Source organism: Herbaspirillum sp. alder98, assembly GCF_020179755.1.
Classification (GTDB): Bacteria; Pseudomonadota; Gammaproteobacteria; order Burkholderiales; family Burkholderiaceae_D; genus Herbaspirillum.
This window is the reverse complement of sequence record NZ_JAIUCY010000016.1, coordinates 1-57,448: the sequence shown is the minus strand read 5'-3', so window position 1 is coordinate 57,448 and position 57,448 is coordinate 1. Positions and strand designations below refer to the sequence as shown.

50 protein-coding genes and 1 pseudogene (1 of these 51 cut by a window edge) are annotated in these 57,448 nt (G+C 63.7%); 33 read left to right on the top strand and 18 right to left on the bottom strand.

The annotated features are described in order from the left end of the window. The 5 genes from lipA to LBW87_RS23150 form a co-directional block, all read left to right on the top strand. Positions 1-171 carry the 3' portion of a lipoyl synthase gene (gene lipA / locus LBW87_RS23170; protein ID WP_225203844.1) on the top strand. The gene continues 819 nt to the left of window position 1, outside the view, so only the last 171 of its 990 coding nucleotides appear in the window; its start codon lies beyond the left edge, outside the window; the stop codon is at positions 169-171. 202 nt (positions 172-373) lie between these two features. After that, the gene (ribA, locus tag LBW87_RS23165) at positions 374-1,060 is read left to right on the top strand and encodes a GTP cyclohydrolase II (RefSeq protein WP_225203843.1); all 687 of its coding nucleotides are present in this window, start codon (positions 374-376) and stop codon (positions 1,058-1,060) included. A gap of 64 nt (positions 1,061-1,124) precedes the next feature. Beyond that, positions 1,125-2,288 carry a CobW family GTP-binding protein gene (locus tag LBW87_RS23160; protein WP_225203842.1) on the top strand — a complete coding sequence of 388 codons (1,164 nt, stop codon included), beginning with the start codon at positions 1,125-1,127 and terminating at the stop codon, positions 2,286-2,288. Positions 2,289-2,438: 150 nt separating this feature from the next. Then, a complete protein-coding gene (locus LBW87_RS23155) occupies positions 2,439-5,279 on the top strand; it encodes an EAL domain-containing protein (protein ID WP_225203841.1) in 2,841 nt (946 codons plus the stop codon). A gap of 122 nt (positions 5,280-5,401) precedes the next feature. After that, positions 5,402-6,961, top strand: coding sequence for an EAL domain-containing protein (locus LBW87_RS23150; protein ID WP_225203840.1), 1,560 nt, complete (start codon positions 5,402-5,404; stop codon positions 6,959-6,961). Here LBW87_RS23150 and LBW87_RS23145 read toward each other — a convergent pair. Together LBW87_RS23145 and LBW87_RS23140 are read right to left on the bottom strand one after the other, a co-directional pair. After that, entirely contained in the window at positions 6,917-7,852 is a 936-nt protein-coding gene (locus tag LBW87_RS23145) for an AEC family transporter (protein WP_225203839.1), read from the bottom strand. The genes LBW87_RS23150 and LBW87_RS23145 overlap by 45 nt on opposite strands. Further along, the gene (locus LBW87_RS23140) at positions 7,849-8,556 is read right to left on the bottom strand and encodes a GntR family transcriptional regulator (RefSeq protein WP_225203838.1); all 708 of its coding nucleotides are present in this window, start codon (positions 8,554-8,556) and stop codon (positions 7,849-7,851) included. The genes LBW87_RS23145 and LBW87_RS23140 overlap by 4 nt, the downstream gene beginning before the upstream one ends. Before the next feature lie 175 nt (positions 8,557-8,731). Between LBW87_RS23140 and mnmC the strand changes: the two genes are divergently transcribed. Both mnmC and LBW87_RS23130 read left to right on the top strand, forming a co-directional pair. Beyond that, the gene (gene mnmC / locus LBW87_RS23135) at positions 8,732-10,639 is read left to right on the top strand and encodes an FAD-dependent 5-carboxymethylaminomethyl-2-thiouridine(34) oxidoreductase MnmC (RefSeq protein ID WP_225203837.1); all 1,908 of its coding nucleotides are present in this window, start codon (positions 8,732-8,734) and stop codon (positions 10,637-10,639) included. A gap of 62 nt (positions 10,640-10,701) precedes the next feature. Next, positions 10,702-12,309: an NAD(P)/FAD-dependent oxidoreductase gene (locus LBW87_RS23130; protein WP_225203836.1), complete on the top strand. Its 1,608-nt coding sequence runs from the start codon at positions 10,702-10,704 to the stop codon at positions 12,307-12,309. An 88-nt stretch (positions 12,310-12,397) separates the two neighbouring features. On the opposite strand, the gene phaP is transcribed toward LBW87_RS23130, so the two are convergent. The 4 genes from phaP to LBW87_RS23110 form a co-directional block, all read right to left on the bottom strand. After that, positions 12,398-12,967, bottom strand: a complete 570-nt coding sequence (gene phaP, locus LBW87_RS23125) for a TIGR01841 family phasin (protein ID WP_225203835.1) — start codon at positions 12,965-12,967, stop codon at positions 12,398-12,400. Positions 12,968-13,189: 222 nt separating this feature from the next. Then, positions 13,190-14,407 carry a patatin-like phospholipase family protein gene (locus LBW87_RS23120; RefSeq protein ID WP_225203834.1) on the bottom strand — a complete coding sequence of 406 codons (1,218 nt, stop codon included), beginning with the start codon at positions 14,405-14,407 and terminating at the stop codon, positions 13,190-13,192. Positions 14,408-14,486: 79 nt separating this feature from the next. Continuing rightward, positions 14,487-14,699 carry a DUF3717 domain-containing protein gene (locus tag LBW87_RS23115; RefSeq protein WP_225203833.1) on the bottom strand — a complete coding sequence of 71 codons (213 nt, stop codon included), beginning with the start codon at positions 14,697-14,699 and terminating at the stop codon, positions 14,487-14,489. Positions 14,700-14,869: 170 nt separating this feature from the next. After that, on the bottom strand, positions 14,870-16,084 hold the full coding sequence (locus tag LBW87_RS23110) for an MFS transporter (protein WP_225203832.1): 1,215 nt from the start codon (positions 16,082-16,084) through the stop codon (positions 14,870-14,872). Positions 16,085-16,335: 251 nt separating this feature from the next. Between LBW87_RS23110 and LBW87_RS23105 the strand changes: the two genes are divergently transcribed. From LBW87_RS23105 to LBW87_RS23055, 11 genes are all read left to right on the top strand, one after another. After that, complete coding sequence (locus LBW87_RS23105; RefSeq protein WP_225203831.1) at positions 16,336-17,583, top strand: SfnB family sulfur acquisition oxidoreductase; 1,248 nt, start codon at positions 16,336-16,338, stop codon at positions 17,581-17,583. 34 nt (positions 17,584-17,617) lie between these two features. Further along, positions 17,618-18,859 (top strand): SfnB family sulfur acquisition oxidoreductase, encoded by a 1,242-nt coding sequence (locus tag LBW87_RS23100; RefSeq protein WP_225203830.1) that lies wholly within the window; start codon positions 17,618-17,620, stop codon positions 18,857-18,859. 132 nt (positions 18,860-18,991) lie between these two features. After that, positions 18,992-20,596 carry an ABC transporter substrate-binding protein gene (locus LBW87_RS23095; protein WP_225203829.1) on the top strand — a complete coding sequence of 535 codons (1,605 nt, stop codon included), beginning with the start codon at positions 18,992-18,994 and terminating at the stop codon, positions 20,594-20,596. A gap of 25 nt (positions 20,597-20,621) precedes the next feature. Then, a complete protein-coding gene (locus tag LBW87_RS23090; protein WP_225203828.1) occupies positions 20,622-22,241 on the top strand; it encodes an ABC transporter substrate-binding protein in 1,620 nt (539 codons plus the stop codon). A gap of 16 nt (positions 22,242-22,257) precedes the next feature. Beyond that, the gene (locus tag LBW87_RS23085; protein ID WP_225203827.1) at positions 22,258-23,265 is read left to right on the top strand and encodes an ABC transporter permease; all 1,008 of its coding nucleotides are present in this window, start codon (positions 22,258-22,260) and stop codon (positions 23,263-23,265) included. A 10-nt stretch (positions 23,266-23,275) separates the two neighbouring features. Next, positions 23,276-24,190, top strand: coding sequence for an ABC transporter permease (locus LBW87_RS23080; RefSeq protein ID WP_225203826.1), 915 nt, complete (start codon positions 23,276-23,278; stop codon positions 24,188-24,190). A gap of 10 nt (positions 24,191-24,200) precedes the next feature. Next, positions 24,201-24,740 (top strand): carboxymuconolactone decarboxylase family protein, encoded by a 540-nt coding sequence (locus tag LBW87_RS23075; RefSeq protein WP_225203825.1) that lies wholly within the window; start codon positions 24,201-24,203, stop codon positions 24,738-24,740. Next, positions 24,737-26,107, top strand: coding sequence for an LLM class flavin-dependent oxidoreductase (locus tag LBW87_RS23070; protein WP_225203824.1), 1,371 nt, complete (start codon positions 24,737-24,739; stop codon positions 26,105-26,107). Before LBW87_RS23075 ends, LBW87_RS23070 begins: the two co-directional genes overlap by 4 nt. Before the next feature lie 9 nt (positions 26,108-26,116). Next, positions 26,117-27,829: an ABC transporter ATP-binding protein gene (locus LBW87_RS23065; protein WP_225203823.1), complete on the top strand. Its 1,713-nt coding sequence runs from the start codon at positions 26,117-26,119 to the stop codon at positions 27,827-27,829. A 113-nt stretch (positions 27,830-27,942) separates the two neighbouring features. Continuing rightward, the gene (locus tag LBW87_RS23060) at positions 27,943-28,770 is read left to right on the top strand and encodes a MetQ/NlpA family ABC transporter substrate-binding protein (RefSeq protein ID WP_225203822.1); all 828 of its coding nucleotides are present in this window, start codon (positions 27,943-27,945) and stop codon (positions 28,768-28,770) included. Positions 28,771-29,012: 242 nt separating this feature from the next. Next, positions 29,013-30,611 carry a methyl-accepting chemotaxis protein gene (locus tag LBW87_RS23055; protein WP_225203821.1) on the top strand — a complete coding sequence of 533 codons (1,599 nt, stop codon included), beginning with the start codon at positions 29,013-29,015 and terminating at the stop codon, positions 30,609-30,611. Here LBW87_RS23055 and LBW87_RS23050 read toward each other — a convergent pair. Continuing rightward, positions 30,587-32,041, bottom strand: a complete 1,455-nt coding sequence (locus LBW87_RS23050) for an aspartate/glutamate racemase family protein (protein WP_225203820.1) — start codon at positions 32,039-32,041, stop codon at positions 30,587-30,589. The two genes, LBW87_RS23055 and LBW87_RS23050, sit on opposite strands and share 25 nt — an antisense overlap. A gap of 229 nt (positions 32,042-32,270) precedes the next feature. Here LBW87_RS23050 and LBW87_RS23045 point away from each other — a divergent pair, with 229 nt between their 5' ends. The 4 genes from LBW87_RS23045 to LBW87_RS23030 all read left to right on the top strand — a co-directional run bounded on the left by LBW87_RS23045 (position 32,271) and on the right by LBW87_RS23030 (position 35,380). Further along, positions 32,271-32,471 (top strand): tautomerase family protein, encoded by a 201-nt coding sequence (locus tag LBW87_RS23045; protein WP_225203819.1) that lies wholly within the window; start codon positions 32,271-32,273, stop codon positions 32,469-32,471. Between the two features lie 2 nt (positions 32,472-32,473). Beyond that, positions 32,474-32,701 (top strand): tautomerase family protein, encoded by a 228-nt coding sequence (locus LBW87_RS23040; protein WP_225203818.1) that lies wholly within the window; start codon positions 32,474-32,476, stop codon positions 32,699-32,701. A gap of 463 nt (positions 32,702-33,164) precedes the next feature. Further along, complete coding sequence (locus LBW87_RS23035; protein WP_225203817.1) at positions 33,165-34,103, top strand: DMT family transporter; 939 nt, start codon at positions 33,165-33,167, stop codon at positions 34,101-34,103. Next, positions 34,100-35,380, top strand: a complete 1,281-nt coding sequence (locus LBW87_RS23030; RefSeq protein WP_225203816.1) for a DUF2863 family protein — start codon at positions 34,100-34,102, stop codon at positions 35,378-35,380. The genes LBW87_RS23035 and LBW87_RS23030 overlap by 4 nt, the downstream gene beginning before the upstream one ends. A 7-nt stretch (positions 35,381-35,387) precedes the next feature. Here the strand turns inward: LBW87_RS23030 and LBW87_RS23025 are convergent, their stop codons facing one another. The 3 genes and pseudogenes from LBW87_RS23025 to LBW87_RS23015 form a co-directional block, all read right to left on the bottom strand. Next, a complete protein-coding gene (locus LBW87_RS23025) occupies positions 35,388-35,711 on the bottom strand; it encodes a hypothetical protein (RefSeq protein WP_225203815.1) in 324 nt (107 codons plus the stop codon). A 139-nt stretch (positions 35,712-35,850) separates the two neighbouring features. Next, positions 35,851-36,948, bottom strand: a complete 1,098-nt coding sequence (locus tag LBW87_RS23020; RefSeq protein ID WP_225203814.1) for a DUF1338 domain-containing protein — start codon at positions 36,946-36,948, stop codon at positions 35,851-35,853. Next, positions 36,908-38,056: pseudogene (locus LBW87_RS23015) on the bottom strand (saccharopine dehydrogenase NADP-binding domain-containing protein); the annotation flags it as partial. The pseudogene LBW87_RS23015 and the gene LBW87_RS23020, both read right to left, overlap by 41 nt. Positions 38,057-38,351: 295 nt before the next feature. Here LBW87_RS23015 and LBW87_RS23010 point away from each other — a divergent pair. After that, positions 38,352-39,194, top strand: a complete 843-nt coding sequence (locus tag LBW87_RS23010) for a transporter substrate-binding domain-containing protein (protein ID WP_225203812.1) — start codon at positions 38,352-38,354, stop codon at positions 39,192-39,194. A gap of 275 nt (positions 39,195-39,469) precedes the next feature. Here the strand turns inward: LBW87_RS23010 and LBW87_RS23005 are convergent, their stop codons facing one another. From LBW87_RS23005 to LBW87_RS22990, 4 genes are read right to left on the bottom strand one after another with little or no spacing between them, the layout of a single operon-like run. Then, positions 39,470-40,612, bottom strand: coding sequence for a fimbrial protein (locus LBW87_RS23005; protein ID WP_225203811.1), 1,143 nt, complete (start codon positions 40,610-40,612; stop codon positions 39,470-39,472). Positions 40,613-40,644: 32 nt separating this feature from the next. Beyond that, positions 40,645-41,091: an Lrp/AsnC family transcriptional regulator gene (locus LBW87_RS23000; protein ID WP_225203810.1), complete on the bottom strand. Its 447-nt coding sequence runs from the start codon at positions 41,089-41,091 to the stop codon at positions 40,645-40,647. Positions 41,092-41,096: 5 nt separating this feature from the next. Continuing rightward, positions 41,097-41,870 (bottom strand): amino acid ABC transporter ATP-binding protein, encoded by a 774-nt coding sequence (locus LBW87_RS22995; RefSeq protein ID WP_320442749.1) that lies wholly within the window; start codon positions 41,868-41,870, stop codon positions 41,097-41,099. A gap of 10 nt (positions 41,871-41,880) precedes the next feature. Further along, complete coding sequence (locus tag LBW87_RS22990; RefSeq protein WP_225203809.1) at positions 41,881-42,546, bottom strand: amino acid ABC transporter permease; 666 nt, start codon at positions 42,544-42,546, stop codon at positions 41,881-41,883. 314 nt (positions 42,547-42,860) lie between these two features. Between LBW87_RS22990 and LBW87_RS22985 the strand changes: the two genes are divergently transcribed. Continuing rightward, positions 42,861-43,646, top strand: a complete 786-nt coding sequence (locus tag LBW87_RS22985; protein WP_225203808.1) for an SDR family NAD(P)-dependent oxidoreductase — start codon at positions 42,861-42,863, stop codon at positions 43,644-43,646. 19 nt (positions 43,647-43,665) lie between these two features. Continuing rightward, on the top strand, positions 43,666-44,931 hold the full coding sequence (locus LBW87_RS22980; protein WP_225203807.1) for a D-amino acid dehydrogenase: 1,266 nt from the start codon (positions 43,666-43,668) through the stop codon (positions 44,929-44,931). Positions 44,932-44,937: 6 nt separating this feature from the next. Here the strand turns inward: LBW87_RS22980 and LBW87_RS22975 are convergent, their stop codons facing one another. Further along, positions 44,938-45,222, bottom strand: a complete 285-nt coding sequence (locus tag LBW87_RS22975) for a GIY-YIG nuclease family protein (protein WP_225203806.1) — start codon at positions 45,220-45,222, stop codon at positions 44,938-44,940. Between the two features lie 461 nt (positions 45,223-45,683). Between LBW87_RS22975 and LBW87_RS22970 the strand changes: the two genes are divergently transcribed. Next, positions 45,684-46,265, top strand: coding sequence for a cell division protein FtsI (locus tag LBW87_RS22970; protein WP_225203805.1), 582 nt, complete (start codon positions 45,684-45,686; stop codon positions 46,263-46,265). Positions 46,266-46,342: 77 nt separating this feature from the next. Here LBW87_RS22970 and LBW87_RS22965 read toward each other — a convergent pair whose 3' ends face one another. Beyond that, positions 46,343-47,008, bottom strand: coding sequence for a flagellar basal body L-ring protein FlgH (locus LBW87_RS22965; protein ID WP_225203804.1), 666 nt, complete (start codon positions 47,006-47,008; stop codon positions 46,343-46,345). Positions 47,009-47,221: 213 nt separating this feature from the next. Between LBW87_RS22965 and folE the strand changes: the two genes are divergently transcribed. Then, positions 47,222-47,938: a GTP cyclohydrolase I gene (folE, locus tag LBW87_RS22960; protein WP_225203803.1), complete on the top strand. Its 717-nt coding sequence runs from the start codon at positions 47,222-47,224 to the stop codon at positions 47,936-47,938. Between the two features lie 2 nt (positions 47,939-47,940). Beyond that, positions 47,941-48,366 carry a BLUF domain-containing protein gene (locus LBW87_RS22955; RefSeq protein ID WP_225203802.1) on the top strand — a complete coding sequence of 142 codons (426 nt, stop codon included), beginning with the start codon at positions 47,941-47,943 and terminating at the stop codon, positions 48,364-48,366. Here the strand turns inward: LBW87_RS22955 and LBW87_RS22950 are convergent, their stop codons facing one another. Continuing rightward, positions 48,367-49,590: an HD-GYP domain-containing protein gene (locus LBW87_RS22950; protein ID WP_225203801.1), complete on the bottom strand. Its 1,224-nt coding sequence runs from the start codon at positions 49,588-49,590 to the stop codon at positions 48,367-48,369. It abuts the gene before it with no gap. 325 nt (positions 49,591-49,915) lie between these two features. Then, positions 49,916-51,343 (bottom strand): MFS transporter, encoded by a 1,428-nt coding sequence (locus LBW87_RS22945; protein ID WP_225203800.1) that lies wholly within the window; start codon positions 51,341-51,343, stop codon positions 49,916-49,918. 228 nt (positions 51,344-51,571) lie between these two features. On the opposite strand from LBW87_RS22945, the gene LBW87_RS22940 reads away from it, so the two are divergent. From LBW87_RS22940 to LBW87_RS22920, 5 genes are all read left to right on the top strand, one after another. Further along, complete coding sequence (locus tag LBW87_RS22940; RefSeq protein WP_225203799.1) at positions 51,572-52,825, top strand: M20/M25/M40 family metallo-hydrolase; 1,254 nt, start codon at positions 51,572-51,574, stop codon at positions 52,823-52,825. A gap of 19 nt (positions 52,826-52,844) precedes the next feature. After that, the gene (locus LBW87_RS22935; RefSeq protein WP_225203798.1) at positions 52,845-54,320 is read left to right on the top strand and encodes a sensor histidine kinase; all 1,476 of its coding nucleotides are present in this window, start codon (positions 52,845-52,847) and stop codon (positions 54,318-54,320) included. Beyond that, a complete protein-coding gene (locus LBW87_RS22930; protein ID WP_225203797.1) occupies positions 54,304-54,825 on the top strand; it encodes a hypothetical protein in 522 nt (173 codons plus the stop codon). The genes LBW87_RS22935 and LBW87_RS22930 overlap by 17 nt, the downstream gene beginning before the upstream one ends. Positions 54,826-54,861: 36 nt before the next feature. Next, positions 54,862-56,244 carry a sigma 54-interacting transcriptional regulator gene (locus LBW87_RS22925; RefSeq protein WP_225203796.1) on the top strand — a complete coding sequence of 461 codons (1,383 nt, stop codon included), beginning with the start codon at positions 54,862-54,864 and terminating at the stop codon, positions 56,242-56,244. 226 nt (positions 56,245-56,470) lie between these two features. Next, positions 56,471-56,827 carry a BON domain-containing protein gene (locus LBW87_RS22920; RefSeq protein ID WP_225203795.1) on the top strand — a complete coding sequence of 119 codons (357 nt, stop codon included), beginning with the start codon at positions 56,471-56,473 and terminating at the stop codon, positions 56,825-56,827. Positions 56,828-57,448: the final 621 nt, after the last annotated feature.

Below are 57,448 nucleotides of genomic sequence, written 5' to 3'. Positions count from 1 at the left end.
CAGTACCTGATGCCCAGCGGCGACCACCTGCCGGTGCGTCGCTACGTGCACCCCGACACCTTCAAGATGTACGAGGAAGAAGCCTACAAGATGGGCTTCGTCCATGCTGCCGTGGGCGCCATGGTGCGTTCCAGCTATCACGCCGACCAGCAGGCGCACGGCCTGGTCTGAGCCGATCGACAAGCTTGCTTTGCCGACAACGGGCCCCGCACTGCGGGGCCCGTTGTTTTTCCGGGCGAATTTTCTTTCCCGGGCGCTCCGCAACGCCGAGTTGAATAGCGCCATGGTCGGCCCCACATGCGCATGACTGAAAGAAAACCAGCCGCGAGGTAAGATACGCGGTTCACCGCATCCGTATTGAAAGCAGGTTGTCATGTCGTTACCGATCCAGGCCGGCGCCGAGGCCCCGGAAGAAAAACTCGAATTCGTCAGCTCGTGCCAGCTGCCCATGCCATGGGGCACCTTCGAGTTGCATGCCTTTCATGACGAAGTTTCCGGCAAGGAACACCTGGCCCTGACGCTGGGCGATCTCAGCGATGGCCAACCGGTGCTGGGCCGTGTGCATTCGGAATGCCTGACCGGCGACGCGCTGTTTTCGCAACGCTGCGATTGCGGCGCCCAGCTCGAGGCCGCGCTCAGGAAGATCGCCAAGGAAGGGCGGGGCGTGTTGTTCTACCTGCGCCAGGAAGGCCGTGGCATCGGCCTGCTCAACAAGGTGCGCGCCTATCATCTGCAGGACCAGGGCGCCGACACGGTCGAGGCCAACGAGCAACTGGGTTTTCCGGCCGACATGCGCCGCTACACCATCGTGCTGCCGATGCTGGCGCATCTCGGTGTGACCAGCTTGCGGCTGATGACCAACAACCCGCGCAAGGTCAAGGCGCTGGAAGACAGCGGCATCACGGTCGCCGAGCGTATCCCGCTGATCGTCAACCAGAACCCGTTCAATATCGGCTACCTCGGCACCAAGGCCAAGAAGCTCGGTCACTTGCTGCCCGGCCTCGGCCGCACCGCCGAGCAACCCGAAAAAGTACCGCTCGACCTGCACGATAACGAATAAGTACCTGCCAGACGGACCCGCGTGGTCCGTTTGTCGTTTTTGATCTCTCAATGGATTGCCCCCCATGACCGACGCCCACACCCACGCTCCCGCCCCCGATACACCTATTCCCGTCTCGCTGCTGACCGGGTTTCTGGGCAGCGGCAAGACCACGCTGCTGAACCACCTGATCGCCCAGCCCGAGATGAAGGACACGCTGGTGATCATCAATGAGTTCGGCGAGATCGGGCTGGATCACCTGCTGGTGGCGCACAGCCAGGACGAGACCGTGGTCGAGATGAGCAGCGGTTGCCTGTGCTGCACCATCCGCGGCGATCTCAAGAAGACCCTCAAGGACATCACCTGGCGCTTTGCCGAAGGCGGCCGGCGCAAGTTCAACCGGGTCGTCATCGAAACCACCGGGCTGGCCTCGCCGGTGCCGATCCTGCACACGCTGATGACCGACAGCTTCATTGCCGAACGCTACCGGCTCGATGGCGTCATTACCACCGTCGATGCCGTCAATGGCATGGCCACCCTCGACAATCACCTCGAGGCGGTACAGCAGGCAGCGGTCGCCGATCGCCTGCTGCTGACCAAGAGCGACCTGGCCGACGCGGCCACGCTGGCCAGCCTGCAGGCGCGCCTGCGCACCCTCAATCCGGGCGCCCCGCAACTGATGCCGCAACACGGCAACATCGCTCCCGCCGAATTGCTCGATGCGGGTTTGTTCCGGCCCGGTGAAAAGACTCCCGACGTGGCGCGCTGGCTCAACGACCAGGCGTTCGCCGATGATGGTCATGGCCACTCGCAGCATGACCATGATCATGGCCATCAAGGCCACGGCCATGCGCACCATGAGCACCACCATCACCACGACGTCAATCGCCATGACGACCACATTCGCGCTTTCTGTTTCACGTTCGATGCGCCGATCGAGCCGACGCTGTTCGACGAATGGCTGAGCTTGCTGGTGGGCTTCAAGGGCCCCAACATCCTGCGCATCAAGGGCATTCTCAACCTGCTGGGTGAAGACCGGCCGACCGTGATCCACGGCGTGCAGCACATCTTCCATCCCACCGTCACCTTGCCGGCCTGGCCATCGGAAGACCGCCGCAGCCGCATCGTCTTCATTACCCGCGATATCGAACGCGCCACCATCGAACGCTCATTCGATGCATTTATGCAAGCCCAGGCGATCACGCAGGATGAGCACAAAAAGCAACAGTCGTCGCCCTATCATTACTAGACGCCGCCACTGATCCGCTGGCATTGTTGCCGTTTTGCAATGATCTGGCCGATTTATTTGTTCACTGCCAATAAAAATAGTTGGCAAGCTGCCGATAATCCTTGGGAGAGCAGATTATGATCAGTGACGGACAGGGATAAGCAAACAGGTATGCAGCGTGTGATCAACAAGCTGGGGGCGACGTTGTCGGCATCACTCGCGTTGATGTTGGGCGTGTGCGCAACCATGGCAGTCTTCGTGGCGACCAGCCGGCTCGAGGACGATGCCGTCAATCTCGACTTCGAGCGCCGCGCCTCCCTGCGCACCTTCACCATCCAGCGCGGGCTGGAAGAAGCGGTGCAGGTGTTGTCCGTCATCAACCATTTCTACCGCACCGTGGGCGATCCGACCCGCGAACAATTCCGCGAATTCACCACCCCGCTGCTGGAACGCTATCCCTATGTCCGTGCTTTCAGCTTCCAGCGCTTCGTCGCCGGACAAGACCGGGCCGTGTTCGAGGCGTTGCGCCAGGGCCAGGTGCCTGGTTTCGGCATCACCGTGATGGACAACGGCAAGCTGGTGCCCGCCCCGGAGCGTCCGTATTACCTCGCGGTCGACTACATCGAACCGGTCAAGGGCAATGAAGCAGCCCTGGGGCTGGACCAGTCGGGCAATCCGTCGGTGATGCAGGCGCTCAATAGCGCCTTGCAGAATGGCCGCCCGGCGTCCAGCCTGCCGCTGCGCCTGGCGCAGTCGCCGCCAGACCAGCGTGGGCTGCTGCTGATGCAGCCGGTCTATCGCGGTGGCCAGGCTGGACTGGAGGGCTCGGCGCAGCGCAGTGCGATGATCGGCGCCACGGCGGCGGTGTTGCAAGTCACGGAGCTGGTGGAGAAGATCCTCAGCAGTGCCGGCCTGCTCGAGGACCGTGAGATCGGCTTGCGGGTGCATGTCGGTCCGCGCGCCGATGAGGCCAGCCTGGTGTTCCTGCACGCCAGCGAGCAGACCCGCAGTCATGGCTGGGGCGACCTGATGGGCCTGGCTTCGCTGTTTCGCCAGCCCTCGCGCAGCACCACCCAGTTCGATGTGGCCGGGCAGACCTGGCACATGGAGGTGAGCGTGCCGCCGCATTCGGTGTTTGCCGATCACTATGGCTCGTTGCTGATCCTGGTGGCCGGCCTGTTGTCATCGGTACTGTCGGCCGCCTACCTGCGCTCGATCTCGATGCGCTCGCGCCGGGTGCAGCGCCTGGTCGAAGAAAAGACCGCCGAACTGCGCCATACCAATGCGCTGCTGTCGGACGACATCAAGGCGCGGCGCCAGGCCGAAAGCGCCTTGCTGTTGCGCCACCAGGCCATCGAGGCCAGCGCCAATGCCACCATCATCCTGTCGGCGCGCGAGCCGCTCTATGCCATCGAATACGTCAATCCCGCCTTTGGCCGCATCACCGGCTACAGCGCAGAGGAAGCGGTGGGCAAGAGCATACGTTTTCTGGAGGGCCGCGACAGCGACCCGGACGGCTTCGAAGCGGTCTGGATGGCCATGCGCGACAAGCGCGAGTACAACGTGGTGCTGCGCAACTACCACAAGGATGGATCGGAGCTGTGGAATGACTTCTACATCGCACCGGTCAAGGACGAGCGGGGCGCGGTGACGCATTTCGTCGCAGCGCTCTACGACATCACCTCGATGAAGCGTTACGAGGCCGAGCTCGAGTTCCAGGCCAGCCGCGACACGCTTACCGGCCTGATCAACCGCCATATGCTGCGCCATCACCTGGAGCAGGCCATCGGCAATGCCGAGCGGCAGAAGCAAGCCCTGTGGGTGGTGTTCGTCGACCTCGACCGCTTCAAGTTCGTCAACGACACGCTGGGCCACAAGGCCGGCGATACCTTGTTGCGCACGATCTCCGGGCGCCTGCGGGCGGCGGTGCGTGAGGCCGATTCGGTGTCGCGCCTGGGCGGCGACGAATTCATCATGATCCTGCCGGAGCAGGACGAGCTCAGCCTCGACACCCGCAGCCTGCAGCGCATCATGGATGCGGTTGCCGCTCCCATCACGCTGGGCGGGCATACGCTGTTCATGACCTGCAGCATCGGCGTGGCCTGCTATCCGGCCGATGGCACCGATGGCGAGACGCTGATCAAGCACGCCGATATCGCCATGTACCGCGGCAAGCAGACCGGACGCAACAACTTCCAGTTCTACACCCCGGCCATGAACGAGCAGGCGTTGGAACGGCTGCGCATCGAAGGCGACCTGCGCAGCGCGCTGGAGAACAACGAATTCGTGCTGCACTACCAACCCAAGGTTGACCTGGCCAGCGGGCGCGTGGTGGGCAGCGAGGCGCTGATTCGCTGGCAGCATCCGCAACTGGGCATGGTGTCGCCGGCGCGCTTCATTGGCCTGGCCGAAGAGACCGGCCTGATCCTGCCGATCGGCGCCTGGGTGCTGCGCACGGCCTGCGCCCAGTGCCGGCAGTGGCAGCTCGATGGCCACGAAGGCATCAGCGTATCGGTCAACCTGTCGGTGGGCCAGTTCCTGCAGAAGGATCTGGTCTCGTCGATCGGCGACGTGCTGGACGATACCGGTCTGCCGCCGGCCTCGCTCGAACTGGAGCTGACCGAAAGCCTGATGATGACCGATGTCGAACATGCCATTGGCATCCTCAACGGTCTCAAGGAGCTGGGCGTACGGTTGTCGATCGACGATTTCGGCACCGGCTATTCATCGCTGGCCTATCTGAAGCGCTTCCCCATCGATGTACTCAAGATCGACAAGTCCTTCGTGCGCGACATCACCAGCGATGCCGACGACGCCGCCATCACGGCGTCCATCATTTCGCTGGCGCGCCACCTCAAGCTGAAGGTGATCGCCGAAGGCGTGGAAACCGACGAACAACTCGATTACCTGCGTCACTACGGTTGCGACGAAATCCAGGGTTACCTCTTCAGCCCGCCGGTGGCGGTCGACAAGTTCGAACAATTACTGCGCCAGGAGCGCATCTCCATCTAGACGAATACAGGGGCGTATTGCCTTCTTATCAATACAACAGCGGGTCGACCATCGGCCAATAATGAGTTTCCTGCCGGGAACTTTTGAATGCCGTATCCCGGATTTCACCATGGAAGAAATCCGTGCAGCTAACTCGTCACTCCGTATTGGCTACCGCTGTGGTGCTGGGCATCGTCTGCCTGGTGCTGCCTGGCGCCCTCGCATGGACCTGGTCATGGCAGCGCGCCGAGGCCGGGCAACGCGCTGAACTGACGCGATTGACCGAGGCAGCGGCACAGCGCAGCCATGCCATCGTCAAGCAGGCCAGCGTCATGCTGGACGGTCTCGACGTGCCGTCAGGGCGGCGCTGCAGCGAGGCCGACATTTCACGCATGCGTGCGCGCACCATCGATATCCGCGTCATCGAAGAGATCGGCTACCAGCGTGACGGCCAGTTGCTGTGCAATTCATGGGGCGCGGTCAACCAGACGATGCGGCTGTCGCCGTCGTACACGACGGCCGGCCCCGGCCTGCAACTGCGCACCGCCAATTTCTCGCTGGCCAGCCCGCGCACGCGCCTGGTCAGCGTCACCGCCAACGGTTATTACGCGTATGTCGAACCGGGCAGGTTTGTCGATATCGCCTTGCCCGGACATGTCTGGATGACGGTGTCCACGGCGGCCGGCGAACCCATCACCGGCAAGCAGCCGGCGGGTGGCAAGCACGTAGCGATGTTCAATGTGGAGCATGCCGATGCGGTATTTCGCATCGTCGCCGGCGAGCCGATGCAGCAGGTCGAGCAGGAAGCCACCCGCCTGCGCTGGACGCTGCTGCCGCTGGCTGCGCTCTTTTCGGCGGCCGGCCTGGGCGGCATTGCGATGTGGCTGCGCCGCCGGCTGTCACTGGCCGGCGAACTGCGTGCTGCGCTCGACCGGGGCGAGCTGCAAGTCTATTACCAACCTATCGTCGAGCTCGCCAGCGGGCACTGCATCGGCGCCGAGGCGCTGGCGCGCTGGCAGCATCCGACGGGGCGCTGGATCGCCGCCGATGTCTTCATCGCCGAGGCCGAGCAGCATGGGCTGATCGGTCGCATCACGGTCCAGGTGATCCAGGCCGTGATCCGGGACATGGGCCCCTTGCTGCGGCGCCAGCCCGATATGCATGTCTCGGTCAACCTGAGCGCGCAGGACATCGATGACGATAGCGCGCGCCAGGTGTTGTCGACCCTGATGGCGCTGCACGGCGTGGCGGCCAGCCAGATCTGGCTCGAGATGACCGAGCGCGGATTCATCAATACCGAACTCGCGCGCAGCACCATCGGCGGCCTGCGCACACGCCAGCACCAGATATTGATCGACGATTTCGGCACCGGGTATTCAAGCCTGTCCTATCTGCAGACGCTGCCGGTGGATGGCTTGAAGATCGACAAATCGTTCGTCGACATGATCACCTCCGATGCGGCCGCCAGTGGCGTCATCGATCACATCATCGACATGGCCAAGTCGCTCGGCCTGGTGATCGTCGCCGAAGGCGTCGAGACTGCGCCGCAGGCCGAGTACCTGCGCCGGCGCCAGGTCGAATTCGCCCAGGGCTGGCTGTTTGCCAAGGCGATGCCGGCCGACCAGTTCCGATCCTTCTACCAGGCCCGCGCAGCCAGCTCACCGATGGGCGATCCAGGCCAGGATCAGCGCAATCGTGGGTAGCGACAGCGTGGTCGAGATCAGGATCGCGCGCGACATGCCGGCCACTTCCCGCTGGTAGAGTTCGGCCAGCATGAACGGGCCGGTGCCGATCGGCATGGCCGACAGCAGCACCGCGCTATCGGCCCACAGGCGCGGCAGCGGCAGCACCCAGTAGGCCAGGATGGCCGTGATCGCCGGTTGCAGCAGCAGCTTGAACGCCACCAGCAGGCCGACCGGCGCACTGGCGCCTTCGCGTGGCGGCTGCGCCAGGAACAGGCCCAGCGACACCAGCGCGCACGGACTGGCCGCGCCCCCCAGGATCTTGAACAACTGCTGCACCCCGCTGGGCAGCGCCAGCCCCGACAGCGCCACCGCAATACCCGCCAGCGGCGCGATCATGATCGGATTGCGCAACAGCGAACGGCCGACCTTGCGCACGGTGCCGAGTACCCCCGCTTGCGCATGCAGGCAGGTTTCGAGCAACACGATGGCCACCGCAAACAGCAGGCAGGCGGTCATCACCATGGCGATCACCGAAGGCGGCAAGCCGTCGGCGCCGAAGGCCAGGTAACACAGCGGAATGCCGATGAAGCCGACGTTGGCGTATGAGGTGCCCAGGCTGTCGATGATCACGTCGGGCGCGGCCGCCTTCTGGCGGATGCGGATCCAGGCGGTCAGCAGGAACACGATCACCACGCCGGCCGCAAACACGGCAATGAAGCGCAGGTTGGCGAAGTCCGATGCCGACAGGCGCGACATCGAATCGAACAGCAGCGCCGGCAGGCCGAGATAGATGACGAAGCGGTTCAGCTCGCTGGCGGCGCTGTTGGAGAGGATCTTGCGGCGGCGGCAGAACCAACCCAGGAAGATCAGCGAAAAGATCGGAAAGACGATGTTGAAGATGGCGATCATGCCGACTTGCGCCTGGTGACGTCGTCGTTGTCAGCGCCCAGCATCTGCGCCAGATGGTGGGCCGCGCTTTCGGCATGCTGTCGCGCCAGCTTGTCGGCCAGCGCGCCACGCCCCTCGATCATGGCCCGCAGGATCGCTTCATGTTCGTCCCACACCGCCACGTGCGAGCGCACCTTTGCCGACAGGAACACCCCCATCGCGCGGCGGATGTGATGCCAATGCAGGGCGGTGGTCTCGCCCACCACCGGGTTGCCGCAACTGCGGTAGATGAACTGGTGAAAATTCATGTCGGCCACGATGCGCGCCGACAGGTCGTTCGCCTCGCCTGCGGCGCGACCGCTGGCCAGCAACGCCAGGCCTTCGCGTTCACCTGCCTGCCGGGCCTGGGCATCGCGCTTCCAGCGCTCGGCGCTTTCGCGCGCGGCCAGGCCGTCGAGTACCGAGCGCACCTGGTACAGCTGCAACAGATGCGTGGCATCGATGGCCGTGACCATCACGCCCTTGCGGGCGGCGTCGGCGATGAAGCCCTGGCGCTTGAGCAACTGGAACGCCTGATGCACCGGCTGGCGCGACACGCCCAACTGCTCGGCCAGGCTTTCCTGGGTAATCCGCTGGTTGGGCGCCAGCGCGCCGGAACAGATGGCGTCCAGGATGGCGTCATAGACCTGTTCGATCAGTTGCGTTGCGGTATCGAGTTTGTGCATGGATGCGGCTGTGATTGGGTGGTGTGTATTCTGTATACAGATTATGGGTGGGCGCCGATGCTGTCAAGCACAGCGCCCGATGGCTGCGGCATGGCGCCTCGGCCTGCCTGCGCGCAGCGTAGAATGGCGGCCTCGTTCCATGGCGCGCTAGCGCCTTACTTGTTTGATTATTGCCATGCCAGCCAGCCCCCTCACTGCCGCTTCGAACGACTTGATCGCGCGGTGGCAATCCGATCCGTTGACCAGCGCGCCCGACGCGCTTGCGGCGTTGTTGCATTCACCCGAGGCCGGGCTGGAGAGCTGCCTGCGCCAGCAGCAGGGCGCCACCGTGGTCGACCTGCATTTCGGGTTGGGGCTGGCATTCCTGCTGACCTGTCAGCGCTTTGCCGAATTGCGCAAGCAAGGGGGCGCGCAGCGTCTGCATTATGTCGCCATCGTGCCCCATCCATGCAGCGCGGCGCAGTTGGCGAATGCGCATGCGGCGTGGCCGCAACTCGACGACGTGGCCCGCCAACTGCACGCGGCGTGGCCACTGCCGCTGCCCGGCACGCATCGTCTGATGCTGTGCGATGGCGCAGTGAGCCTGACCCTGGTGCTGGGCGAACTCGAAGAAGAACTGGCGCGTCTCGATGCGCCCGCTGACCTGTTCTACCTGCATGCCACCCCGACCCGATTCGATTCCGGCGCGCTCGATTGGAACGCGCACCAGTGCAAGCGCATCGCGCGCCAGGCGTGGACCGGCGCCCATGCGCTGGTCTATGAAGGCGGCGAGGCGACCGCGCTGGCCATGCGCCAGAGCGGCTTCGTTGCCCATCAGCTGCCGCATGCGCTGGCCTTGCATTTCGCGCCCGGCTGGGCGCGCCCGGCTACCCATGCCGCTACCAGCGACACCCCATTGCTGCGCCAGCCGCCGCACGCCCGACATGCGCTGATCATCGGCGCCGGACTGGCCGGTTGTGCCGCCGCCGAACGCCTGAGCGCGCGCGGATGGCGCATTGACCTCATCGATGCCTGCGACGGCCCGGCCCAACGCGCTTCGGGCAACCACGGCGGATTGTTCATGCCGGCGCTGGCGCGCGACGAAAGCCCGCTCGCCAGGCTCAGCCGCGCAGCCTACCTGTACGCACTCAATCATTGGCAGTGGCTGGGCGGCGTGGGCCTGGAACGGACCGAGCAGGATGGCGTGGCCGGTGAGCTCTGTGGCGTGTTGCAACTGGGGCGCGATGCCAAGCAGGCGCGCTCGTTCGAGCAGGCCGCCGCAGAATGGAATTATCCACAGCAATATGCGCGCTGGATGAGTCAGGATCAGGGCGCCGCATTGCTGGGCATGCCGGTGTCCAATGGCGGCTATCTGTTCGAGCAGGCAGGGTGGCTCAATCCGCCTTCTCTGTGTCGTCGCCTGCTGGCCGTGGCGCGCACGCAGGCACCGGTGCATCAGCATTTCGGCCGCACCGTGAGCGCATTGTTGCGCGACGGCGAGGGCTGGCAGGCGGTCGATGCGCAAGGCGTCGTGATTGCCAGCGCACCGGTGGTGATCCTGGCCGCCGGAGCCCAGGCCGGCGCGTTGCCGCCCAGCGCCGGCCTGCCGTTGCAGGCGGTGCGCGGCCAGGTCACCCATCTTGCGTCGGCAGACTTCCCGGTGTTGCCGGTGGCCATGTGCGGCGATGGCTACCTGACGCGCGCCTACCAGGGGCAGTTATGTATCGGCGCCAGCTACGACCGCGACCAGGACCCGGCCATGTGGCCCGCCAGCCACGCCGAAAACCTGCAGCGGTTGCACAACATGCTGCCGCAGATCGACGAGCACGTCGATTTGCCGCCGGCCGATGAACTCGCTTCCGGACGCGTGGGATTTCGCTGCATCGCCCCCGATCGCCTGCCCCTGGCGGGGCCGCTGGCGCCCGGCGAGGCCAGCGCAGCGGGCCTGTACAGCCTGCTGGGCTATGCTTCGCGCGGCTTGATCTGGGCGCCGTTGATGGCTGAGCTGTTGGCCTCGATGCTCGAACGCGAACCCCTGCCGTTGCCACGCGAACTGGTCGCAGCGGTCGATCCGGGCCGATTTGGCGGGCGCCGGCTGGAGTAGAATGTCGCCTTTCGGCTGCCACTGGCGGCCATGCCGAACACGTCCTACTGAAAGTCCTCGCAATGCTGCGCATCAACGAACTCCAGCTCCCTCTCGAACACTCGGAAGACGAGCTCACCGCCGCCATCCTCGAACGGCTTGCCATCGGCGCCGATCAACTGCTGGGGTTCACGCTGTTCCGCCGCAGCTACGACGCCCGCAAGAAGTCGGCCGTCATCCTGACCTACACCATCGATGTCGAGCTGCGTGACGAAGCCGCCGTGCTGGCGCGCCATCAGGGCAAGCACAACATCGCGCCCACGCCCGACACCGGCTATCACTTCGTCGGCACCGCCCCGGCCGGCCTGACCAAGCGTCCGCTGGTCATCGGGTTTGGTCCGTGCGGCCTGTTCGCGGCGCTGTTGCTGGCCGAGATGGGCTTCAATCCGATCGTGCTCGAGCGTGGCAAGACGGTGCGTGAGCGCACCAAGGATACCTGGGGCCTGTGGCGCGAACGCAAGTTGCAGCCCGAGTCCAACGTGCAGTTCGGCGAAGGCGGCGCGGGCACCTTCTCGGACGGCAAGCTCTACAGCCAGGTCAAGGATCCCAAGCACTACGGGCGCAAGGTGCTGACCGAATTCGTGGCCGCCGATGCGCCGCCCGAGATCATGTATGTCAGCAAGCCTCACATCGGCACCTTCCGCCTGGTCAAGATGATCGAGTTGATGCGCGAAAAGATCGTGCGCCTGGGCGGCGAATTCCGCTTCGAGCAACGGGTCGATGACGTGCTCATCGAAGATGGCCGGATTCGCGGCGTGACCCTGTCCAATGGCGAACAACTGGCCGCCGATCACGTGGTGCTGGCCGTGGGCCACAGCGCCCGCGACACCTTCGAGATGCTCTACGAGCGCGGCGTCTACATCGAGGCCAAGCCATTCTCGATCGGTTTTCGCGCAGAGCATCCGCAGTCGCTGATCGACAAGTGCCGCTTCGGCCCCAGCGCCGGCCATCCCATCCTTGGCGCGGCCGACTACAAGCTGGTGCACCATGCCAGCAACGGTCGCTCGGTGTACAGCTTCTGCATGTGCCCGGGTGGCACGGTGGTGGCCGCCACGTCCGAACCGGGGCGCGTCGTCACCAACGGCATGAGCCAGTATTCGCGCAATGAGCGCAATGCCAACAGCGGCATCGTGGTCGGTATCTCGCCGGCCGATTATCCCGGCCATCCGCTGGCCGGCATCGCCTTCCAGCGCCAGTGGGAAAGCCGCGCCTACGAACTCGGTGGCGGCAACTACGATGCGCCGGGACAACTGGTGGGTGACTTCATCGCCAACCGTGCCTCAAGCGCCTTGGGCAGCGTCACGCCGTCCTATAAGCCAGGGGTGAAACTGGGCGACCTCAATCCATCGTTGCCCGATTACGCCATCGACGCCATCCGCGAAGCGTTGCCGGCGTTCGACAAGCAGATCCGTGGCTATGCGATGCACGACGCCGTGCTGACCGCCATCGAGACCCGCACCTCGTCGCCGATCCGCATCAAGCGGCACGACGATACCCTGCAGAGCCTCAACACCGGCGGGCTGTATCCGGCCGGTGAAGGCGCGGGCTACGCCGGCGGCATCATGTCGGCCGCCATCGACGGCATTCGGGTAGCCGAAGCATTGGCGCTGGACGTGATCGCCAACCACTGAATCAGGTGACCGCACAATGGAAAATGGCCGCTGCGGAAAAACCGCAGCGGCCATTTTTTTACCCAGCGATGTCGCTGATGCCGAATGCTTACTTCTTGGTGCGGGTCGCGCCGGTCGCCTTTTCGGCAGCCGCCGTGAACTGGCGGGTCGCGTTGCTGAGGTTGGCTTCCAGCGCTTCAACGGCTTGCTTGCTGTTCTTGGTCAACTGTTCATAGCCGGCATTGGCGTTGGACAGTGCGGCCTTGAGCAGCGACACGGCCTGTTCCGAACCTGGAGGCGCGTTCTTGCTCAGCTCGTCGATCAAGGCGCTGACCTTGCGGGTGTTCTCGGCGATCTGCGCTTCGGCAGCCTTGGTGAATTCGGCCTGGGTGGTCGACACGATGGTGGCCAGGTGACGGCCATAGGCGGCAGCCTTCTCGGCGCCCGGTTGAGCCTGGGCCGATGCCAGCGCCAGTGCTTCTTGCGGGTCCTTGGCCGATGCCAGCTGACGCGCCACGACAGTGGCTTCTTCCAGCGATGCACGGGTAGCCGACAGGTTCAGTTCAACGATCTTCTCGACGCCTTCGAAGGCCTTGGCGGTCAGGGTGTTGATCAGATCCAGCTGTGCCTGCAGGTTGGATTTGGTGGCGGCGGAAAACTGATCTTGAAACGAAAACATTGTTATCTCCTTTGTGTTGATGAGCCGTGATGCAATATGCCGAGCCGGCGCGGGAGCGGCATTGGATCAGACATCAGCAGATCATCGTGATTTGTGCGCCGCAACAAATTCTATTTTATGCCCTTCTTTGGTGAAATCAAGTGAAATTTGTGCGTCGCACAATTCACACCACGGTCGCGTCTGCTTTTTGCCACGCCGCCACGGGCGTGGCCTGCAACGGTTTCAGGACGAACGTTCGGTCGCTTTTGTGCTGCTCGAACCCTCGGGCAGATCATGCACCACAATGCCCGCCTGGTCGGATTCGAATTCACAGCCGGCGCTGACCTCGATACCCCGCAGGCCGTCCTGATAACCCTGTTCCCAGCGCCAGGCCACCGAGCCGCGGGCGAAATTGGCGTCCTTGGAGGCCATGTTCCAGTCGCGTCCGGCGTAGGGCAGGCGGACGATATGAATGGTGGTGTCGGCGCCCAGCTCAGCCATCATCTGGCGATCGGTGGCGCTCAGCATCTTGGGCGGCAGCCGCTGGTACAGGGCGTGCGCGGCGCAGCGCAGGTGGTGCTGCTTCAGGTACGCCTCGATATGACGCTGCGAGCGCGATGCAAAGGTGACATCCTTTTCGCGCGTCTGGACTTCTTCCAGCGTGGTCGGTTCGGGACCATCGGCGTGCCACAAATCGACCATCAGGCACAGGGTATCGGCGCGCGGCTCATCGCCCAGCACCGCTTCGAGCGGCGTATTGGAATACAGGCCGCCATCCCAGTACAGCTCGCCGTCGATGCGGACCGGGGCAAATGCCGGGGGCAGGGCGCCGCTGGCCATGATGTGCTCGGGGCCGATGCGGTCGCGCGACGAATCGAACTTGGCCAGCGTGCCACAGGTGACGCGCACCGCGCTGACCGTCAGGCGCATGCCATCGGTCTGGTTCAGGTAGTCGAAGTCGACCAGGCGCAGCAGCGTCTGTTCGAGCTCGGCCGTGCTGTAGAAGCTGGCGTCCTCGGGCGGCACCGGCAGGCCGAGCGCGAATGGATTCAGGGGGCGCGGGCGGAAGAAGCCCGGCGCGCCGCGCACGAAGGTGTCCAGCGTGGTCAGCCGGGTCGACAGCAGGCGCAGGCTGTCGGGCACCTGGCTCAGGTCGAACAGGTCGGGATGGGACACCGTGTCCCAGAACTGGCGCAGCCGCTCGACGCGGGTCTCGGGCGGATTGCCGGCGATGATGGCGGCGTTGATGGCGCCAATCGAAGTGCCCACCACCCAGTCCGGCGACAGGCCGTTTTCATGCAGCGCCTGGTAGACGCCGGCCTGGTAGGCGCCGAGCGCACCGCCGCCCTGCAGCACCAGCGCTACCTGCGGGCGGGTGCCGGCAGACAGCCGGGGCGAACGGGCGGTAGCGGGAGACACCGGCTTGCGGGCGCCGGCGGACTGTTCGGGAAGCTTGCGCATGGACCTGCCTTCTTTTGTGCAATACAAAACAGACGCGGACCCGGCGCAAACGTTCAGCCGGGCTGGTACGGGGCCGAGCTCAACCGCGTGTCGCCCGCCAGGCCTGCACCAGCTGACGAGCCTGGGCGTCGAGCGCATCGATGGCCACGTCATGGCGGCCCTCGAAGATCATCATCGCGTACGGCCCGGCCAGTGCATTGACCTCGGGCGAAAGCGCGCATTCCTCGCCGGTGGCGGGACGCTGCAGGCGCCAGTAGTTGATGGCTTCTTCGAGATCGGTAAGGCTGAGCATGGACAGAATCGGTGAGGCGGGTGCCGCTGTTGTTGATTGCATCATTCTACCCGTTCAGAAACACAGCATGATGCGATTGGCCAGGTCGACCACGAAGCCGGGCCGCAGATAGGCGGCGAAGATCGCCGCCAGCGTGCCTGCCACCAGCACCGCAATCAGCGGGCGGCGCATCAGCGCACCGCCACCGGCCCGCGCGCGATGGCCTGTTCGCGCAGCGGCAGGTTGATCAATGCGGCGAACACGCCCAGCGCCAGGGTGATGCCCCACACCGTGTCATAGCTGCCCTGGCGGGTAAACAGCCAGCCGCCCAGCCAGACCCCGAGAAAGCTGCCCACCTGGTGCGAGAAGAACACGAAGCCCGACAGCATCGACAGGTACTTGACGCCGAAGATGCCGGCCACGATGCCATTGGTCAACGGCACCGTCGACAGCCAAAGCAAGCCCATGCCGGCGGCGAACAGGTAGACCGACACTGATGACAGCGGCGCCAGCAGGAACAGGCCGATGACCACCGTGCGCAAGCCGTAGATGGCAGCCAGCAGGTAACGCTTGGGCAGCATCCCGCCCAGCTTGCCGGCGTAGTACGAACCGAAGATATTGAACAGGCCGATCAGGGCCAGCGCCAGCACCGCCACGTTGGGGTTCATGATGCCCTTGTCCTTGAGGTAGGACGGCAGGTGCGCGCCGATGAACACGACCTGGAAGCCGCACACGAAATAGCCCGACAGCAACAGGATGAACGAGCGATGACCGAAGGCTTCGCGGATGGCCTGGCCGATGCTCTGGTCGGATGTGCTGGCCACCGGCGGCGGTTCCTTCAGGCGCAGCGCCATCGGCAGCATCAACAGCAGCACCAGCCCGGCGAGCCAGAAGAAGGCATGTTGCCAGCCGGTAATCGAGATCAGTTGTTGCTCCACCGGCATCATCAGGAACTGGCCGAACGAGCCCGCCGCCGATGAAATGCCGAACGCCCATGAGCGCTTCTCGGGCGGCGCGCTGCGGCCGACGATGCCCGACACGGCGCCGAAGGCGGTACAGGCCAGCGCCGCGCCGATCAACACGCCGGAGCCGATCACGAACAGCGCCGGCTGCGACACCAATGCCATCCACAGCAGGCCGGCGGCGTACAGGAAGGCGCCCAGCACGATCACCCGCGCCGTACCGATACGGTCGCATGCCATGCCGGCAAAGGGGCCGAAGGCGCCCCACAGCAGGTTCTGCAATGCCAGTGCCAGCGAGAAGGTCTCGCGGGTCCAGCCATGCGTCTGCGAGATCGGCTGCAGCCAGAAGCCCAGGCCGTGGCGCACGCCCATGGCCAGGGTCAGCACCACGCCGCTGGCAATCAGGACGGTCTTGAGATCGGGAGCGCGATCGGTTCGAAACATGGGGTCTCTTTCTTATTGGACTGTTGTCAGGTCTTGGCTGCGCACATTCGTTTATTAGTCTTTTTGGTGCGCGGGTCCGAGTTTACTGCAAACCGCCAAGATCGCTCGCCGCATATCGATCTGCAAAAAATGCAGCATGAGATTTCCAAGCAAGCACATGCAGAATGCTTAGTTCGTAAAAGAGGTGCGCTAGGCTTTAATGATCCTCCCCAAGGCCGACCCTGGCCTGCTCCCCGGAAGGAACATCGAGTATGTCCGCGCAGATCCAAGCCACGCACGTGCGCCAGGCCGCCCAAATCAGCGGCCGGCGCGCCCATCGCATCGCCAGCGAGGCCGAAGCGTTGCAGCGCGCCCATGCGCTGGCCGCCGAATTTGCGGTCGAGGCGGCCGAGCGCGACCGCCAGCGCCGACTGCCGGTGCACGAGATCGAGCACTTCTCGCAGAGCGGCCTGTGGGCCATCGGCGTGCCGCGCGAGTACGGCGGCATCGGCGCTTCGTGGGCGACCATCGCCGAAGTCTTCAAGATCATTTCTGCCGCCGACCCCTCGATCGGCCAGATTCCGCAGAACCACTTCGGCAACCTGAACGTCATTGCCACCGCCGGCAGCGACGCCCAGAAGCGCTTCTTCTTCGAAGAGGCATTGAACGGCGCACGCTTCGGCAACGCCGGCCCCGAGCGCAACAGCAAGAACGTACTCGACGTGCGGACCCGCGCCGAGCGCGACCTCACCGCCGGCGACGGCAGCTACCTGTTGACCGGCACCCGTTTCTATTCGACCGGCGCCCTGTACGCGCACTGGATCCCCAGTCGCGCCGTGGCCGACGACGGCAGCCCGCTGTTTGTCTACAACCGCGCCGACGCACCCGGTCTGCGGGTGGTGGATGACTGGTCCAGCTTCGGCCAGCGCACCACCGCCAGCGGCAGCGTGGTGTTCGAACGGGTGCGCGTGCCGGCCTCGCAGGTGCTGCACGTCAAGGACATCCTGCAGCAGCCCAACGACATCGGCCCGGTGTCGCAACTGATCCAGGCCGCCATCGACGTCGGCATTGCGCACGCTGCCGTGCGCGACGCCATCGACTTCGTGCGTACCCGCTCGCGGCCCTATGCCGACAGCGGCGTCGAGCGCGCCGGCGACGACCCCTACATCATTCGTGAAATCGGCGACCTCAAGGTGCGGCTGCACGCCAGCGACGCGCTGCTCGACCGTGCTGCACGCTTCATCGACGACCTGCCCGAGACCATCAGCTTCGCGCAGATGGCGCAGGCCTCGGTGGTGGTGGCCGAGGCCAAGGTGTGGTCGACCGAACTGTCGCTGCACGCGTCCGAAAAACTGTTCGAGCTGGCCGGCTCGCAAGCCACGCTGGCAGCCCACAACCTCGACCGCCACTGGCGCAATGCGCGGGTGCACACGCTGCATGACCCGGTGCGCTGGAAGGTTCACGCCGTGGGTAACTATTACCTCAACGAGGTGGCGCCGCCGCGCCATTCGTGGAGCTGAGATTTCATTCGATTCATTGCCAGGGCACCAGACCATGACGCAGACCGCCACCGCCATTTCCGAAACCCGCCCAGCCGCCTCCGCGCCGCGCATCGTGGCCCGCATCCGCGACGACGCCGAAGCGCTGTCGGTGGCGCACAGGCTGGCCGCCGACTTCGCCGTCGAAGCAGCGTTGCGCGACCGCGAGCGCAAGCTGCCCTGGGATGAGCTGGAGCGCTACGTGCGCTCTGGCCTGTGGGGTATCACGGTGCCGCGCGAGTACGGCGGCGCCGGCGTGTCGTATGGCACCCTGGCCGAAGTGATCGCGATCATCTCGGCCGCCGACGGCTCGATCGGCCAGATTCCGCAAAACCATTTCTATGCAGTCGAGCTGATCCGGGTCAACGGCAACGAATCGCAGAAGCGTTTCTTCTTCGAGCGCGTGCTGCAGGGCGACCGCCTGGGCAACGCCCTGGCCGAACTGGGCACCCGCACCTCGCATGAGCGCAAGACCAGCCTGGCGCGTGATCCGGACGGTCCGGGCTATCGCATCAATGGCCGCAAGTTCTACGCCACCGGCGCCTTGTATGCGGACTGGGTGCCGACCTCGGTGATCGATGAAGCCGGCGTGCAGCAACTGGCCATCGTGCCGCGTCACGCGCCGGGGCTGACCATCATCGACGACTGGTCCGGGTTTGGCCAGCGCACCACCGGCAGCGGCAGCGCCGTGTTCGAGAACGTGCAGGTGCCGGCCGATGCCGTCATCGGGTTTGCGTCGGCCTTCTCGCGTCCGACCCAGATCGGTCCGATGGCGCAGATCCAGCATGCCGCCATCGATCTCGGCATCGCCCGCGGCGCGTATCGCGACCTGATCGAATTCGTCAGGACCCGTTCGCGTCCCTGGATCGACAGCGGCGTCGAACGGGCCGGCGACGACCCGTTGACGATTCGCGAAGTGGGCGACCTGACGATCCAGCTGCACGCCGCCGAAGCCTTGTTGCAACGCGCCGGTCGCTACGTCGACGCCGCCGCCGCCGAGCCCACCGAAGACAGCGTGGCGGCGGCCTCGATTGCGGTGGCCGAGGCCCGCGTGCTGACCAACGACGTGTCGCTGGCGGTCGGCAGCAAGCTGTTCGAATTGGCCGGATCGCAATCGACGCTGGCCGAGCACAACTTCGATCGCCACTGGCGCAATGCCCGCACCCATACCCTGCATGACCCGGTGCGCTGGAAGTATCACGCCATCGGCAACTACTACCTCAACGACCAGAAACCACCCCGGCACGGCGCGCTGTGATGCACACGCGACCCTCTGCGTGGCGATGTTGAAACTGTTCGCCTGATCTGCTGCTTCCTGCCACCGCCCACGGCGCGCCACGCGCGGTGGGCGTCGCGCCGCTCGCGCGGCCAACCCCGACAACAACAAGACATGCACAATCGATTCTTCTCACGCCCGGCCGCGCGCCTGGCCAGTTTCATCCTGCCGGCCCTGGTCGCCGGCGCCGCGCAGGCGGCCGAACCGACGCCCAGGCCGGGCGGCACCTTGCTGGCGGTGGTCCAGCCGGAACCGGTGACCCTGACCGGCGCGGTCAATACGGCGCAGCCGACTTCGCTGATCGCCACCAATGTCTACGACGGCCTGCTCAGCTACGACAACGAACTTAAGCCGCACGGCCAGCTGGCGCAGCGCTGGGAAGTGTCCAAGGATGGCCTGGCGATCACTTTCCACCTGCGTCCCGGCGTGAAGTGGCATGACGGCAAGCCGTTCACCGCAGCCGATGTCAAATGGTCGGTCGAGAACGTGTGGAAGACGCTGCACCCGCGCAACAAGGCAATCCTGGTCAACCTGACTCAGGTCGACACGCCGGATGAACTGACGGCGGTGTTCCGCTTCACCAAGCCGTCGCTGGCGCTGTTGTCGACGCTCAATTCGTGGGGCGCACCGGTATTGCCCAAGCATCTCTACGAGGGTACCGACGTGCTCAACAATCCCAATAACAACAAGCCGATCGGTACCGGCGCGTTTGTCTTCAAGGAATGGAACCGAGGCAGTTACATCACTCTGGAACGCAACCCCGATTACTGGGACCGTGGTAAGCCCTACCTCGATCGCATCATCTTCAAGGTGGTGCCCGACGCCGGCGCCCGTGCCGCGTTGCTGGAAAACGGCGAGGCGCAATACGCCGTCTTCAGCCCGGTGCCACCGAAGGAAGCGCAACGCCTGGCGCAGTCGGGCAAGGTCAAGGTCGAGACCAATGGCTACCAGTGGTCGTCTCCCGTGCTGTATCTCGACTACAACCTCGACAACAAGTACCTCAAGGATGTGCGCGTGCGCCGTGCCATCGCGCATGCCGCCAATCCCGAGGGCCTCAACAAGGTGGTCTGGTATGGCTACGGCAAGCCGGCGGTATCGATCGTGCCGACCACGCTGACCCAGTTCTTCGACCCCAGCGTGCCGCGCTATGCCTACGACACCAGGAAGGCCGAGGCGCTGCTCGACGAAGCCGGCTTCAAGCGCGGCGCCGATGGCGTGCGCTTCACCATCAGCAATGACTATCTGCCCTACGGCGACGACTATCGGCGCAGCGCCGAATACCTGAAGCAGTCGCTCAAGCGGGTCGGCATCGAGGTCAATATCCGCAGCCAGGACACGGCCGCCTTTACCAAGCGCGTCTATGGCGATCGCGACTTCGATACCGCGCTGACCTGGAACGCCTCCTTCCCCGATCCTCAGATCGGCCTGACCCGTATGTACTGGTCGGGCTGGATCGGCAAGAACGTCCCCTGGACCAACAGTTCCGGCTATCGCAATGCCGAGGTCGACCAGATCATCGAGCAGACCCAGGGTGCGGCCACGCAGGCCGAACGGATCGCGCTGTTCAAGCGCTTCCAGCAGATTACCCAGACCGAATTGCCGACGCTGCCGCTGATCGAATTGCACTTCTTCACCATCCATTCGCCGCGCCTGCATGGCATCACGCAGCAGGGCGACCAGTCGCAAGGTTCGTTGAAGAACGCCTGGCTGGCCCAGTAACGCATCCTCCGACGAAAGAGACCTCATGTTCAAACGCATCCTGATCAATACGCTGCTGGCAGGCGCGGCACTGGCCGCCGGCATCGGCGCCCAGGCCGCCACGCCTGGCGGCACCCTGACCGCCATCCTGCAGCCGGAGCCGGTGATCCTGACCTCGGCCCTCAATACCGCATCGCCTACCGGTTTCTTCAGCGCCAACGTGTTCGACGGCCTGGTGGAATACGACAACGACTTCAAGTTGCGTCCGGCCCTGGCCGAGCGCTGGGAAGTGTCCAGGGACAGCAAGACCCTGACCTTCCACTTGCGCCACGGCGTGAAGTGGCATGACGGCAAACCGTTCACGTCGGCCGACGTCAAATGGACGCTGGAAAACGTGTGGAAGAAGATCCACCCGCGCAACCAGATTATCTTCAGCAAGGTGACCTCGACCGATACGCCGGACGACTACACGGTGGTGATCCATTTCAGCGAACCGTCGCTGGCGGTCTTGAGTTCGCTCAACAGCAATGGCGCGCAGGTGCTGCCCAAGCATCTCTACGAAGGCACCGACATTCTCAATAATCCGTACAACAATAAGCCGGTCGGCACCGGTCCGTTCGTGTTCAAGGAGTGGAGTCGCGGCAACTACATCACGCTTGAGCGCAATCCTGATTATTGGGACCGCGGCAAGCCGTACCTGGATCGCATCGTGTTCAAGATCGTGCCCGATGCAGGCGCTCGCGCCGCCGCGCTGGAAAAAGGCGAAGTGCAATATGCGCCCTTCTCGCCGGTGCCCCTGAAGGATGCCGAGCGGCTGGCCAAGCTGCCGTCGCTGAAGCTGGAGACGCGTGGTTACGACTGGATCTCGCCGTGGCTGTTCGTCGACGTCAATGTCGACAAGCCTTACTTCAAGGATGTGCGGGTGCGCCAGGCGCTGGCCTATGCGATCGACCGCAATGCCTTCAACAAGGTGGTGTGGTACGGCTTCGGCAAGCCCGCCACCAGCCCGGTGGTGTCCACCCTCAAGCAGTTCTATACCAATGACGTGCCGCAGTATGGGTTCGACCCCAAGAAGGCCGAAGCGCTGCTCGACGAGGCAGGTCTCAAGCGCGGCGCCGATGGCGTGCGCCTGCGCATCAATCTCGACTACCTGCCGTATGGCGATGACTTCAAGCGCAGCGGCGAATTCATTCGCGCCGCGTTGAAGCGGGTCGGCATCGAGGTCGCGGTGCGCGCGCAGGATACGCCGACCTTCACCAAGCGCGTCTATGGCGAGCGCGACTATGACCTGTCGGTGGTCTGGTTCGCCGGCTTTGCCGATCCGCTGGTGGGCGTCACCCGCGCCTATTGGAGCGATTCGATCGGCAAGAACATTCCCTGGACCAATGCCTCCGGTTATCGTAGCGCCGAAGCGGACCGCCTGATCCAGCAGGCGCAGGGTTCGGCCGATCAGGCCGAGCGGGTGGCGTTGTTCAAGAAATTCCAGCAGCGGGTGCAGACCGACTTGCCCTCGATCCCGCTGCTTGAGCTGCACTTCTTCACGGTGCAGTCGTCCAGCCTGAAAGACACCGTCTCCGGCGTCGACCAGATCTACAGCTCGCTGAAGAACGCCTGGTTCGACAATGGCGCCAAGGTGGCCAGCGGCGCCGCCGCGCCGGCCCGCTGACCGGATCGGACACGCCATGAGTACCACCGTCAATTACCCGGCCAGGCCGCGCCGTCTGGTACGCCGGGCCGGGCGCCATCTGCTGCAACTGGTTGCGGTGGTGCTGGGCGTGGCCGTGATCAATTTCTTCCTGCTGCGGCTGGCCCCTGGCGATGCTGCCCAGGTGCTGGCCGGCGAGGCCGGCGCGGCCACCCCCGAGTACATGGCCGCGCTGCGCCAGCAGTTCGGGCTCGACCAGCCGCTGCTGGTGCAGTTCGGCAAATACTTGTGGCACCTGCTGCAGTTCGACCTGGGCTATTCGTTCCGCCATGGCATGCCGGTGATTTCGCTCATCGCCGATCGCGTGCCGGCCACGCTGTTGCTGATGGGCGGCGCGATCGGTTTTGCCGCCATCGCCGGCTCGGCCCTGGGCGCGCTGGCGGCGTATCGCGCCGGGGGCCTGGCCGATGTGCTGATCTCGACCCTGGCCTTGCTGTTCTTTGCCACGCCCCTGTTCTGGATCGGACTGATGCTGGTGGTGGTGTTCTCGGTCTGGCTCGACTGGTTGCCGGTGGGCGGCATGTTCACCGTCGAAGCCGGTTACACCGGGCTGGCCCATGTGCTCGACGTGGCACGTCACCTGGTGCTGCCGTCGGTGACCCTGGGACTGTTCTACATGGCGGTCTATACGCGGCTGATGCGCGCCACCATGATCGAGGTGCGACGCCAGGACTTCGTGCGTACCGCCATCGCCAAGGGCGCGCGTGCGCCTCGCGTGCTGATCGTCCACGTGTTGCGCAATGCGCTCTTGCCGCTGGTGACGATGCTGGGCGTGCAGGCCAGTTCCATCGTCGGCGGCGCGGTGCTGGTCGAGACCGTGTTCTCGTGGCCGGGCCTGGGACGCCTGGCGTTCGAGGCGCTGTTCCAGCGCGATTTCAATTTGCTGCTCGGCATTCTGCTGTGCAGCTCGGTGGTGGTGATCGTGGTCAACTGGATCGTCGACGCCGTCTATGTGCGCCTGGATCCGCGCATTCGTCTGGCATGAGGACCGGGTCATGAGCAAATTCTTCAATACCGTGGCCGTGCCGGAAGCGGCGGGTCAGATCGAACCCGCAGTCCCGGCGCGACCATTGGCGGCACGCCGCAACTGGTGGGGACGCCTGCTGCGTTCGCCGTCGGCATTGAGCGGCAGCCTCTTGTTGTTGCTGGTGCTGGGCATGGCGCTGTCGGCCGGCGTCTTGTTTCCCGATGACCCGCTGGACATGGTGGCCGAGCCCTTCATTCATCCTGGCGCCGACGCCGTCTACTGGTTGGGCACCGACATGATGGGGCGCGACCTGCTGGCCGGCATCTTCCATGGCGCGCGGGCGTCGCTGACCATCGCCCTGGTGTCGACCGCGGTGGCCTTGCTGGCCGGGGTCTCGGGGGGCGTGCTGGCCGGTTACTACGGCGGCCGTGCCGATGCGGTGCTGATGCGCGTCACCGAATTCTTCCAGACCATTCCATCGTTCCTGTTCGCGCTGGCCATCGTGGCGGTGGTGCAGCCGACGCTGTTGACGATTGCCTTGGCCATTGGCGTGACGGCCTGGCCCAGCCTGGCGCGACTGGTGCGCGCCGAGGTGCTGCGGCTGCGCCATGGCGAGATGGTGCAGGCCAGCGTGGCGCTGGGCGCCAGTGACGCCCGCATCATCCTGCGCGAGATATTGCCCAATGCGCTCACGCCGATCCTGGTCTCGACCTCGCTGATGGTGGCCACCGCCATTCTCACCGAATCCAGCCTGGCCTTCCTCGGCCTGGGCGACCCCAACGTGGCGAGCTGGGGCAACATGGTCGGCGCCGGCCGTGAAGTGCTGCGCACCGACTGGTTCATCACCACCATTCCCGGCATCGCCATCGTGATCACGGTGCTGGCGCTCAATCTTTTAGGCGACGGGCTGGCCGATGTGCTCGACCCGCGCGACAGACAATAGGAGAACACCCATGGCACGCGTATCCACACTGCTGTCGAAGCAACTGCCGGCAGGCGCCGCGCGCAGCATCTTCGAAGAAGTCGAGAACCACTACGGCGCATTCGGCAACATGCTGGGCGTGCTGGCCCACAAGCCGGCCTCGATCGAACATATCTACGGCCTGCTGCTGGGCTTCGGCGCCGAGGGAAACATCTCGAAGCTGCATCTGGAGATCGTGCTGGTGACGGCCTCCAAGGCCAACGAATGCACTTACTGCGTCTCGCATCACGCACCCAAGCTGCAGGCCGAACACGTGTCGCCAGAGACGGTCGAGCGCATTCTCGACGCCGATGTGCCGGGCCTGGGCCCGGTCGAGCGGCTGGTGCGCGACTATGCCCTGGCGGTGACGCGCCAGCGCGTGGGCGACAGCCTGGTCGAACGCCTGCGTGAGCACTTCGACGAATCGCAGATCGTCGAGCTGACCTTGCGCGCGGCGCTATGCGCCTTCTTCGCCCGCTTCAACGAAGCGCTCGACGTGCAGCTCGAGCCGCAATACCAGGAGCTGGCATGAGCAAGAAAGAGATCCGCCTCAACGCGTTCAACATGAACTGCGTGAACCATATCAACCACGGCCTGTGGACCCATCCGCGGGACCGCTCGCAGGACTACACCGATATCACCTACTGGACCGAGCTGGCGCAGTTGCTGGAACGGGGCAAGTTCGACGGCTTGTTCCTGGCCGATATCGTCGGTGTCTACGACGTCTATCAGAGTTCAGTCGACATCACCCTGCGCGAGTCGATCCAGTTGCCCGTCAACGACCCCTTGCTGCTGGTGTCGGCGATGGCGGCGGCGACCCGGCATCTGGGTTTCGGCGTCACTGCCAACCTGTCCTACGAGGCGCCGTTCCTGTTTGCGCGGCGCATGTCGACGCTGGACCATCTGAGTCGCGGACGCATCGGCTGGAACATCGTCACCGGTTATCTCGACAGCGCCGCGCGCGCCATGGGACTCACCGAACAACTCGAACACGACCAGCGCTACGACCGTGCCGACGAATTCATGGAAGTGGTCTACAAGTTGTGGGAAGGCAGCTGGGAAGATGGCGCCGTGGTACGCGACCGCGCCGGTCGCGTCTATGCCGACCCTTCCCGGGTGCACAAGATCAGGCATAGCGGCGACTACTACAAGGTGGAAGGCATTCACCTCAGCGAGCCGTCGCGGCAGCGCACGCCGGTGTTGTACCAGGCCGGTTCATCCGGGCGCGGGCAGGCGTTCGGCGCCCGCCACGCCGAGTGCGTCTTCATCTCGAGCCAGACCCGTGAGGCCGCCAGCAAGCTGGTGCAGCAAGTGCGCGCCGGCGCCGAGCGGGAAGGGCGCGACCCGGATGCCATCAAGATCTTCATGGGCCTGACCGTGGTGACGGCGGCCACCGAACAACTGGCCCGGGAGAAGTATCGCGAATACGCGCACTACGCCAGCCCCGAAGCCGGCCTCGCGCATTTTTCGGCCGGCACCGGCATCGATTTTTCGCAATACGACCTGGATGAACCGATCCGCCCGGCCAAGACCAACTCGATCGAATCGCTGGTCAAGACGGTGACCAATCCCGACCTGAACTGGACCAAGCGCAAGTTGCTGCAGCAGATGGAACTGGGCGGGCGCTATGCCACCATCGTCGGCTCGCCCACGCAGGTGGCCGACGAACTTGAGGCGTGGGTGGCCGACACCGGCATCGACGGCTTCAACCTGACCCGCACGGTGACCCCGGAGAGCTTCGAGGACTTCATCGACCTGGTGATCCCGGTACTGCAGGAACGCGGCTCCTACAAGCGCGACTATGCCGATGGCAGCCTGCGCGAAAAACTGTTCGGCGGCCACGCCACCTTGCCAGCGCAACACGTGGGCGCGAGTTTTCGCGCCGGCGTCACCGCCTAGGAGAAAGCCATGCAGCCGCTGCTCGAACTACGTGCACTCAGTATCTCCTTTCCCGGCCATGACGCCGTGCGCCGTCTCGACCTGACGATTGCACCCGGCGAGATGCTGGCGCTGGTGGGCGAATCGGGTTGCGGCAAGTCGACCACGGCCTTGTCGTTGCTGGGCTTGCTGGCGCCGAGCGCGCAGGTGTCCGGCCAGATTCATTTCGAGGGACGCGACCTGCTGCAGTTGTCCGAGTCGGAACTGACGGCGCTGCGGGGCAACGCCATCTCGATGATCTTCCAGGAGCCGATGACTTCGCTCAACCCGGTGCTGTCGGTTGGCCAGCAGGTGATCGAGGCGATCCGGCTGCACCAGGACCTGTCGGCTGCGGCCGCGCGCGCACGCGCCATCGAACTGCTGGCGCTGGTGCGCATCCCCGAGCCGCAACGACGCATCGACGATTTTCCGCACCAGTTATCAGGCGGCCAGCGCCAGCGCGTGATGATCGCCATGGCCGTGGCCAACCGGCCGCGCCTGTTGATCGCCGACGAGCCGACCACCGCATTGGATGTGACCATCCAGGCGCAGATTCTCGAACTGCTGGATCAATTGCGCCGCGAGCTGTCGATGGCGGTGCTGTTGATCACGCACGACCTGGGCGTGGTCGAGCAGTGGGCAGATCGGGTGGCGGTGATGGTGGGCGGGGTCAAGGTCGAGCAGGGCAGCAGCGCCGAGTTGTTCGCGCGGCCCCGGCATGCCTACACGCGTGGCTTGCTGGGTGCGTCGCTGCGCATGGAACAGGACATTCACTATCGCCAGCAGCGACTGCCCGAAATCAGGCGCTCGGTCGATGCCGACGGCCAGCAGCAGTTCACCCTCAGCACGCGCGATCACGCGCAGCCGCTGGTGGCCGCCGCCGTGGCCTCCGGCCTGCCGTTGTTGTCGGTGCAGGACTTGCATGTGCGTTACGACACGGCACGCGGATCGGTGCAGGCGGTGCGTGGCGTGTCGTTCGATATCGAGCCCGGCCAGACGGTGGGCCTGGTGGGGGAATCGGGCTGCGGCAAGTCGACGCTGTCGCACGCCATCGTGCGCCTGACCGATGCCGCCAGTGGTCGCATCGTGCTCGATGGCACCGACATCGCGGCACTGGACCGGCGCGCCCTGCGGCCCCATCGGCGACGGGTGCAGATGATCTTCCAGGACCCGTATGCCTCGCTCAATGCACGCCAGTCGGTGGCCGAGATCCTTGACCAGGCGCTGGTGATCCATGCGCTGGGAGACCGCAACGAGCGCCAGCGTCGCATCGCATCGATGATCGATCTGGTGGGCTTGCCGCAGACCGCCCTGCAACGTTATCCGCATCAGTTCTCGGGTGGCCAGCGGCAACGCATCGGCATCGCCCGTGCGCTGATCCTGAGGCCATCGCTGGTGATCTGCGACGAGCCGGTGTCGGCACTGGATGTGTCGGTGCAGGCGCAGATCCTCAATCTGCTGGTCGACCTGCGCCAGGAATTCGGATTGTCTTACCTGTTCATCTCGCACGACCTGTCGGTGGTGCGTTATATCGCCGATCAGGTGCTGGTGATGAATGGCGGCGAGATCGTCGAGCGTGGCGACCACCAGTCGATCTGGCGTCATGCCCGGCATCCGTACACGCGCTCGCTGATTGCCGCCGTGCCGGGCGCGGCGCTGGTACCGGCGACACGAACGGAAGAACCGGAATTGCTGCGCGCCTGACAGCTGATGGTTCGTTAGTCGCGGCCCACATAACCAAGACGGAAAAGATTCGTTCCGCCTGCGCGGCGTCGCCGATACATTGATTCTCTTTTTTAATTGCCAAGAGGGTATCGATGGACATTCGTTGGATCGCACGTAGTGCCAGGTGGCTGGCTGCAGCACTGGGTATGGCAATGGTGGCGTCGGGTCCGGCGCTGGCGGCAGACCGGGTGTTGAAGGTGGGCGTGACCAGTGGCCCGCATGCGCAGATATTCGAGGCGGCCAAGCGCGTCTTCGAGCGCGACAATCCCGGCTACAAGATCCAGATCATCGAATTCAACGACTACATCCAGCCCAACGCGGCACTGGATGCCGGCGAGCTCGACGCCAACAGTTACCAGCATCGCCCTTTCCTCAATGCGCAGGTCAAGGCGCGTGGCTACAAGATCTACGGCACCGGCAACACCATGATCGGACCGATGGCGATCTACTCCAAGAAGTACCGCAAGCTGGCCGATATTCCGGCCGGCGCCCGGATCGGCATTCCCAACGATCCGGCTAACGAAAGCCGCGTGTTGCTGCTGCTGCAAAAGCATGGCCTCCTCAAGCTGCGCGCCGGCATCGATCCGCTGACCGGGGTCAATGCCACGCCCATCGACATCGTCGAGAACCCGAAGAAGTGGAAGTTCATCGAGATCGATGCGGCCCAGCTGCCGCGCACGCTGGACGATCTCGACGCCTCGGCGGTGAACGCCGACTTCGCGGCCAAGGCCGGCCTCAACCCGGCGCGCGACAGCCTGGTGGTCGAAGGCGGTGAAAGCCCGTATGCATGCGTCATCGCCGTACGCGAAAAGGACCGCGACCAGTCATGGTTGCCCAAGCTGGTGAAGGCCTATCAGTCGGACGAGGTGAAGCGCTTCATCGAGACCGAGTTCAAGGGCGGCATCCTGGCGGCCTGGTAATTTTGTCAACTTGATCGCGCGCAGGGCCGCTCCAGGGCGGCCCTGTTGTTTTTTTGCTGAGCCTGCTTGGGGCGGGCTTGGCGAGGCTGCCACGGGCCAGCCGTGCAGCTTGCCGGGCAGCATTGCCGTTACGGCATGGATCGCTTCGTAATATTGATATGGTCGGCAATGCAGCCGGCTCTAGAATCGCCTGAAGCGCAGTCGTTGGGGCAAGCGTGTTTTCAGGTTGGGGATGCGGGGCGATGATCAAGAATGCAAAAGTGGGAACGCGGCTCGGGGCGGGCTTTGCGGTGGTGCTGGTGTTTTCGATGCTGGTGGCCGGGCTCGGTATCTGGCGACTCAAGGCGGTTGCCGGGCAGACCCAGCAGATGATGGATGTGCCGCTCAAGACCGAACGGCTGGTGTCGCAGTGGAATACCTTGCTGCTGATCGCCATCCAGCGCACCACCACCGTGGTCAAGAGCCGCGATACCGAACTCGAGAAGTTCCTGGCGCAAGAGGCGGCTGCCTCCAGCAAGGATTCGGCGCAGACCCTGGCGCAAGTCGAAAAGCTGCTGACGTCCGACGAAGAGCGTCGCTTGCTGGCGGCCATCAATACCTATCGCAAGCAGTTTTTGGCGGTGCGCGACCGCATCTACGCCATCAAGAAAGAGGGCGACGCGCAACAGGTCGAGCAACTCTATGCGCAAGAATATGTGCCGGTGGCCAAGGCCACGCAGGAAGCCATGCGGGCGCTGCTCGACTTCGAGAAGACGCGTATCGATGAGATCGGCCAGCAGGTGCAGGACGTGGCGCATCGCAGCGAGCAGCATATCCTGCTGCTTGAGATATTGATCCTGCTGTCGGGCATTGCCTTTGCGGTGGTGCTCACCCGCAGCATCACACGCCCGGTCGACGTGGCGCTGCAGATATCGCAGCGGGTGGCCAACGGCGACCTGACGCACCGGGGTGAAATCGCCGGCCGCGACGAACTGGGCCAACTGGTGGTGTCGCTGCAAGGCATGAGCCAGCAACTGCATGGCATCGTCGATAGCGTGCGGCATGGCGCCGACAGCATCGCTACCGCCTCGGGCGAAATCGCCAGCGGCAATCTCGACCTGTCGGCCCGTACCGAAGAGCAGGCCGGGGCGCTGGAAGAGACCGCCGCCTCGATCGAGCAACTGACCTCCAGCGTGCGCACCAATTCGGACAATGCGCTGCGCGCCAACCAGCTGGTGACCAACGCCTCGACCATCGCCCAGGATGGCGGCGCGGTGATGAGCGATCTGATCGCCACCATGAACACCATCAATGAGTCGTCCAAGAAGATCGTCGACATCATCAGCGTGATCGATGGCATTGCCTTCCAGACCAACATCCTGGCATTGAACGCCGCAGTGGAAGCGGCGCGGGCCGGCGAGCAGGGGCGTGGCTTCGCGGTGGTGGCTACCGAAGTGCGGGCGCTGGCGCAGCGTTCGGCCGCTGCCGCCAAGGAGATCAAGCAACTGATCGGCGACTCGGTCGACAAGGTCGGCGCCGGTAGCCGCCTGGTCGAACAGGCCGGCAGCACCATGAGCCAGGTGGTCGATAGCGTGCGCGGTGCGCATGCCCTGATGCAGGACATCAGCAGCGCCAGCCGCGAGCAGGCCGACGGCATCGTCCAGGTCAATCAGGCGGTGACGCAGATGGATGGCGTGACGCAGCAGAATGCCGCGCTGGTCGAACAGGCCGCTGCGGCCGCCAAATCGCTGGAAGACCAGGCCGGGGCGCTCAAGCGTGCCGTGGGCTTCTTCAACCTGGGGCCCGGCATGAACGCACTGGATGCGCCGAGCCCGGCTCAGCGGCGGGTCGCACTGGCGTAAGCCACGCAACGCCGGGCCAGCGTTTCGGTGGGATCGACCAGGGTCAGGGTCGATCCGTCGTGATGGGTCCACGGGCCTGAGGGCAACAGCAGGGGCAGCTCGGTGCAGCCCAGGATGATCACTTCGGCGCCCTGTTGCACCAGGTCGTCGAGCGCGGCGCGGATGTCGTCCTGGCATTCGCCCTCGGTGTAGCCGGCCTTCACGCCGTGGCGACCGTAGATGGCATTCATCACTCGTTCCTGCAGGGCTGGCGCCGGTAATAACTGGTCCAGCCCGTGCGCGGCCAGTTCGCGCTGATAGACGCCACTGCCGACCGTGCCCGAGGTCGCCAGCAGGCCGACCCGGGTCAGCTGCGGAAATTGCGTGCGGATGGCTTCGGCAGTGACGGTGAGCATGTTGACGATGGGAATCGCCAGGCTGCCCTGGATCCGCTCGACATAGGCATGCGCCGTGTTGCAGGGAATGGCGATCAGGTCGGCGCCGCCGTCTTCCAGTTTCTTGCAGGTGGCATACAGGGCGATGGTTGGATCGAGGCCGGCGCCGACCAGGTTCTCGGTGCGGTCGGGAATCTGCGGATTCTGTTCGACGTGCACCTTGATGTGATCCTGGTCGCGCGCCGCCGGCGTATTGCGCACGATCTTCTGCATGAAGTCGACCGTGGCGGCAGGTCCCACGCCGCCTACCACGCCAACCTTGAATGGCCGTGTCGCGACATCGTCGTGGCTGGCCGCGACCCGCTCGGCATAGACCTGGTTGCTGTCCACCAGCGGCACCGGCAGCGTTCCCAGCGCATGGGCCACCAGCGCCACCTCGGTCAATCCCGGCAGGATCACATCGACCTGTTGCCCGGCCAGGTCGAGCGCTGCCTGGCGCAGCAGGTCCAGCGGTGCGCCGTCGAGCTGGCCGCGCTTGATGCCATGTTCGCCATAGACGGCTTCGCTGACCAGGTTGCGTCCTTCCTGCAGACGCGGATACACCACTTCGAAGTCGGGCGCGGCGAAGTAGCGCTCGAACAGGCCCGCCTCGCGGGTGAAGTCTGAGGTCAGCACGCCGATGCGCCGGGCATGTGGCATGGCGCTGCGGACGTGATCGAGCAGCGCCGCCATCAGGTTGATGATGGGCAGGGTGGTGTTGGCGGTGAGCTCATCGAGAAAGGTGTGACTGAGAAAGCAGGGCAGCACGATCACATCGATATGGCGCTGCTCGAAGGCGCGGATCAAGTCGAACACGTACAGCTTGCGTTCGGTGGTGGCGCTGCTGCTCGAATGATTGCCCTTGAACGGGTGCTGCTCGAACACCACGTCGGCGCTGTCGGCCATGTTGCGCCGTGCAATCGAACGCATCAGCTTGAAGAACACATCGGCGCTGGCCAGTGGACCGAGTCCGCCGATGACGCCATAGGCGCGACGCGAGGGTGATGGGGTGGGCATGGCGTTCCTGGCTGTGGTTGGCATCGATGGCCCCAGTATGCGCTGCCATGCCGGTGCGCAGCATGCAATGTCGGCATGGCGGTGGTCGCTGTCGATGTGGTTGTCACCGGCACCGATGCCGATCCGGTATGGAATCGGCGGTACTTATAAAGCCGATGCATTGCATGAATTTGATTTATCCCCAGGCGCCGCATAAGATTTGGGCCACCCCTGCACGGCCGGAGCCAGCATGCCAAATATCGAGATGTTCGTGGTCGAAGGTTACAGCGACCAGCAAAAGCAAGCGTTGATCGGCGCATTGACGCAGGCCACCGTCGAGGCCATCGGCGCGCCGGTCGACTCGGTGCGGGTGTGGCTCACCGAGGTGCCGGCGAAGCAGTTCGGCATTGCCGGCAAATCCGTGGCGGCGATTGCTGCCGAACAGGAGTAGGCATGTCCATCATCCAGGTTACGTTCATCGCCGGTCGCACCGATGTGCAAAAGGAGCGCCTGATCGCTGCGCTGACCGATGCCGCCGTCAACACGGTGGGCATCGATCGCGCCGAAGTGCGCGTCATTCTCAAGGATGTTCCCAATACCGATTACGGCATCGCCGGCGAGACTGCCAAGTCGCTGGGCAGGGGTGTCGATCGCCACGGCCGAGCGCCGGGCGAGTCCTGATCGGGATTTTCTTCCGCTTTCATTTGGCTGGTCCGAACAACGTCGTGCTTGTGTTTTGCAGTTTGGACCTTTTCTAAGGGCTCGCTTGGCGGGCCCTTTTTTTGTGTTGGCCGGCGTTGCAAGTCGTCAGGACGACGGTTCAACTCGCCGTCGTCCCGGCGCAGGCCGGGATCCAGCGACTTTGTTTGTGCGTTGGTGACGGTGGAACGACACTGGGTCCTGACTTTCGTCAGGACGACGGTTCAACTCGCCGTCGTCCCGGCGCAGGCCGGGATCCAGCGTCTTTGCTTGTGCATTGGCGGCGGTGGAACGACACTGGGTCCCGACTTTCGTCAGGATGACGGCCGCTAGGGAGAGGAAAGACACTGGGTCCTGACTTTCGTCAGGACGACGGCCGCTAGCGCGGCCGTCGATTAAAATACGCTCCTGTCTGTATTTGCCGCCAACCACGACCAAGGAAAGCATGAGCTTCACCCCCAGCCGTCCCATGGGCTACGCCTGCCTGATCCTGAGCATGTCGTTGGTGGGCGCCTACGTGGCGCTGAGCAAGCCCCTGGTGGCGGCGCTGCCGATGTTCCTGCTGGCCTGGCTGCGGTTCGGTATCGGCGCCATCGCCATGCTGCGCTGGATGAAGAAACCACCCGGCGAGCAAGCGCTCTCGCCGCAGTCGCGCTGGTTGCTGTTTCTTGAATCCTTCCTGGGTAACTTCCTGTTCAGCATCTGCATGATCACCGGGGTGTCGATGACCAGCGCGGTGTCGGCCGGTGTGATCATGTCGGCCATCCCGGCCGTCGTGGCGTTGATGAGCTGGATCTTCCTCAAGGAAAGAATCGGGGCCCGCGTCTGGGGCGCCATCGCCTGCGGCGTACTCGGCATCGGCATGCTGTCGCTGGCCAAGAACCCGCATGCGGCCAGCGGCGTGGCCGCACCGCACGACGCCTGGATCGGCAACCTGTTCGTGTTCGGCGCCGTTCTGTGCGAGGCCGCCTATGCGGTGATCGGCAAGAAGCTGACCTCGGTCTTGAGCCCCAAGCGGATCAGCGCCATCATCAACCTGTGGGGCTTGCTGCTGATGACGCCCATGGGCTTGTACCTGGCCCTGCAATTCGACTTTGGCGCAGTATCGATCGATATCTGGGCCCTGCTGCTGTTCTATGGATTGGCGGCCAGCGTGTGGACCGTCTGGCTGTGGATGACCGGCCTGAAAGTGGTGCCGGCCGGCCGCGCCGGCGTATTTACCGTGATGCTGCCGATCAGCACCGCCATCGTCGGCGTGGTCGCATTGGGCGAGAGCCTGAGCTGGCTGCAGGCATCGGCCTTCGCCGTGGCGCTGGCAGGGATGTTGCTGGCGACCGCGCCAACGCGCTCGGCGCCGACTTTGAATCAACGAGAAAGATCATGAATAAACCCAAGCGACCCACCGCCAAACCAGCCGCCAAGCCGGCCGGACCTGCCCGCGACAAGCCGCGCACCCATGTCGCCACCGACGCCTCGCGCCGGCGCCAGCAAAATGCACACGCCGCCAGCAACGACCTGGATGAAGACGAGGAACGGGTGCGCCAGTTGGCCGCACTGGCCACGGCGGTCGCTGCCGGCACGGTGGCCGACGATGGGCAACGGGTCGGTCAGTCTGACCTGGAACGCATGATCCGCAATTGCCTGCGCCAGCGTGATGACGAAACGCTCTACGAGGCGCTGGAGCAATTGCGCTTCGAAGACCAGCGCGGCCATTCCCTGTTGCGCCAGACGGTCGAGGATGCGGCCGACATGCTGCTGCTGCGCCGCGGCGAGCGCGAGCTCGAAATCAATGCCTTCCTGATTCCCTTGCTGGTGCGCACCAGGGGGGGATTGCAGGCGTCGCGGGTGCTGGCCGACGGCGAGAGCTTCGACACCTTGCGCAACAGCCTGCAGCAAGCCGGGCTGGAAAGCGAACGGGCCCGCGTGGTGCTGGTGCATCACCTGTACCACCCCGAAGAGATCGATGCGATCAGCTATAGCGAACTGGAAGCGATGAACCGCGATGCGTTTGCCTCGCTGACCGACCGCAAGGTGATGAGCGTGCCTGCCATCGAGCGCAGCATGCGCGGCTGGCCTGAGGCCGGCTTTGGCGCCGATGACGAAGTGCTGGAGTTGCGCTTCCTGCTCGGATTCTCGCTCAAGGAACTGGATGATCCGTTCTACAGGATACCGACCGACGAGGCTGCCGCAGATGCCTATTTCGAGCAGCGCGCCGAACGTTTCCGCGCCTGGTCGGGCGCACAGTCGGGCCTGATGCGCCAGTGCCTGACCGGCAGCGGCGAGGCCGATGCATGCGATCTGCACTTCCTGTATCAGGACTTGTTCCACGGCGCCAAGCAGGCCGGCAATGCCGAATATCGCATGCTGCAGATGTTGTCCGAGCTGGAGCAGGGCCTGGCCGCAGCGGGCGCGGCAGCAGCCGATGCCCGCGCCGTGCTGGCGATTGCCGATGACGCCGGCGACGCCATCCTGCAGGTGCAGTTGCGCCGTGCCGACGCGGTGCTGGCCAGCGCATCGCACTTGCTCGATGGCGACCTGCAGGAGCAGTTGTTCGACGCCGCCGAATCGCTGGCGTCGCTGGGCGTGACCGAGTTCAAGCTGGCCGATGGCTTCGGCGATGATGGCAGCGTCCTGCGCGAGCGGGCCTGGCCGACGGCTTGAGTGTGGCTTAGTTCAGCAGCGCCTGCAGGCTCACACCCTTGGGCTGGCAGCGAAAATACAGTTCAACCTGCATCGGGCGCCAGCCGCGCACCAGTTGACGGAGGTCGGCATTCATCTGCTGCCGGCCGCAGAAGTCATTGGCTTTTTCCTTGGCTGCCGCGGTCAATGCCGGGATCGACATGGTGTAGCTCACGCCGGTGGCGCTGACCATGTAGAGCTCGCGCTCGTCGCTGCTGACTTCGGTGAAATTGGCGCAGCCCGACATCGCCAGTGCGCACACCGCAATGAGCCCGCCGACGCCGCGGCGTCGCAATGTTTGCGTGGTTTGCATGAGATCCCCCTCTTGCCATGATGCTGCAGTCGGTCACGGCATTATTGCCATGTGGAACCGAAATGCAGGTTCACAGCGTAAGGCGGGCACGCGCTGGCGTGGCGGCTTCTTACCCGGATTTACCCGGATTGGGTGGCTGTTAAAGCGCGGTTCGGGCAGACGTGTTCTGGTCGCCGGCGGTCATCTTGAAGATGCCTTGCGCATTGCCGCTGTCGAAACTCAGGTCGAGTCGTTCGACCCCTTGCTCATCGATATACCGGGCGCGCGAGATGAATTCGTAGAACGAACCCGGCACCGTCTTTTGCACCACGTTGCCCTGTTCATCGCGCATCGGGCGCACGACCGTGCAGGCGCGATAGGCGGTCTGCCGCACGCGCCCGTTGCGCGAGACCTCGATCTTGTCCTTCATCGGCCGGCCCAGCGCGCGCTGGTGCGCGGCCACCGCTTCCACGTCTGCCACGCGATCGGTGGCATGGTTGAAGACGTTGCCTTCGGTGGCGATCCAGGCCATCTCGGCCGATTCGCCACGCAACAGTTCATAGTCGGCCAGCGTCGGCAGTTCGTGCTGCCGCTCGAAGCACGACAGCAATACCGGCAACAGGCCCTGGGCCGCCGCCATCGGCAGTTGCCCGGCCTGCTCCAGTTGCGCCAGCAGCGCCTGGGCATCGGCATCGAGCGGGTCGAGCGAGGTGCCGACCACGCGTGCGACGGCGGCCTGGAATTCGGGCGAGAACTGGTCGGCGTGCAATTCGCTGACAAAGAACTGGGCGATCTCTTCGGGCGCATCGGCATGGCCGTAGGTGCGCCCGGTCATGCGCAGGCGTTCCAGCGGATACAAGCCGTTCTGAACATATCCCAGCGGTCGCAGTATGCGCACGATCGCTTCCGAGCCGGCCGGCAACAACCCGGTGTTCCCGGCCAGCACGGTGCGCAGTGCGCCATGATCGAAGTGCATCCGCTGGTCCGCCTGCATGGCGTCGGCCACATAGGCCTTGGCATCGGGCACCTCGCGCAGCAGCTTTTCGAACAGCAGCATATTGAGCGCCTGTGCCAGTTCGAGGCGGCTGACCTGCTCGCCTGCGGCTTGCAGCGTACAGGCGGGAACGTGCAGCGCGCGCAGCAGAAAGGCGATCTGCTGCTGCGAGCGATGCGCGTCCAGCAAACGGATCAGGCCCGAATCGGTCACGGCGCTATCGTCATGCTGCCAGCGATGCTGGTCGGCTGCCACTGATGTCATGCTGGTCTCCCTGGGATGCGATGCCGTCAGTGTACCTCCGCTCTGCATAGGCGCGCCCGAAGCGATTGGCGAGCAGGTCGGGCAGGGCGATCCGTTCCTGGGCGATGAAGCCGCGCTGCGGCAGCTTGCCGGCCGCGAACAGGTCGATGGCCGCACAGACGCCCGCCGCAGTGGTGATCTGGATAGCGCTCTCGTCGGCGCTGGCAAACACCTTGCGACTGAATGCCCGTTGCACATACTGGCCGTTGTGATGGCCGCTGACGGTGACCAATACCAGCACCAGGTCCTGCAGCGTGGCGGGTACGGCCGCGCGCAGGATGTCCTTGAGCAGTTGCGGGCGTTCTTTCAGGCGCAGCTCATGCAACAGGAAGTGCAAGCGGTCGCGATGGCCGGGATAGCGCACCGACTTGTAGTCGAGATTGCTGGTGCGCCCGGCCAGGGTAGTGCACAGGGTGCCCAGTCCGCCGGAGGTATTGAAGGCTTCGTACTCGACGCCGTCGATCGAGAAATGCTCCAGGCCTTCCAGCGGTTGCAGCTGTTGCAGCACGCCGTCGCGGATCGCCTCGCACGGATGGCAATACTCGTTGACCAGGCCATCCACGCTCCAGGTCAGGTTGTACTTGATTTCGTTGGTGGGATATTGCGGCAGCGCGCCGACCCGCATCTTGATGTCGACGACGTCCTCGAACCCCTGCGCCAGGTGATGCGCGGCGATGCCGACGAAGCCGGGCGCCAGTCCGCACTGCGGCATGAAGGCGGTGTCCGCGTCCTGCGCCAGTTGCATGATGCGGCGCGTGGCGTGCACATCCTCGGTGAGATCGAAGTAGTGGGTGCCTGCCGCGCGCGCGGCTTCGGCCATGGCGATGGCCATATGGTAGGGCAGGGCATTGATGACGGCGTCGTGCGCTTGCAGCACTTCCTGCAATTGATGCGCGTCGTCGAGCGCCAGCGTCATGGTCGTCAGACCCAGCTGCTGCAATGGCGCCAGCGCCTGGGGATCACGGTCGGCAACGGTGACCTGATGGTCGCCGCACCCGTGCAGGCGGCGTGCAATGGCACGCCCGATATGGCCGGAGCCTAGTAACAATATCTTCATGGTCGCTCCCTTTGGGTTGTCCTTGTTGGCATTCTAGGGAGCGGCGATGACGATAAAAAGACCAAGATTGACGTCGGGATGATGTGTTTATCGTCATTTTGTATGATTCACCACTACATAACGTCATATCAGGATGATTCCCATCGTCCGGGATCATGCCGTTCAATGATCCGTTGGAGAGCGAATTTCATCATGCGGCCAGCGCATTTGCCTGCTGTGCTGGGCTAAAATCGTCGGCGTCGTCCGGTCACAGTCCGGACATATTTCTCAAGCGCGCCACAGCGCCATCCGCCAACCAGGGAGAATCATGACCAACCGCCGCACCTTCATCGCCAATGTCGCCGGCCTCGCCGCCGTGTCCGTATTCCCCAGCGTTTTCGCCCAGGCGACAGCACCGGGTTCGACTGAAGCCACCTTCGCCCGCATTCAGCGCACCAAGACCTTGCGCATCGGCGCCGTGCGCGGTGCAGCGCCTTACTACAACCGTGACCTGGCCAGCGGCGAATGGGGCGGCTTCATGATCGATTTCGCCAAGAGCCTGGCGACCAGCCTCAACGTCAAGCTCGAAATCACCGAGACCACCTGGGGCAACTCGGTGCTGGACCTGCAGACCCGCAAGATCGATGTGTTCTTCGGCATGAATCCGACGCCTGCGCGTCGTGAGGTGATCGGCTTTACGGAACCGCTGTTCCAGAACGCCTTCACCATCGTCTCCAAGAAGGAATACAAGACCTGGGCCGAGCTCAACAAGCCGGAAATCAAGATCGGTGTCGACATCGGTTCGTCGCACGACCAGATGATCTCGCGCGTGTGCCCCAACGCCACCATCGTGCGCCTGGAAAAGGCCGATGACGTGACGCTGGCATTGCAGACCGGTCGCATCGATGCACAGGTGCTGGTCTGGTTGCTGTCGCTGAATGTGCTGAAGAAGAACCCGGCGCTGGGCAAGATGTATGTGCCGCTGCCGCTGGAAGCGACTTCCACCAACATCGGCGTGCCCAAGGAAGACGACAAGGCCTGGGTCGAGACCGTCAACAAGTGGATCGTGGCCGAACGCACTGCCGGCAAGATCAAGCCGACCGTGCTGGGCAACCTGCAGAAGCTGTCGGGCGTGAAGCCGGAAGACGTGCCACCGCAGATTCCGCTGTAATACCTGGTAGTTGCGAGACGCAGAAAAGCTTGCCGTGACCGGCAAGCTTTTTTTTCGGCCCGAGGCAGGTCAGTGGTGGGTGCGCACCAAGGTCATCAATACCGCGACCAGCGCTGCTGCCGCCAGCCAAAGCATCAATACCATCGTCGGATTTTTGAGGAGCTTGTGCATATTGGCCATGGCGATCAGTGTGAGGACACGCTTGTATCCTAGAGGCAATGCGACGCTCGTTGTATCAGGATATTCCCGAATTTCATCGGCCTTTCGGTCGTTGTTCAGTGATAGGACATGGTAAATGACGCCGCCGCATCGGCGCGGCCGGGAACCACTGCGTAGGCGGTCTGGATATAGCGTGCCGTAAATGGCAAATCAATGACGCTCTCGCCGCCCTGGTGGACGTTCAGCACGATCTGTCCCTGGTTACCCGGCGCTGATGAATCCCGTCCGTAGCGCACCGGAGCATTGTTATGAAGAATCTGCACGCCCAGGCCGGTGGCGGACGAGTGTGCGCTCAGTGACAGGATATTGCTGCGATTGCCAGGATTGCGTATGTCGGAGAAGGTGATGCCGAGTCGGGCGGGGGTGCCGCTGCAACGCAACTGCAACTTGAAAGCAACCGGATTGCTGGTGCTGTAGCGGCCGGTAAAGGCCGTTGTGGACAGACTGCCGGTGGACGTCATCCTGACCGCCACATTCTGTGTGGTGACCGTGCAGGTAGGGGTGACGATGGCCACCGGGTTGGTGACGAACGAGATGCGGGCAGGCGAAATGGGGAGGATGTGCGTATGGTCTTCGTCCGCGCCCAGGGGGACGCCCTGCATGACGGTCATGGCGCTGAGCAGCCCGGCTGTGATGGGCCCGGTCTTGACCAGCGCCACGAAGACCTGACTGCCCACGTCCGTGGGCGGGGCGCTGGCACACGCGCCGCCGACGATCGTGTTGCTGCTGCCGCCAGTCCAGCCAGACCAGCCGCAGGGGCCGTTGAACCAGCGATGGACCAGCGCCACGCCGACGCCGGCGAGGTTGGTGTTCCATACGATGATGTCGGGCTGAGCACCGGTGTGAAACGCGACCCGTACCGTCGAGTCGGTCAAGAACCGGGTGTCTCCGCCCATGCCGTTGGCAAAGTCCGCCCAGCAGGAAAAATAGTTAGAGATCTCCGCACTGACCACCCACGGGCTCAGCAGGGTGCCGGGGCTGGCATCATTGCTCGCTGTAACGGTAGTGGGCAGACTCAGCGTGGCGGTTCTGTTGCCGCCGTCGCACTGCGCCGCTGCGGCGCCACTCGACAGCAGAGCGAGTGCGCCAACCTGCAACTTCAACCAGTGTTTCAAAGCGCGTACCTGAAGATTTTCATGACGACTCTCCCGGAGACATGACGTGACAAAGTATGCAGAGATGCTAATGAAATCCGCCATGCATCTCGATAGGAATACTCTTGAATGTGCCGTCAGCGCTCTATTTTGAGAGCTAGGACGATTGACGTCGTGGTGCGGGACACACCCTCGATCTGGCCAATTTCATCCAGCAGTTGATCGAGTCGCTCGGCAGAGGTGGCGCGCAGCCAGGCGACATAATCGAATTCGCCCGAGACCGAGCACAGCATTTCGATCTCCGGCATGCGCCTGAACTGTTTCAGTACATCGCGTGCCGACTTGGGTTCGATGGTGATGCCGACATAGGCGCGCAGCGCATTGTCGGACACTTCCTGGCCCAGCTTGACGGTGTAGCCAGCGATGACCCCGTTCTGTTCCAGCCGCGCCAGGCGCGCCACGACCGTGGTGCGTGCCACCCCCAGCTTGCGTGCCAGGTTGGCCACGCTGTCGCGCGCCGACAGCTGCAGCAGCGCAATCAGGTTGCGATCGGTCTCGTCCAGGGTGTCGAGCCGGGTCTTCATCGGGCTCAGCCGTTGAAGCGTGCCAGGAAGGCGCGCGTGGCCGCCTGCTGTGGATTGTCGATGACCTGGGATGGCGGCCCTGCTTCGACCACCACGCCATCGCGCATGAATACCACCTGGTCGGCGACTTCGCGCGCAAAGGCGACTTCGTGGGTCACCAGGATCATGGTCATGCCGTCGGCGGCCAGGCCACGGATCACGTTGAGCACTTCACCCACCAGTTCGGGATCGAGCGCCGAGGTGGCTTCGTCGAACAGCATTACCTCAGGCCGCATGGCCAGCGCGCGGGCGATGGCCACTCGTTGCTTCTGGCCCCCCGACAGCTTTTGCGGGTACATGTCGGCGCGGTCCGACAGGCCGACCTTCTGCAGCAGCGCCAGCGCCTGTTGGCGGGCCTCGGCCTTGGGCGTGCGCAGCACGGTGAGCATGCCTTCCATCACGTTCTCCAGCGCCGTCATGTGCGGAAACAGGTTGAAATGCTGGAACACCATCCCGGTGCGGGCCCGGTAGCCGGCCAGTTCGCGGTCGCGCGGCAGGCGCGACTTCTTGCCATCGAATTCGAAATGTTGATCGCCGATGCGCACCGAGCCCAGGTCGGGCACGGTCAGCAGGTTCAGGCAGCGCAGCAGGGTCGACTTGCCCGAGCCGGAAGGCCCGATCATGGCGACCACGCTGCCGCGTTCGATCTGGATGGAGATATCCTTGAGCACCACGTGCTCGCCGAAGGCCTTCTTGAGGTTGCTGATCTGGATCATGGCGGGGTTGGCAGCGGATGTCATGGTGGGCCCCTCAACCTTGCTGCGCCGACAGGCGCGTTTCGAGCTTCTTGGCCCAGATGGTGGCCGGCAGCAGGATCAGGAAATAGATGATCGCCACCATGGTGTAGATCTCCAGCGGACGATAGGTTTCGTGGGCGATGATCTGGCCCTGGTACAGCAGGTCGGGCACCGCCAGCACCGACAGCAGCGAGGTATTCTTGAGTTGCATGATGGACTGGTTCACCAGTGGTGGCGTCATGCGCTTGAAGGCCTGCGGCAGGATCACCCGCCGCATCAGCTGCAATCGCGTCATGCCGAGCGCCCAGCCGGCTTCGGATTGCCCCATGTCGATCGAGACGATGCCACCGCGAATGATTTCCGAGTAAAACGCACCTCCATACAGCGACAGCGACAGGGCGGCGGCCATGCCGGCCGACATTTCGATGCCCAGTAAGACAGGCAGCGCATAGTAGAACCACACCAGTTGCACCAGCACGGGAGTGCAACGGAACACTTCGACGTAGGCGCGCAGCGGTCCCGAGATGAACGGGTTGGATGACAGGCGGCCGAGACCGACCAGCAGTCCGATCAACAGCCCCAGTGCGATGACGGCCACGGTATAGCTCAGCGTATAGGCAAAGCCGATGCCGATGATGCTCCGGAATTGCCAGAGCGAGCCGAAGTCCCATTGATACATCTGCGGTTTTCCTTCAATTCGATTCAATGTGAACCAGATGCCTGGTTCGATGCGGAGGGGGTGCGGGAAGTCCAAGCATGATCCATGCCGCAGCGTGGAGAGGGGGATGGCATTTATAAGAATTGCATGGTCGGCAACCCGCGAACCCGGCAATTGTAATGGAGAACCGCTGCGCACCGCCATGCTGGCAAGTGTCGAAGGCCCCCGGGGACGTGGGGTTTGGCTAAAATAGCGCACTTGCCGCGACGCATCCGGCGTCGGGCGCAGCGCTTGTCTCATCTGCCGGGATCGGCTTCAATTTCCAGACTTAGACCATGAACCAGGTTTCTGCTTCCACCCTGTCCGGCGACCAGCGCCGCGTGATCCTGATCACGGGGGCTGCGCGCGGCATCGGTGCCGCCATTGCCACCACGGTGGCCGCCGACACCACTTCGCTGGTGCTGCATGCGCGTGGCGATTCGCCGCAGTTGCAGGATGTGGCGCGGACCTGTCGCGAGCGGGGCGCGCGCTGCGTGCTGGCGTTTGGCGACATGGCTGAGCCGGCCACCGCCGGCTTGCTGCGCGACACCGCACTCGATGAGTTCGGTCGCCTGGATGCGCTGGTGGCCAACGCCGGCTTTGCCGATCGCAAGCGCATCGGCGAATTGAGCGATGCCGACTGGTCGCGTTCGCTCGATGCCCTGCTGTCGGGCTTCTTTCGGCTGACCACGGCTTGCCGCGATGCGCTGCAGGCCTCGGGGGGCGGCCGGGTGGTGGCACTCAGTTCATTCGTGGCGCATGTGTTCCGGCTGGGCGAATCGGGTTTTCCGGCGTCGGCCGCGGCCAAGGCCGGCATCGAGGCCCTGGTCAAGTCGCTGGCGGTGCAATTGGCGCCGTTCGCGGTCACCGTCAATGCGGTGGCGCCCGGCTATGTGCAAAAAAGCGATCCGGCCAAGTCGGCCATCGACCCGGCCGCCTGGCAGGCCGCGCTCGAACGCATTCCGCTGCAACGCCTGGGGCAGCCGCAGGAGATCGCCAACGTGATCGCCTTTCTGCTGAGCCCGGCGGCCTCTTACGTGACCGGCCAGGTCTGGCATGTCGACGGCGGTCTCACTCTTTAATCCTGTTCTGGACTTTTCCATGCGCATCATCGTGCTGGGCGCCGGCATCGTCGGCGTCACCACTGCTTATTACCTCCGCGAGCGCGGCCACGACGTGACGGTAGTCGAACGTCGGGCCGAGGTCGCCGCCGAAACCAGCGTCGGCAACGCCGGCCATGTATGCCCGTCCTATGCCACGCCGTGGGCGGCGCCGGGCATGCCCGGCAAGTCGCTCAAATGGACGCTGCAGAGTTGGCTGGGGATCGAAGCGGCGCTGCGCTTCACGCCACGCCTGGACGCGCATCAATGGCGCTGGCTGCAGCGCTTCCTGGCGCAATGCACGCCCGAGCGTTATGCCATCAACAAGGCGCGCATGGGGCGCCTGGCGCGGTATAGCCATACACAGTTGAAGCAGATCCGCGAACGGCTCGACATAAGTTATGAACAGACCACAGGCGGCAACCTGCAGTTGTTCCGCACCCAGGAGGGTGTGGATAACGCCGGCTTGTCGACCAAGGTGCTGGCCGAGGCCGGCGTGCCGTTCGAGTTGCTGGATGCGGATGCCTGCGTCGCGTTCGACCCCGGGCTGCACGCGGCGCGCAATGAATTGAAAGGTGGCTTGCTGCTGCCCCTGGATGAAACCGGCAACTGCCCGCTGTTCGCCCGTGCGCTGGCCGATTGGTTGCAGGCACAGGGTGTGCAGTTCCGGCTCTCGACCACGGTCGACGCGATCGAAGTGGCGGGTGGCCAGGTAACGGGGGTACGCACCAGTGCCGGCACGTTGCAGGCCGACGCCTACGTGGTGGCCTGCGCCAGCGCCTCGGTGCCGATGCTCAAGCCGCTGGGACTGGATTTGCCGATCTATCCGGTCAAGGGCTATGCCATCACGGTGCCGGTCAGCGACCCTGCGGGCGCGCCGCGCAGTGGCGTCATGGACGAATACTACAAGGTGGCCATCACGCGCATGGGCGACCATATCCGCGCCGCCGGCACGGCCGAGATCGGCAGCTGGGACACTCGCGTCACCCCACGCGATTGCGCCACGGCGCTGAAGTCGCTGAAGAATCTTTATCCACAGGGCGCGGACTTGGCGCGGGTCGAATACTGGGCCGGATTGCGGCCGATGACGCCGGACGGCGCGCCGCTTATCGGCGCCACCCGTTATGCCAATCTCTGGCTCAACGCCGGTCATGGCTCGAACGGCTGGACCACGGCCTGCGGCGCCAGCCGCATCCTGGCCGACCGCATTGCCGGTGAACGCACCGAGATCGAGAGTGATGATCTGGCGCCGTTGCGGGTGATTTGAATCGGGTCAGATGATCGTTGGGTATAGGTCGAGCCAGTAGGGATTGGTTTTTTCGATCAGTTGCAGCTTCCAGCTCCGACGCCAGTTTTTCAGTTGTTTTTCGCGGGTGATGGCATTGATGGCATCGTCGAACACTTCAAAGTGCACCAGTTGGTTGACGGCGTATTTTTTTGTGAAGCCTGGACCAGCTTCGTATTTGTGCTGATAGATACGTTTGATCAGGTCGCGGGTAACGCCGATGTATAGCGTGCCGTTTCTGGCGCTGGCCAGGATGTAGACGTAGAAATTCATTGCGCTGATCGTAGGTTGGTCGTGTGAGCAACTGAATCGATGTCGTGCGAGTTGAGGCCTCAACTCACCAGAACTGTCTGTCGACATGGAGAACGTCAGGAAACGGCTATCGGTACGCGATCGAAGTCACTGGGTCCCGGCATGCGCCGGGACGACGGTTTGCTTCTTACCCATCCCCGTCGTCCTGACGAAAGTCAGGACCCAGCGTCGTGCAGCGTCCACCGGTACGCGACCAAAGCCACTAGGTACCGGCGTTCGCCGGCACGACGGGATATTCATACCCCAACCACCGTCACTCTGATGAACGTCAGGGCCCAGCGTCTTCAGACGGTGTGCGAGGAACCCGGTAGTGTCTAGCTCTGTAAAGCCCCCTCCCGGCCAGCGTAAATGAAGGTAAAACAAAAGTAACCAGATATGCCGCGCGGCTATGATGAATCGGTGAGTAGCCTGGAGGGGGCGTCGTGCGCACCATCATCATTGCATCCTTGTTTGCATCGTCCTTGTCGGCGTGCGTCGTCATGCCGTCTGACCCATTGGTTCAGGCGGCCAACCTGATCGGCTATGCGGCCTCGGGGGTGCGCTCGATGACGCCCAACCCGCCGCAGAACGCCGTGATCTACGACCGGAACTCGATCCATGAAGTCTGCATCGAGTGGAACGGCGCCGTGGCCATGAGTGACTTTGTGCCGGCGCTGCAAAACGAATTGATGCGGCGTGGCGTGCAAAGCCGCGTCTATGACGCCGGCACGCAATCGGTCGGTTGTCCGGTGACGATGACTTACACCGGCTTCGTCAAATGGGACACCAAGGTGTTCTCCGACGCCTACACGCCTTACCTGACCTATGTCTCGCTGACGCTGCGTCGCGACGGACGCGTGATGGGATCGGCCCAGTATCGCCTGGGCTCGTTCGCCCAGGATAAATGGGCCACGACCAACGAAAAGCTGGGACCGCTGGTCGATGCGTTGCTGCCCTCCAATGCGGAGGTGATTGCCGACAGCTCGCGCTTTCCCTCCCAATCCGCATCGAGCGGCGGCTTCTGAATCAAATGGCCTGGCTGAAATAAAAATGGCAACCTCGGTTGCCATTTTTGTTAGTGCTTCATTTCTCCGCTGATTGCTTACCAGATCGTCAGCAGGCGCTTGAAGAAACCGCCATCGGCATTGGCATCCGCAATCGTGCCGCCGCCCACCTGTTCCAGCCGCGCATCGGCCACGTTGGCCGAGGCCACGATGCCGCCGCGGATGTCGCGCGTGCGCACGACGCCAGAGAATCGCAATGTGTTGACGTTGTTGTTGAGGCCGATGCGTTTCTCGCCGGCCACCACCAGGTTGCGGTTGGGCAGGACTTCGACGATCGATACCATCAACGTGCCGGTCATGCTGTTGGAGCTGTCGGTCTGGCCCGAACCCTTGAAGGAGTTGCTGCCCGAAGCCGAGAAGTCGGCCGTGTAGAGCGAACCGAACAGGCCGGCCAGCGGCGCCGAGGATCCCGGCCCCTTTTGCGTCAGGCTGGTATCGCGGGTGTTGGTGGTGGCCGACTTGTTGCTGCCGCTGATGGATTCGGAAATGTCGATCTTGATGATGTCGCCGACGTTGTAGCTGGTCGGTTCCTCGAACAGCTGCGCGCTGCTGACGCGGAAGATGGCGCCGTTGTTCTCGACGTTGGCCACCGGGTACGCCGGGCGTACGCTGGTGGGACCGTTGACCATTGGCGCCGGGCTATAGCAGGCGCACAGCGTTGCTGCCAGAGCGCATGCGCCGACCAGGCGGATTTGAATATGCATGACGACACCCCCGAGATTGTTTTCCCGATGATGGTCGTCAAGCGTGTAAGCAGCCGTTAATCGCTTGTAAATGGCGGCAAACAAAAATCAACGGCGGTTAAGCCGGCACTGTTGCAGCGCATTGCAAGGCGCGCTGGGCGGGATGGCGTTTCGGGGCATAATGGGGGCAATTTCACCGATTCCTGCGCAGCCCCTCGCTGTGCGCTTTCCGATATGGCAACAGAAAAAAACCAGCCCAGCGTGCATGACCAGCTTGTCTCAGCCCGCATCCGCGAACGCATCAAGAAGGCGGGCGTGCGCTTTCATGCCAATGACAATATCGCCGCCTTTATCGAAGAGGGCGAGCTCGAGCAATTGCAGGCCGAGGTGCAGGGCAAGCTGGCGGCGGTGCTGGAGAGCCTGGTGATCGATGTCGAGAGCGATCACAACACCCAGGATACGGCCAAGCGCGTCGCCAAGATGTATCTCAATGAAGTGTTTCGCGGGCGCTACCAGGCGCCGCCGGCGGTTACCGAATTTCCTAACATCGAAGGTCTCAACGAATTGATGATCGTGGGGCCGATCACGGTGCGCAGCGCCTGCTCGCATCACCTGTGCCCGATCATGGGCAAGGTCTGGATCGGCGTCATGCCCAACGAGCATTCGAACCTGATCGGCCTGTCTAAATATGCGCGCCTGCTGGAGTGGGTGATGAGCCGTCCGCAGATCCAGGAAGAGGCGGTGTCGCAGGCGGCCAACCTGCTGATGCAGAAGCTGCAGCCCGATGGCCTGGCCATCGTGATGGAAGCCGATCATTTCTGCATGCACTGGCGCGGCGTCAAGGATGTCGATTCGAAGATGATCAACAGCGTCATGCGTGGGTCCTTCCTGCGCAACCCGGACTTGCGGCGCGAGTTCCTGGCCCTGATTACCCAACGTCAACGAGGTTAAGCATGCTGGTCCGTCTGATCTATGCAAGCCGCGCCAAGGCGCCGATCACAGCCGATGCGGTAGATAACATCCTGGCCAGCGCGCGCAAGCGCAACCCCGAATACGGCATCACCGGCGTGCTGTGCTACAGCGACCGCATCTTCGTGCAGGTGCTCGAGGGCGGGCGTGACCAGGTCAACCGGGTGTACGCGCACCTGATGCACGACGAGCGTCATCAAGACCTGATCCTGCTGGGTTACGAAGCGATCGATGAACGGCAGTACTCGTCCTGGACCATGGGCGGTATCCGGCTCGACAAGATCAATCGGTCATTGTTGCTGAAGTATTCGATCAGCAGCGAACTCAATCCCTATCAGGTGTCGAGCTGTGCCACCGTGGCGCTGCTCAACGAGCTGGCGTCGACGGCGGCTTTCACCCAGCGCGACTGATCAGAGTTCGGTGTTAGGCAGATGCCGGATGCCCCATTTGGCCGGATCTGCGTAGGTGATGATCTTGTCGCTGGCGTGCGCCAGGTCGACGATCTCGGGGCGCTGTGGCATCTTCGTCAGGGTTGAATAGAAAACCTTCACGCGCGGCGTGAGCAGGTGGTCGGGGCGCTGGTCGACCACCACCGCGAGTCGTCCGGACTGCATCAGCACACAGGAGCCGGTGGGATAGATGCCGATGGCCTTGACGAAGGCTTCCATCGTGCTGGCGTCGAAATGACCGGCGCTGCCCGCCATGTGGCGAATCGATCGGGCCGGATCCCAGCCTGCCTTGTACGGCCGGTTGGAGGTAATGGCGTCGTACACATCGCACACCGCACCCATCTTGGCCATGATCGAGATCTGCTCGGCTTTCAGATTGAACGGGTAACCGCTGCCATCGATTTTCTCGTGATGGTGCAGCGACACATCGAGCGCGGCCTCGCCGATACCGTCGATCTGCTGCAGGATCGCGTGCCCGGCCACGGTGTGCGAGCGCACCGAGGCAAATTCTTCGGCGGTCAGCTTGGCGGGTTTGTTGAGGATGTCCAGCGGCACCGACATCTTGCCGACGTCGTGCAACAAGCCGGCCATCCCGGCCTGCTTGGCCTGCTCATGCGTCAGTCCCAGCTGGTGCGCCAGCGAAATCATCATCGCGCATACCGCCACCGAATGCATATAGGTGTAATCGTCGGTCGTCTTGAGACGTGCCAGGCTGATCAATGCATCGGCATTGCGCGAGACCGAGGCGGTGATTTCGGTGACCAGTTCGGCCGCATCCTTGACGTCGACCGTCTTGCCCATGCGTGCTTCGGCGAACATGTGAAGCACGGTCGACTTGGACGACGAGATGATGCGGGCGGCCCGCTCGCGCTCCTGGCTGGTGTCGGTGCGTACGCCCGACTTGCGCGGGGCCGTGCCATGGACGGCAGGTGCGTCGACGACGCTGACCTGGGCCACATCGCCATCCTCTTCGTCATCATCGGCATCGTGCTCGGGAGTAACATCGCGGCCCTTGGCCGTGTCGATCAGGATTTCGCGGATCGGACTGGCGCGCAGGGCCTGCAGGTCCTCGATGTTTTCGAGCTTGAATGACTTGCGCCAGAAAGGATGGTTGATCCACGCTCCGGGAATGGAGTGGACGTACATGCCCAGACGCAATTGTTCGGTGGCGATGGATTTCAACATATCTAATCCACCAGGTCTTATGCCTGGTGTTGTCTTGCCCTGCCGGAAAACGGCTTCAATGACCCCTGTGTGAAGCAACGCCTGTTGCAGCACTTTCGCCTACAGCCGGTCCGAATAAACGAGTCCATCGTAGCAGAATGTTTTTTGTTTGAGAGAGACGCGGCGGGCCGCCGACACTTAATTTTTCTCTCCCGCCGACGAATAGTTATGCACGGAAAATTTCTGATGTTTTCTTGCACGTTCCTGACCATTGGCTGACAGCGCAATGCAAAACGGCGACCCTCAGGCCGCCGTTGATGTGGGTACCAATCTCCATCGGGATGGCTTACTTTTTCAGCGGAGGCGCATAGGGGTTGCTGGTCAGCAAGCGCAGGAAGCTGGCGAGGCAGGCAATGCCGGCGAAGGCCGCACCAAAGCCCAGCGCAAAGCGCGAACCGTGGATCTCGGACAGATTGAAGCAAAGCGCCACCAGCGAGGCGCCAATGCTCTGGCCCAGCAGGCGCGCCGTGGCGACGATGCCGGAGGCGCCGCCGCTGCGATGCGGTGGCGCGCTGGTCATCAGGGCCTTCAGGTTGGGCGACTGGAAGAAGCCAAAGCCCATGCCGCAGATCAGCATGCGCCAGCTGATTTCCCACACGGTGGGGGCGGCGGGCATGAAGGTCATCGTCAGCAGGCCGGCACACAGCATCGCCAGCCCGACGCCACCGAGGATGCCGACCGGATAGCGGTCCGACATGCGACCTGCAATCGGCGCCATGATGGCCACCGCCACCGGCCATGGCGTCATCAGCAGGCCGATCTCGACCTGGCTGCGCCCGAGGTCATGATGAAAGAAGAACGGCAACGACACGAAGGCCAGGCCTTGTGCCGCAAACGAACACACGGCGGTGATGGCCGAGAGCGAAAACATGGGATGGCGAAACAGGTCGACCGGCATCATCGGCGCCGGATGACGCAGCTCGCGGCGCAGCAGGAAAGCGCCGCAGACCAATGCCGCGGCCAGTTCAAGGCCGACGATATTGCCCTGGGCCTGATGTGCGCCTTCGCCGATGGCCAGGATCAGCAGGCCGAAGGTGGCGGCATTGAGCAGGGCGCTGCGTACATCGAATGCATAAGCCGACAGCGCGGTGTGCGGCAGCGAGGGGATCGCCAGCACCACCGCGATGATGCCCAGCGGCACATTGACCGCAAACAACCAGGGCCACGGTGCGATGGCCAGGATGGCCGAGGCCACGCTGGGCCCGACGGTAAAGGAAATGGCCACGATCAGCGTATTGAGCCCGACCCCGCGACCCAGCGAGCGGGTGGGGTAGATGAAGCGGATCAGTGCGGTGTTGACGCTCATGATGCCGGCGCCGCCCAACCCCTGCAGGAAGCGCGCCACCACCAGCGACGGCAGCGACCAGGCCACCGCGCACAGCAGCGAGGCCACCGTAAACAGCACCAGGCCCCATATGTAGATGCGCCGATAGCCGACGATTTCGCCCAGCGCCGCCAACGGCAGCAGCGACACCATCATGGCCAGCTGGTAGGACGTGACAATCCATACCGATGCCGCCGGGGTGGTATTGAGGTCGGCCGCCATGGCGGGCAGGGCGGTATTGGCGATGGCGGTGTCCAGCGTGGCCAACCCGACCGCGATGAGCAGGGTCAGGATGGCGCGACCGCGCTGGTCGGGTGGCAGGCCATCGCCGGCGACGACCGGCTGCGGGGTGGGACAGGGGGCGTCGGCGGATGAGGGCAGCGAAGACATGTGAGATCGGCAGATGGAGCGGCCAGGCCGCAGGCGGGCGCCGGCAACCTGTTGCTCTCTATATATAAGGTAAGAAAACCGTGTGGCCACCCTTGCGCTGGCAGCCGGCTCCCATGATAGCGGGGAAACGCCGGCCACGCTGGCCATTGCCCGGCTGGCAAGCCGGTACGTTATCATGCTGTTTTGCGCTGGCGTGGTCGGCGCGCTTTTATTGATGACGGAGTAGGAATGGCCAATCAGCAGTTGTCGGAGCGCCTGTGCGCATGGATCGATCAGCATTTCGATGAAGAGGTCGGCGTGTTGCAGCAATTGGTCCGGATTCCTACCGACACGCCACCGGGCAACAATGCCCCGCATGCCGATGCAGTAGCCGAACTGGTCGAACGCTGGGGTTGGCATGCCGAGAAACACGTGGTGCCGCAGCAGCAGGTGCTGGACTATGGCATGCAGAGCGTGACCAACCTGATCGTGCGTCGCCCTTACGCCGACGGCGGCCCCACCGTGGCCCTCAATGCGCATGGCGACGTGGTGCCGCCGGGCGAGGGTTGGCAGCACGACCCGTATGGCGGCGAGATTGACGACGGTCGCATCTACGGGCGCGCTACGGCCGTCTCCAAGGGCGACTTCGCCAGCTATATCTTTGCCGTGCGCGCACTGGAGTCGCTGGGCGTCGATTTGCGCGGCGCGCTGGAACTGCATTTCACCTATGACGAGGAATTCGGCGGTCTGTTGGGACCGGGCTGGCTGCTGGAGCAAAAACTGACCAAGCCGGACTACGTGCTGGCCGCCGGCTTCAGCTACAACGTGGTGACCGCGCACAATGCCTGCCTGCAGTTCGAAGTGACGGTGCATGGCCGCGCCACCCACGGCTCGATGCCCGAGACCGGGCATGACGCATTGCAGGCCGCCAATGCCATTCTCAATGCCATCTACGGCGCGCTGCCGGGCTTGAAGGAAATCCGTTCGGCGATTCCCGGCATTACCCATCCGACCATGATCGTGGGGCGTATCGATGGTGGTACCAACACCAACGTGGTGCCGGGCAAGGTGGTGCTCAAGATGGACCGTCGCATGATTCCCGAGGAAGATCCGACCCAGGTCGAGGCCGGTGTGCGCAAGCTGATCGAAGATGCGGTGGTCGGCCTGCCGGGTATCCGGGTCGAGATTCGCCGGCTGCTGCTGGCGCGTGCGCTGCGCCCGCTGCCAGGCCACGAGCGCCTGGTTGAGAGCCTGTTGCGGCATGCCGGCGATGTCATGGGCGACACCCTGACCACGTTTGGCTCGGCGCTCTATACCGATGCCCGCCTGTATGGCGAACATGGCATCCCGGTGGTGCTGTTTGGCGCCGGACCGCGCACATTGATGGAATCCAACGCCAAGCAGGCGGACGAAAACCTGGCGCTGGAAGACCTGCGGCGCGCCACCAAGGTGGTGGCCCTGATGCTGCTGGATTTTGTCGGCCCGGACCAGCAGGTTGCATAAAGACGCCAGGATCAAGCGCATGCCCAATGCCATCGAACACCTGAATTCGACGCCTGAGCCGCGGCCGGGATACCTGGGATTGTCGTTCAGGCAATTGTTGCTCGCGGCCTTCCTGCTGATTGCCGGTTTGCTCAGCGCGACCTCGATTCACGCCTTGTTCACGCTCGAGCGCATGGCCAGCAACAGCAGCCAGACCGCGCGCCAGGCGGTGCAACTGACCGAGGCCGCGCAGCGACTGGCCGAGCGCACGGTGGCCATGGAGCGCAGCGCGCGCCAATACCTGGTGCTGGATGACCCGGTGTTTCATGATCGTTTCGTCGAAGCACGCGACCAGGCGCGCCAGGCCATCAATGAACTCTCCGACGCCTTGCCGCTGGCGCCGCGCGAGTTGTATGGCCAATGGACGCTCTATATAGAAGAGGCGTCGGCCGTGCTGGAGTCCGAGCAGCGTCGCGACAAGGCCGAGCAACTCAAGGTGTTCCAGGATTTCTCGCGCCTGCCCGCGCTCAACGAGCGGCTGGCGCTGGAAAGCCGGCGCGAGGTCGACCGCCGCAACAACGCGCTGTCGACCGCGCTTGAGCAGCAGCGCCGCATGCTCACGCTGCAGGTGGTGGGGGCGATCCTGCTGGCGGTGCTGCTGGCGTTCTGCTTCGGACTTTGGTTGTCGCGTCCGCTGGCGCGGCTGGAGCATGCCATCGGACGCCTGGGCGATAACCGCTTCGACCAGCCGATCGATGTGCGTGGTCCGGCCGATATTCGTCGCCTGGGACAGCAACTGGACTGGTTGCGCCTGCGCCTGGCCGACCTGGAAGCCGAGAAGTCGCGCTTCCTGCGTCATGTGTCGCACGAACTGAAGACGCCGCTGGCGGCGCTGTGCGAGGGCGCCGCCTTGCTCGACGATGGCGTGGCCGGGCAGCTGTCGGACAATCAGCGCGAGATTGCCCGCATCCTGCGCCAGAATACGCAGTCGCTGCAGACCCAGATCGAAGACTTGCTGCGCTATAACGAGCTGGCATTCGATGCCCAGCGCCTGCACCCGGTGCCGGTGGATCTGCGGGCATTGCTGCACAAGGTGATCGATGACCAGCGGCTGCAATGGCTGGCGCGTGAGTTGCGGGTCGAAGTCGACGGCAGCGCGCGCATGGTGCTGGTGGATCCGGAGAAGATGGCCATTGCGCTGGCCAACCTGCTGTCGAATGCCGTGCGTTTCAGCCCCGAGGGCGGTTTCATCCGTTTCCTGCTGGCCGATGTTCCGGGTGCGGTGCGGGTAGAATGCATCGACCAGGGCCCTGGCGTGGCGCCGACCGACACGGCGCGCATCTTCGAGCCGTTCTACCAGGGCTTGCACCAGCCGTCCGGTGCCCGGCGCGGCAATGGTATCGGTTTGTCGGTGGTGCGCGAGTACGTGCATGCGCACGGCGGGCGCGTGCAGTTGGTGCCGCGCGACGGCGGCGCCCATTTCAGAATAGAGTTACCCGATGAAAAACAAGATTGAGCGCCTGTTGCCACTGGCAATGGTTTTTTCCCTGGCATTGCTGGGGGCCTGCACCACGCCGGCGGTCGAGCCGCCGACGTCGACGATCAAGTTGATCCACTCGCCCAGCAATGTCGATGAATTGCTGGTCTATGGCATCCAGATACGGAAGATGTCGCCCGCCGAATTGGGACGCGAACTGCAACGGGCCAATGCCAACCCGACCGGGCCGGCCAATGTCGTGCGGCGTGCCATGCTGCTGGCGGCCACCCGCGACCCGATCGAATTGGCGCGTGCCGAAGCCCAGTTATGGAACGTGATGGCCGATAACAGCGTCGAAGCGGACAAGCTCAAGCCGCTCGTGCAATTGCTGGTGGGCCACTACAGCGATCTGCGCCGGGTGGCTGACAACGCCGAGAAGTCTGCCGGCCAGGCGCGCGATGCGCAGCGCAAGGTGGATCTGCTCAACGAAAAGCTCGAAGCCCTCAAGAATATCGAACGGAGCTTGCCCGCCACCGGCAAGTGAGCCTGGCGCTGGCTCCGTTCCCGAACCGGAGCCACGATGGAAAACAATACGCAGTTTGCGCCACTTCTACTGGTCGACGACGACCCTGACCTGCTACGCCTGCTGACCTTACGCCTCAATGCGGCCGGTTATCGGGTCGTGGGCGTGGGCAGCAGCGAGGCCGCGCTGGCGCAGCTTGCCATCACCTCTCCCGCATTGGTGATTACCGATGTCCGCCTGCCGGGCATGGATGGCCTGGCGCTGTTCGACGAAATCCGCAGTCGCCAGCCGACCCTGCCGGTCATCCTGCTGACCGCCCACGGGACGATCCCCGATGCGGTCGATGCCACCACCCGCGGTGCCTTCGCCTACCTGACCAAGCCATTTGACAGCGCCGTGCTGCTCGACAAGATCGCCCAGGCGTTGAGTCTCTCGTCGCCAGCCGTCGAAGGCGACGAGCAGGCCTGGCGCGCTGATATCGTCAGTCGCAGCCAGCGGGTGGCCGAATTGCTGGCAGAGGCGCGGCTGGTGGCCGCCTCCGACGCCAGCATCATGATTCGTGGCGATAGCGGCACCGGCAAGGAATTGCTGGCGCGCGCCATCCATCGCGCCAGTCCGCGTGCGGGCAAGCCTTTCGTGGCCCTCAATTGCGGCGCTATTCCCGAGCAGTTGCTCGAGTCAGAGCTGTTCGGTCATGTGAAGGGCGCTTTCACCGGCGCCGTGGAGCACCGCGAGGGTTTGTTCCAGGCCGCAGACGGCGGCACCTTGTTCCTGGACGAGATCGGTGACATGCCGGTGCCGCTGCAGGTCAAGCTGCTACGGGTATTGCAGGAAAGAAGCGTGCGCCAGGTGGGGGCCAACCAGGCGCGCGAGGTGGATGTTCGTATCATCTCGGCGACCCATCGCGACCTGGAAGTGGCCATGGCCGATAGCCAGTTTCGCGAAGACCTGTATTACCGGCTCAACGTCGTGACGCTCAACCTGCCATCGCTGGGTGAGCGTCGTGAGGACATTGCGCTGCTGGCCAATCACTTCCTCAAGACGATCGGGGCCAAGTATGCCAAGCGCCTGACCGGGTTTGCCCCGGATGCGCTGGAGATGCTGAGTCTGGCGCAGTGGCCGGGAAACGTGCGGCAACTCTATAACGTCGTGGAGCAGGTGTGCGCGTTGTCGCCCGTGGCGTTGATCCCGGCTTCGCTGGTGCAACGCGCGCTGCAGGTGCCGGCGCTGGATCGCCTGCGTTATGCCGAGGCGAAGCAGAAATTCGAGCGTGACTACCTGATCCGCCTATTGAAGTTGACTGATGGCAATGTGTCGGATGCTGCGCGCCTGGCCGATCGCAACCGTACCGAGTTCTACCGGCTGCTGCAAAAGAACGGACTCGATCCACGGATGTTTCGTGGTGGGGAAGAGGGCGTCGTCACTGAGCGACAGGAATGAGTCCTTTGCAATCAATCACTTATGCCCACATCGCGGTCAGCCGTCGCCGGTGCCCGACGAAAACAGGCGATTTTTAGCCTCTCAGGTGCAGGCTTTTATAGGGGAGTCACGCAAGTCATTGAAAGTTAAACGGTTTTTTGGTCTGGCACGGCGCTTGCGAAGAACCAGGTAGCCGGCCGCGATTGTGCTGCCCATGCTTATTCTTTACTAATATAAGGAGAACACCATGGAAAAGACCAAACTGACCGCCAAGCTGCTTGCCGCCTCCCTTGCTACCGCGCTGATTGCGGCGCCCCTGGCCCAGGCTGCAGATTCTACTAATAGTAGTGATTCCGGCCACAAGTCCGGACAGACTGCCGGTGCTTATGTCGATGACTCGGTCATCACTGCCAAGGTAAAGGCGGCGCTGGTGGAAGACAAGCAGGTTTCCGCCACCAAGATCAAGGTAACCACCAAGGCCGGGGTCGTGACGTTGCGCGGATCGGTGCCTAGTGCCGAAGCGGGCCAACATGCATTGCAGCTGGCCGCCGGGGTCGAGGGCGTCAAGGACGTCAAGAGTGACCTCACCGTAAAGAGCAGTTAATGAGAAGGCGGGCTGGGACGGCCGCTATCTGACCTGCTGCTTGATGGCGCCGTCCGTTTTTCCTCCCGCCTTACTTATATAGATAGAGATAAAGCCTGAACAAATGCCCGCCCCGCGAGGGGCGGGCATTTGGTTTTATGGCGTGATTGCAGAGCCGCATTGCCCGCAAAGCGTTGCGGGTCGTGGTCTTGCGTGGATTCCTTAGTCTGTTGTCAGTCCCCGGCGTAAATTATTTTGCATAATTGTTTAAAAAGTACTTGCACGGTGGTTAGGCCGTTGCTATAGTTCGCCCCCTGCTGACGCAACGCAGAAAAGCGGAGTGAAGAACGAAGCGAAGTTGCGAGCGAAAGCGGGTGAGATTGAAGTAGTTTTAAATGGGTTGTTTTGGCAAATAAGTACGCAAGTACGAAGCGCTAAAAACAAGCGATTTAAAAAGTTTGAGAAGAGCGAAAATAGTAGTTGACGCGATTCAAAAACAACTTCATAATCTCGTTTCTCTGCTGCTGACAAACAAAACGATTTGTTGGCGACGCAAGCGAAGCGAAAGCGACGCGGTGCGACAGAAAAGATCTTTAAAAATTAACAGCCGATAAGCGTGGGCGTTTAATGGAAGCGACAGAC

Bases quoted from the DNA above. Each gene is read 5' to 3' on its own strand.
- ribA (WP_225203843.1), top strand. From the start codon at position 374: ATGTCGTTACCGATCCAGGCCGGCGCCGAGGCCCCGGAAGAAAAACTC.
- LBW87_RS23160 (WP_225203842.1), top strand. From the start codon at position 1,125: ATGACCGACGCCCACACCCACGCTCCCGCCCCCGATACACCTATTCCC.
- LBW87_RS23155 (WP_225203841.1), top strand. From the start codon at position 2,439: ATGCAGCGTGTGATCAACAAGCTGGGGGCGACGTTGTCGGCATCACTC.
- LBW87_RS23145 (WP_225203839.1), bottom strand. From the start codon at position 7,852: ATGATCGCCATCTTCAACATCGTCTTTCCGATCTTTTCGCTGATCTTC.
- LBW87_RS23140 (WP_225203838.1), bottom strand. From the start codon at position 8,556: ATGCACAAACTCGATACCGCAACGCAACTGATCGAACAGGTCTATGAC.
- mnmC (WP_225203837.1), top strand. From the start codon at position 8,732: ATGCCAGCCAGCCCCCTCACTGCCGCTTCGAACGACTTGATCGCGCGG.
- LBW87_RS23130 (WP_225203836.1), top strand. From the start codon at position 10,702: ATGCTGCGCATCAACGAACTCCAGCTCCCTCTCGAACACTCGGAAGAC.
- phaP (WP_225203835.1), bottom strand. From the start codon at position 12,967: ATGTTTTCGTTTCAAGATCAGTTTTCCGCCGCCACCAAATCCAACCTG.
- LBW87_RS23120 (WP_225203834.1), bottom strand. From the start codon at position 14,407: ATGCGCAAGCTTCCCGAACAGTCCGCCGGCGCCCGCAAGCCGGTGTCT.
- LBW87_RS23115 (WP_225203833.1), bottom strand. From the start codon at position 14,699: ATGCTCAGCCTTACCGATCTCGAAGAAGCCATCAACTACTGGCGCCTG.
- LBW87_RS23110 (WP_225203832.1), bottom strand. From the start codon at position 16,084: ATGTTTCGAACCGATCGCGCTCCCGATCTCAAGACCGTCCTGATTGCC.
- LBW87_RS23105 (WP_225203831.1), top strand. From the start codon at position 16,336: ATGTCCGCGCAGATCCAAGCCACGCACGTGCGCCAGGCCGCCCAAATC.
- LBW87_RS23100 (WP_225203830.1), top strand. From the start codon at position 17,618: ATGACGCAGACCGCCACCGCCATTTCCGAAACCCGCCCAGCCGCCTCC.
- LBW87_RS23095 (WP_225203829.1), top strand. From the start codon at position 18,992: ATGCACAATCGATTCTTCTCACGCCCGGCCGCGCGCCTGGCCAGTTTC.
- LBW87_RS23090 (WP_225203828.1), top strand. From the start codon at position 20,622: ATGTTCAAACGCATCCTGATCAATACGCTGCTGGCAGGCGCGGCACTG.
- LBW87_RS23085 (WP_225203827.1), top strand. From the start codon at position 22,258: ATGAGTACCACCGTCAATTACCCGGCCAGGCCGCGCCGTCTGGTACGC.
- LBW87_RS23080 (WP_225203826.1), top strand. From the start codon at position 23,276: ATGAGCAAATTCTTCAATACCGTGGCCGTGCCGGAAGCGGCGGGTCAG.
- LBW87_RS23075 (WP_225203825.1), top strand. From the start codon at position 24,201: ATGGCACGCGTATCCACACTGCTGTCGAAGCAACTGCCGGCAGGCGCC.
- LBW87_RS23070 (WP_225203824.1), top strand. From the start codon at position 24,737: ATGAGCAAGAAAGAGATCCGCCTCAACGCGTTCAACATGAACTGCGTG.
- LBW87_RS23065 (WP_225203823.1), top strand. From the start codon at position 26,117: ATGCAGCCGCTGCTCGAACTACGTGCACTCAGTATCTCCTTTCCCGGC.
- LBW87_RS23060 (WP_225203822.1), top strand. From the start codon at position 27,943: ATGGACATTCGTTGGATCGCACGTAGTGCCAGGTGGCTGGCTGCAGCA.
- LBW87_RS23055 (WP_225203821.1), top strand. From the start codon at position 29,013: ATGATCAAGAATGCAAAAGTGGGAACGCGGCTCGGGGCGGGCTTTGCG.
- LBW87_RS23050 (WP_225203820.1), bottom strand. From the start codon at position 32,041: ATGCCCACCCCATCACCCTCGCGTCGCGCCTATGGCGTCATCGGCGGA.
- LBW87_RS23045 (WP_225203819.1), top strand. From the start codon at position 32,271: ATGCCAAATATCGAGATGTTCGTGGTCGAAGGTTACAGCGACCAGCAA.
- LBW87_RS23040 (WP_225203818.1), top strand. From the start codon at position 32,474: ATGTCCATCATCCAGGTTACGTTCATCGCCGGTCGCACCGATGTGCAA.
- LBW87_RS23035 (WP_225203817.1), top strand. From the start codon at position 33,165: ATGAGCTTCACCCCCAGCCGTCCCATGGGCTACGCCTGCCTGATCCTG.
- LBW87_RS23030 (WP_225203816.1), top strand. From the start codon at position 34,100: ATGAATAAACCCAAGCGACCCACCGCCAAACCAGCCGCCAAGCCGGCC.
- LBW87_RS23025 (WP_225203815.1), bottom strand. From the start codon at position 35,711: ATGCAAACCACGCAAACATTGCGACGCCGCGGCGTCGGCGGGCTCATT.
- LBW87_RS23020 (WP_225203814.1), bottom strand. From the start codon at position 36,948: ATGACATCAGTGGCAGCCGACCAGCATCGCTGGCAGCATGACGATAGC.
- LBW87_RS23010 (WP_225203812.1), top strand. From the start codon at position 38,352: ATGACCAACCGCCGCACCTTCATCGCCAATGTCGCCGGCCTCGCCGCC.
- LBW87_RS23005 (WP_225203811.1), bottom strand. From the start codon at position 40,612: ATGGCGGATTTCATTAGCATCTCTGCATACTTTGTCACGTCATGTCTC.
- LBW87_RS23000 (WP_225203810.1), bottom strand. From the start codon at position 41,091: ATGAAGACCCGGCTCGACACCCTGGACGAGACCGATCGCAACCTGATT.
- LBW87_RS22995 (WP_320442749.1), bottom strand. From the start codon at position 41,870: ATGACATCCGCTGCCAACCCCGCCATGATCCAGATCAGCAACCTCAAG.
- LBW87_RS22990 (WP_225203809.1), bottom strand. From the start codon at position 42,546: ATGTATCAATGGGACTTCGGCTCGCTCTGGCAATTCCGGAGCATCATC.
- LBW87_RS22985 (WP_225203808.1), top strand. From the start codon at position 42,861: ATGAACCAGGTTTCTGCTTCCACCCTGTCCGGCGACCAGCGCCGCGTG.
- LBW87_RS22980 (WP_225203807.1), top strand. From the start codon at position 43,666: ATGCGCATCATCGTGCTGGGCGCCGGCATCGTCGGCGTCACCACTGCT.
- LBW87_RS22975 (WP_225203806.1), bottom strand. From the start codon at position 45,222: ATGAATTTCTACGTCTACATCCTGGCCAGCGCCAGAAACGGCACGCTA.
- LBW87_RS22965 (WP_225203804.1), bottom strand. From the start codon at position 47,008: ATGCATATTCAAATCCGCCTGGTCGGCGCATGCGCTCTGGCAGCAACG.
- folE (WP_225203803.1), top strand. From the start codon at position 47,222: ATGGCAACAGAAAAAAACCAGCCCAGCGTGCATGACCAGCTTGTCTCA.
- LBW87_RS22955 (WP_225203802.1), top strand. From the start codon at position 47,941: ATGCTGGTCCGTCTGATCTATGCAAGCCGCGCCAAGGCGCCGATCACA.
- LBW87_RS22950 (WP_225203801.1), bottom strand. From the start codon at position 49,590: ATGTTGAAATCCATCGCCACCGAACAATTGCGTCTGGGCATGTACGTC.
- LBW87_RS22945 (WP_225203800.1), bottom strand. From the start codon at position 51,343: ATGTCTTCGCTGCCCTCATCCGCCGACGCCCCCTGTCCCACCCCGCAG.
- LBW87_RS22940 (WP_225203799.1), top strand. From the start codon at position 51,572: ATGGCCAATCAGCAGTTGTCGGAGCGCCTGTGCGCATGGATCGATCAG.
- LBW87_RS22935 (WP_225203798.1), top strand. From the start codon at position 52,845: ATGCCCAATGCCATCGAACACCTGAATTCGACGCCTGAGCCGCGGCCG.
- LBW87_RS22930 (WP_225203797.1), top strand. From the start codon at position 54,304: ATGAAAAACAAGATTGAGCGCCTGTTGCCACTGGCAATGGTTTTTTCC.
- LBW87_RS22925 (WP_225203796.1), top strand. From the start codon at position 54,862: ATGGAAAACAATACGCAGTTTGCGCCACTTCTACTGGTCGACGACGAC.
- LBW87_RS22920 (WP_225203795.1), top strand. From the start codon at position 56,471: ATGGAAAAGACCAAACTGACCGCCAAGCTGCTTGCCGCCTCCCTTGCT.